The sequence below is a fragment of the Microbulbifer mixtoriginis (SeqCode) genome, assembly GCF_052466695.1.
The window spans coordinates 2,706,986-2,764,656 of sequence record NZ_CP174285.1; the positions used below are offsets into that span (position 1 = coordinate 2,706,986).

General features: G+C 47.9%; 53 protein-coding genes (2 of these 53 running past the window's edge). 31 read left to right on the plus strand and 22 right to left on the minus strand.

Annotated elements, in window-relative coordinates:
• Positions 1–605: the 5' portion of a flavohemoglobin expression-modulating QEGLA motif protein gene (locus tag ACJJI0_RS11895; protein ID WP_444882732.1), read on the minus strand. Its footprint begins 538 nt before the window's first position; 605 of the gene's 1,143 nt are visible here — the first part of the coding sequence; its start codon is at positions 603–605; its stop codon lies off the left edge, out of view.
• A gap of 508 nt (positions 606–1,113) precedes the next feature.
• Between ACJJI0_RS11895 and mbhE the strand changes: the two genes are divergently transcribed.
• The 7 genes from mbhE to mnhG are packed head-to-tail and all read left to right on the plus strand — an operon-like array spanning position 1,114 to position 6,850.
• Positions 1,114–3,399, plus strand: coding sequence for a hydrogen gas-evolving membrane-bound hydrogenase subunit E (mbhE, locus tag ACJJI0_RS11900; protein WP_444882733.1), 2,286 nt, complete (start codon positions 1,114–1,116; stop codon positions 3,397–3,399).
• Positions 3,396–3,815, plus strand: a complete 420-nt coding sequence (locus tag ACJJI0_RS11905) for a Na+/H+ antiporter subunit B (protein WP_444882734.1) — start codon at positions 3,396–3,398, stop codon at positions 3,813–3,815. The genes mbhE and ACJJI0_RS11905 overlap by 4 nt, the downstream gene beginning before the upstream one ends.
• A gap of 1 nt (position 3,816) precedes the next feature.
• Positions 3,817–4,191, plus strand: a complete 375-nt coding sequence (locus ACJJI0_RS11910; protein WP_252083283.1) for a Na+/H+ antiporter subunit C — start codon at positions 3,817–3,819, stop codon at positions 4,189–4,191.
• Entirely contained in the window at positions 4,188–5,708 is a 1,521-nt protein-coding gene (locus tag ACJJI0_RS11915; RefSeq protein ID WP_444882735.1) for a Na+/H+ antiporter subunit D, read from the plus strand. Before ACJJI0_RS11910 ends, ACJJI0_RS11915 begins: the two co-directional genes overlap by 4 nt.
• Before the next feature lie 2 nt (positions 5,709–5,710).
• Positions 5,711–6,184, plus strand: coding sequence for a Na+/H+ antiporter subunit E (locus ACJJI0_RS11920; protein WP_252083285.1), 474 nt, complete (start codon positions 5,711–5,713; stop codon positions 6,182–6,184).
• Positions 6,184–6,519, plus strand: a complete 336-nt coding sequence (locus ACJJI0_RS11925; protein WP_252083286.1) for a cation:proton antiporter — start codon at positions 6,184–6,186, stop codon at positions 6,517–6,519. Before ACJJI0_RS11920 ends, ACJJI0_RS11925 begins: the two co-directional genes overlap by 1 nt.
• Positions 6,506–6,850 (plus strand): monovalent cation/H(+) antiporter subunit G, encoded by a 345-nt coding sequence (mnhG, locus tag ACJJI0_RS11930; protein WP_444882736.1) that lies wholly within the window; start codon positions 6,506–6,508, stop codon positions 6,848–6,850. Before ACJJI0_RS11925 ends, mnhG begins: the two co-directional genes overlap by 14 nt.
• A gap of 31 nt (positions 6,851–6,881) precedes the next feature.
• Here the strand turns inward: mnhG and ACJJI0_RS11935 are convergent, their stop codons facing one another.
• The 4 genes from ACJJI0_RS11935 to ACJJI0_RS11950 are packed head-to-tail and all read right to left on the minus strand — an operon-like array spanning position 6,882 to position 9,639.
• On the minus strand, positions 6,882–7,982 hold the full coding sequence (locus tag ACJJI0_RS11935; RefSeq protein WP_444882737.1) for a 5-(carboxyamino)imidazole ribonucleotide synthase: 1,101 nt from the start codon (positions 7,980–7,982) through the stop codon (positions 6,882–6,884).
• Positions 7,983–7,987: 5 nt separating this feature from the next.
• The gene (purE, locus tag ACJJI0_RS11940; RefSeq protein WP_286036982.1) at positions 7,988–8,479 is read right to left on the minus strand and encodes a 5-(carboxyamino)imidazole ribonucleotide mutase; all 492 of its coding nucleotides are present in this window, start codon (positions 8,477–8,479) and stop codon (positions 7,988–7,990) included.
• Positions 8,480–8,485: 6 nt separating this feature from the next.
• Entirely contained in the window at positions 8,486–9,415 is a 930-nt protein-coding gene (locus ACJJI0_RS11945; protein WP_444882738.1) for a sodium-dependent bicarbonate transport family permease, read from the minus strand.
• Between the two features lie 2 nt (positions 9,416–9,417).
• On the minus strand, positions 9,418–9,639 hold the full coding sequence (locus tag ACJJI0_RS11950) for a hypothetical protein (protein ID WP_444882739.1): 222 nt from the start codon (positions 9,637–9,639) through the stop codon (positions 9,418–9,420).
• Between the two features lie 114 nt (positions 9,640–9,753).
• Between ACJJI0_RS11950 and ACJJI0_RS11955 the strand changes: the two genes are divergently transcribed.
• From ACJJI0_RS11955 to ACJJI0_RS11965, 3 genes are all read left to right on the plus strand, one after another.
• Complete coding sequence (locus tag ACJJI0_RS11955; RefSeq protein ID WP_252083291.1) at positions 9,754–10,707, plus strand: LysR family transcriptional regulator; 954 nt, start codon at positions 9,754–9,756, stop codon at positions 10,705–10,707.
• Between the two features lie 253 nt (positions 10,708–10,960).
• Positions 10,961–11,725 carry an OmpW/AlkL family protein gene (locus ACJJI0_RS11960; RefSeq protein ID WP_444882740.1) on the plus strand — a complete coding sequence of 255 codons (765 nt, stop codon included), beginning with the start codon at positions 10,961–10,963 and terminating at the stop codon, positions 11,723–11,725.
• A gap of 17 nt (positions 11,726–11,742) precedes the next feature.
• Positions 11,743–14,124, plus strand: a complete 2,382-nt coding sequence (locus ACJJI0_RS11965; protein ID WP_444882741.1) for an autotransporter family protein — start codon at positions 11,743–11,745, stop codon at positions 14,122–14,124.
• 38 nt (positions 14,125–14,162) lie between these two features.
• On the opposite strand, the gene ACJJI0_RS11970 is transcribed toward ACJJI0_RS11965, so the two are convergent.
• The 3 genes from ACJJI0_RS11970 to ACJJI0_RS11980 all read right to left on the minus strand — a co-directional run bounded on the left by ACJJI0_RS11970 (position 14,163) and on the right by ACJJI0_RS11980 (position 17,240).
• Positions 14,163–15,059 carry a glycosyltransferase family 2 protein gene (locus tag ACJJI0_RS11970; protein ID WP_444882742.1) on the minus strand — a complete coding sequence of 299 codons (897 nt, stop codon included), beginning with the start codon at positions 15,057–15,059 and terminating at the stop codon, positions 14,163–14,165.
• 269 nt (positions 15,060–15,328) lie between these two features.
• Positions 15,329–16,255 carry a glycosyltransferase family 2 protein gene (locus ACJJI0_RS11975; RefSeq protein WP_444882743.1) on the minus strand — a complete coding sequence of 309 codons (927 nt, stop codon included), beginning with the start codon at positions 16,253–16,255 and terminating at the stop codon, positions 15,329–15,331.
• 217 nt (positions 16,256–16,472) lie between these two features.
• Positions 16,473–17,240: a class II aldolase/adducin family protein gene (locus tag ACJJI0_RS11980; protein ID WP_444882744.1), complete on the minus strand. Its 768-nt coding sequence runs from the start codon at positions 17,238–17,240 to the stop codon at positions 16,473–16,475.
• Between the two features lie 81 nt (positions 17,241–17,321).
• Here ACJJI0_RS11980 and ACJJI0_RS11985 point away from each other — a divergent pair, with 81 nt between their 5' ends.
• Entirely contained in the window at positions 17,322–18,011 is a 690-nt protein-coding gene (locus tag ACJJI0_RS11985; protein WP_444882745.1) for a Crp/Fnr family transcriptional regulator, read from the plus strand.
• A 7-nt stretch (positions 18,012–18,018) separates the two neighbouring features.
• Here ACJJI0_RS11985 and ACJJI0_RS11990 read toward each other — a convergent pair whose 3' ends face one another.
• Positions 18,019–18,921: a bile acid:sodium symporter family protein gene (locus tag ACJJI0_RS11990; protein WP_444882746.1), complete on the minus strand. Its 903-nt coding sequence runs from the start codon at positions 18,919–18,921 to the stop codon at positions 18,019–18,021.
• A 216-nt stretch (positions 18,922–19,137) separates the two neighbouring features.
• Between ACJJI0_RS11990 and ACJJI0_RS11995 the strand changes: the two genes are divergently transcribed.
• From ACJJI0_RS11995 to ACJJI0_RS12040, 10 genes are all read left to right on the plus strand, one after another.
• Entirely contained in the window at positions 19,138–20,094 is a 957-nt protein-coding gene (locus ACJJI0_RS11995) for a DUF1853 family protein (RefSeq protein ID WP_444882747.1), read from the plus strand.
• A 173-nt stretch (positions 20,095–20,267) separates the two neighbouring features.
• On the plus strand, positions 20,268–20,822 hold the full coding sequence (locus tag ACJJI0_RS12000; RefSeq protein WP_444882748.1) for a GbsR/MarR family transcriptional regulator: 555 nt from the start codon (positions 20,268–20,270) through the stop codon (positions 20,820–20,822).
• 199 nt (positions 20,823–21,021) lie between these two features.
• Positions 21,022–22,416 carry a cytochrome ubiquinol oxidase subunit I gene (locus ACJJI0_RS12005; RefSeq protein WP_252083301.1) on the plus strand — a complete coding sequence of 465 codons (1,395 nt, stop codon included), beginning with the start codon at positions 21,022–21,024 and terminating at the stop codon, positions 22,414–22,416.
• A complete protein-coding gene (locus ACJJI0_RS12010) occupies positions 22,409–23,428 on the plus strand; it encodes a cytochrome d ubiquinol oxidase subunit II (protein WP_252083302.1) in 1,020 nt (339 codons plus the stop codon). Before ACJJI0_RS12005 ends, ACJJI0_RS12010 begins: the two co-directional genes overlap by 8 nt.
• 206 nt (positions 23,429–23,634) lie before the next feature.
• Complete coding sequence (locus tag ACJJI0_RS12015) at positions 23,635–24,327, plus strand: TetR/AcrR family transcriptional regulator (RefSeq protein WP_252083303.1); 693 nt, start codon at positions 23,635–23,637, stop codon at positions 24,325–24,327.
• A 511-nt stretch (positions 24,328–24,838) separates the two neighbouring features.
• Positions 24,839–25,090, plus strand: coding sequence for an HP1242/YdcH family protein (locus ACJJI0_RS12020; RefSeq protein WP_444882749.1), 252 nt, complete (start codon positions 24,839–24,841; stop codon positions 25,088–25,090).
• Positions 25,091–25,166: 76 nt separating this feature from the next.
• On the plus strand, positions 25,167–25,769 hold the full coding sequence (locus ACJJI0_RS12025) for a glutathione S-transferase N-terminal domain-containing protein (protein ID WP_444882750.1): 603 nt from the start codon (positions 25,167–25,169) through the stop codon (positions 25,767–25,769).
• A 226-nt stretch (positions 25,770–25,995) separates the two neighbouring features.
• Positions 25,996–27,579, plus strand: coding sequence for an ethylbenzene dehydrogenase-related protein (locus tag ACJJI0_RS12030; RefSeq protein ID WP_444882751.1), 1,584 nt, complete (start codon positions 25,996–25,998; stop codon positions 27,577–27,579).
• Positions 27,576–28,217, plus strand: a complete 642-nt coding sequence (locus ACJJI0_RS12035) for an Lcl C-terminal domain-containing protein (RefSeq protein WP_444882752.1) — start codon at positions 27,576–27,578, stop codon at positions 28,215–28,217. The genes ACJJI0_RS12030 and ACJJI0_RS12035 overlap by 4 nt, the downstream gene beginning before the upstream one ends.
• A gap of 79 nt (positions 28,218–28,296) precedes the next feature.
• Entirely contained in the window at positions 28,297–30,339 is a 2,043-nt protein-coding gene (locus ACJJI0_RS12040; protein ID WP_444882753.1) for a DNRLRE domain-containing protein, read from the plus strand.
• Here the strand turns inward: ACJJI0_RS12040 and ACJJI0_RS12045 are convergent.
• Positions 30,250–32,238 (minus strand): alkyl/aryl-sulfatase, encoded by a 1,989-nt coding sequence (locus ACJJI0_RS12045; RefSeq protein ID WP_444882754.1) that lies wholly within the window; start codon positions 32,236–32,238, stop codon positions 30,250–30,252. The two genes, ACJJI0_RS12040 and ACJJI0_RS12045, sit on opposite strands and share 90 nt — an antisense overlap.
• A gap of 535 nt (positions 32,239–32,773) precedes the next feature.
• Between ACJJI0_RS12045 and katG the strand changes: the two genes are divergently transcribed.
• Positions 32,774–35,044, plus strand: coding sequence for a catalase/peroxidase HPI (gene katG / locus ACJJI0_RS12050; protein WP_444882755.1), 2,271 nt, complete (start codon positions 32,774–32,776; stop codon positions 35,042–35,044).
• A gap of 78 nt (positions 35,045–35,122) precedes the next feature.
• On the opposite strand, the gene ACJJI0_RS12055 is transcribed toward katG, so the two are convergent.
• The 3 genes from ACJJI0_RS12055 to ACJJI0_RS12065 all read right to left on the minus strand — a co-directional run bounded on the left by ACJJI0_RS12055 (position 35,123) and on the right by ACJJI0_RS12065 (position 38,452).
• Positions 35,123–35,560 carry a rhodanese-like domain-containing protein gene (locus ACJJI0_RS12055; protein ID WP_444882756.1) on the minus strand — a complete coding sequence of 146 codons (438 nt, stop codon included), beginning with the start codon at positions 35,558–35,560 and terminating at the stop codon, positions 35,123–35,125.
• A gap of 304 nt (positions 35,561–35,864) precedes the next feature.
• The gene (locus tag ACJJI0_RS12060; RefSeq protein ID WP_444882757.1) at positions 35,865–38,066 is read right to left on the minus strand and encodes a S9 family peptidase; all 2,202 of its coding nucleotides are present in this window, start codon (positions 38,064–38,066) and stop codon (positions 35,865–35,867) included.
• 197 nt (positions 38,067–38,263) lie between these two features.
• Positions 38,264–38,452: a hypothetical protein gene (locus ACJJI0_RS12065; RefSeq protein WP_444882758.1), complete on the minus strand. Its 189-nt coding sequence runs from the start codon at positions 38,450–38,452 to the stop codon at positions 38,264–38,266.
• A 394-nt stretch (positions 38,453–38,846) separates the two neighbouring features.
• Between ACJJI0_RS12065 and ACJJI0_RS12070 the strand changes: the two genes are divergently transcribed.
• The 3 genes from ACJJI0_RS12070 to ACJJI0_RS12080 all read left to right on the plus strand — a co-directional run bounded on the left by ACJJI0_RS12070 (position 38,847) and on the right by ACJJI0_RS12080 (position 41,766).
• Complete coding sequence (locus ACJJI0_RS12070) at positions 38,847–39,506, plus strand: TetR/AcrR family transcriptional regulator (RefSeq protein ID WP_444882759.1); 660 nt, start codon at positions 38,847–38,849, stop codon at positions 39,504–39,506.
• Positions 39,496–40,758: an NADH:flavin oxidoreductase/NADH oxidase family protein gene (locus ACJJI0_RS12075; protein WP_444882760.1), complete on the plus strand. Its 1,263-nt coding sequence runs from the start codon at positions 39,496–39,498 to the stop codon at positions 40,756–40,758. Before ACJJI0_RS12070 ends, ACJJI0_RS12075 begins: the two co-directional genes overlap by 11 nt.
• A gap of 576 nt (positions 40,759–41,334) precedes the next feature.
• On the plus strand, positions 41,335–41,766 hold the full coding sequence (locus ACJJI0_RS12080) for a hypothetical protein (RefSeq protein WP_444882761.1): 432 nt from the start codon (positions 41,335–41,337) through the stop codon (positions 41,764–41,766).
• Positions 41,767–41,865: 99 nt separating this feature from the next.
• Here the strand turns inward: ACJJI0_RS12080 and fghA are convergent, their stop codons facing one another.
• The 6 genes from fghA to ACJJI0_RS12110 all read right to left on the minus strand — a co-directional run bounded on the left by fghA (position 41,866) and on the right by ACJJI0_RS12110 (position 46,916).
• On the minus strand, positions 41,866–42,729 hold the full coding sequence (fghA, locus tag ACJJI0_RS12085) for an S-formylglutathione hydrolase (RefSeq protein WP_444882762.1): 864 nt from the start codon (positions 42,727–42,729) through the stop codon (positions 41,866–41,868).
• A gap of 12 nt (positions 42,730–42,741) precedes the next feature.
• A complete protein-coding gene (locus tag ACJJI0_RS12090; RefSeq protein ID WP_444882763.1) occupies positions 42,742–43,875 on the minus strand; it encodes an S-(hydroxymethyl)glutathione dehydrogenase/class III alcohol dehydrogenase in 1,134 nt (377 codons plus the stop codon).
• Positions 43,876–44,028: 153 nt separating this feature from the next.
• Positions 44,029–45,075: an AraC family transcriptional regulator gene (locus tag ACJJI0_RS12095; protein ID WP_444882764.1), complete on the minus strand. Its 1,047-nt coding sequence runs from the start codon at positions 45,073–45,075 to the stop codon at positions 44,029–44,031.
• Between the two features lie 188 nt (positions 45,076–45,263).
• Entirely contained in the window at positions 45,264–45,839 is a 576-nt protein-coding gene (locus ACJJI0_RS12100; protein WP_444882765.1) for a PhnA domain-containing protein, read from the minus strand.
• Positions 45,840–46,005: 166 nt separating this feature from the next.
• On the minus strand, positions 46,006–46,422 hold the full coding sequence (locus ACJJI0_RS12105; protein ID WP_252083319.1) for a CBS domain-containing protein: 417 nt from the start codon (positions 46,420–46,422) through the stop codon (positions 46,006–46,008).
• 65 nt (positions 46,423–46,487) lie between these two features.
• Positions 46,488–46,916, minus strand: coding sequence for an Hsp20/alpha crystallin family protein (locus ACJJI0_RS12110; protein WP_252083320.1), 429 nt, complete (start codon positions 46,914–46,916; stop codon positions 46,488–46,490).
• Positions 46,917–47,293: 377 nt separating this feature from the next.
• Between ACJJI0_RS12110 and ACJJI0_RS12115 the strand changes: the two genes are divergently transcribed.
• Entirely contained in the window at positions 47,294–47,731 is a 438-nt protein-coding gene (locus ACJJI0_RS12115) for a host attachment protein (RefSeq protein WP_252083321.1), read from the plus strand.
• A 100-nt stretch (positions 47,732–47,831) separates the two neighbouring features.
• Here ACJJI0_RS12115 and yihG read toward each other — a convergent pair whose 3' ends face one another.
• Together yihG and ACJJI0_RS12125 are read right to left on the minus strand one after the other, a co-directional pair.
• Complete coding sequence (gene yihG / locus ACJJI0_RS12120; protein WP_444882766.1) at positions 47,832–48,737, minus strand: 1-acylglycerol-3-phosphate O-acyltransferase, YihG family; 906 nt, start codon at positions 48,735–48,737, stop codon at positions 47,832–47,834.
• A 122-nt stretch (positions 48,738–48,859) separates the two neighbouring features.
• Entirely contained in the window at positions 48,860–50,368 is a 1,509-nt protein-coding gene (locus tag ACJJI0_RS12125; RefSeq protein WP_444882767.1) for a dipeptidase, read from the minus strand.
• A gap of 357 nt (positions 50,369–50,725) precedes the next feature.
• Between ACJJI0_RS12125 and ACJJI0_RS12130 the strand changes: the two genes are divergently transcribed.
• From ACJJI0_RS12130 to ACJJI0_RS12150, 5 genes are all read left to right on the plus strand, one after another.
• Entirely contained in the window at positions 50,726–51,391 is a 666-nt protein-coding gene (locus tag ACJJI0_RS12130; RefSeq protein ID WP_444882768.1) for a hypothetical protein, read from the plus strand.
• Between the two features lie 272 nt (positions 51,392–51,663).
• Positions 51,664–52,275, plus strand: a complete 612-nt coding sequence (locus tag ACJJI0_RS12135) for a cytochrome b (protein ID WP_444882769.1) — start codon at positions 51,664–51,666, stop codon at positions 52,273–52,275.
• A complete protein-coding gene (locus ACJJI0_RS12140) occupies positions 52,272–52,838 on the plus strand; it encodes a YceI family protein (protein ID WP_252083326.1) in 567 nt (188 codons plus the stop codon). Before ACJJI0_RS12135 ends, ACJJI0_RS12140 begins: the two co-directional genes overlap by 4 nt.
• A gap of 636 nt (positions 52,839–53,474) precedes the next feature.
• On the plus strand, positions 53,475–54,449 hold the full coding sequence (locus tag ACJJI0_RS12145) for an FHA domain-containing protein (RefSeq protein WP_444882770.1): 975 nt from the start codon (positions 53,475–53,477) through the stop codon (positions 54,447–54,449).
• Between the two features lie 365 nt (positions 54,450–54,814).
• Positions 54,815–57,364, plus strand: coding sequence for a protein kinase domain-containing protein (locus ACJJI0_RS12150; RefSeq protein ID WP_444882771.1), 2,550 nt, complete (start codon positions 54,815–54,817; stop codon positions 57,362–57,364).
• On the opposite strand, the gene ACJJI0_RS12155 is transcribed toward ACJJI0_RS12150, so the two are convergent.
• Positions 57,361–57,671 carry the 3' portion of a hypothetical protein gene (locus tag ACJJI0_RS12155; protein ID WP_444882772.1) on the minus strand. 202 nt of this gene lie beyond the right edge of the window, so 311 of the gene's 513 nt are visible here — the last part of the coding sequence; its start codon lies off the right edge, out of view; it ends in the stop codon at positions 57,361–57,363. The genes ACJJI0_RS12150 and ACJJI0_RS12155 overlap by 4 nt on opposite strands.

Genomic DNA, 57,671 nt, shown 5'->3' on the forward strand with positions numbered 1-57,671 from the left:
GCCAGCGCAGAGACCTCAGTCTCTGAAATATTGGCATGAGAGTTGATTTTAATCGTACTACCAGCCACCAAAGCATTGGCAATCATATGATCGTCGATGCGAATATCGTAGCTGTAGCCCTGTTTATTAGCGAAGTCACTGAGATACTGCATCATCTGATTTGCATTCAAAAACCGATCATTACTGAATTCCAAATCATCAGGCAAGTGCAGAATAAAATTGGCATTATTTACATCTTTGTCTGTGGGCTCTCCAAAGTAACGCAAGGAGTTATAAACAAAATCATCCGTTCCCACAGAGCGAAACTGATCCAATTTATCGACATAAGATTCGATGATATCGCTATATAGCTGAGTCAGATCCTCATCTGGCAGGGATTCTACTGGAAGGGCATAAAGCAGCCGTTTGCGCTGAAATATGTCCATTTTTTGTTCACGGTATACAAACTGAGGATTAATGGAAAACTTCTTCGAGAAAAACTCTTCTTTCATCACCCGAAAATTTTTTGGCTCAATTGCCGCAAGAATTTCCACCCCACGCACCAACTCAAATAAATCTTGATCTAGGATCTTTAGCTCAGGATGTTCGTTAAGTGACCGATCCATAGTTGCATCCTTTAAGCATATTATTTATGAAATTAGTGAAATTCTTATCTTGCTCAACTACCCAGGAAGCCTCTAAATAGCAGGTATTCTACCATCAAATTATTATCCTACTTCTATTTATGCAATATGGCGCAAATTCATACCCTAAGAAGAACATCTGACTCTAAGTAAGATAAATTTCTTAGTCGAACAAACCGACATTCACCAAGATATTTAGCTTGAGCCCCTAAATACCTCAGATTCTGTAATTGACGGATACCCTATCCAGGTTTTTAAACGATTCTAATAAGAATTATTTCCAACTAGCTGATTGACAATTACTTTTGGCAAAAACCTTCCTAAAAAGTATATATAGAGGTAGCTAGTCGTAATTTCCATTCAATTCGATTCGTATCAATTGAACAGTATTCCAATCGACAGCAACATAATAATCTCGATACTAAGATTCCGCGCCAGCTCTATTGCCAATTCCCTCCTAAAATAGATCGAGGCAATCGGGGATGTATTGATGGGCGCAGTGGGCGACACGGAAGGTCGCAAAATCGATCAGGCTACGCCAGGGAGATGGATATCCCTACTCTCACCTGTGCTTCCGACTATTTTCACCATTATCTTAATGGTACATATGCCGGATATTTCAGCCGGTAAGGAATTCTTCTTTGGCGTTACCTGGGTTGAAGCACTGGGAATTGACCTGCGTTTTTATGTCGATGGCCTGAGTTTCCTTTTTGCCCTATTAATTAGTGGCATTGGAATTTTTGTTACCATCTATGCGGCCGCTTATATGCGCGGCGACATCGATTTGCGCCGATTTTACTTTTACCTCTACCTTTTTATGGTGGGGATGCTGGGTTTGGTTCTGGCGGGAGACTTAATTACCCTATTTGTTTTTTGGGAAATAACAACCATTTCCAGCTATCTACTAATTAGCTATAACAACACCAGCGCCATTGCACGTCGCTCTGCTTTACAAGCCTTGCTGGTCACCACACTAGGTGGGTTGTGCCTACTCGTTGGGTTACTACTACTCGCCTCTCTGGCAGAGAGTTTCGATTTAGTCCAGGTATTAGCTACCGGTGAAACTGTACGAGCAAGCCCTCTTTATTTACCGATCTTAATACTGATATTAATAGGCGCCTTTTGTAAGTCTGCACAGCTGCCCTTTCATTTCTGGCTGCCCAATGCTATGGCCGCCCCTACTCCAGTAAGTGCCTATCTTCACTCCGCCACCATGGTAAAAGCTGGTATTTACTTGCTCGCGCGTATGCATCCAGTGTTAGCACATACCGAGTATTGGGAATGGATTTTGACTTGTACGGGTGCCGCTACGGCAGCGGTAGCGGCCTTGGCGGCGCTGCGACAAACCGATCTGAAGTTGGCCCTGGCGTATACCACCCTGATTGCGCTAGGTACCCTGACCATGTTCCTGGGCTCCGATGCCTCGGCGGCTGTGGCCGCTGCCATTACCTTTCTTATCGTGCACTCTTTCTACAAAGCGGCGCTGTTTATGGTGGTGGGCATTATCGACAAACAGGCCGGCACACGCAATCTCAACAAACTGGGCGGACTCGGCCACTCAATGCATATTACTGTGATTGCGGCTTCAGCGGCGGCTCTCTCCATGGCCGGGTTTCCACCTTTTTTAGGGTTTATCGGCAAAGAGCTTAAATATGAAGGCGCTTTAGCAGTGGCCTCAGAACCGGCGCTGGTTGCCACAGTGGCGGTTTTTGTCAATGCCGTCACGGTAACCGTAGCGGGAATGGTGGCGATCAAACCGTTCTGGAAAAAAAAGCCGCAACATATATCCAATGTTCAAGAAGCACCACTGGGCATGTGGATTAGTCCGTTAATTTTAAGTGGCTTGGGCCTTACTTTCGGTATGGCGCCAGATCTTGTTGGTGGCGGCTTGGTAGAACCGGCACTGAGCGCAATTCTGGGAATCCCAGAGACCATCAAGCTTAAGTTATGGCACGGCATTAATATTCCCCTACTGATGAGTATTCTCACTTTTGTTTTAGGAGTCACCATGTATCTGGGCTTACGACGCATGCGTGCTTGGTTGGCCTGGGATTTCAAATATGCGCCCACCAATGCCGATCAGTTGTGGGATAAATCTCTGGATTTACTCAAAGCCTTTGCCGCACTACAAACCCGTATACTACAAAACGGTATTATGCGGCGTTACCTAACAGTAATTTTTGTCACTGTGTCCCTGGCCCTCGCTTATGCCCTGATACGCAGTGGACAATTTCCTATGGAATACGCTTGGCCACGCCTCAACCTAAAGGAATGGGCCGCCCTGTTATTGACCGTGGGAGGGGCCTATATGGCGGGCTCGGCGCGCAAGCCACTTATTGCCATCTGTGCCCTGGGAGCCCTAGGAGTGGGAATTGCCCTGATCTACTTATTTCTTGGCGCACCGGATGTGGCGATCACCCAACTGCTAGTGGAAACCCTTTACCTGGTATTGGTTGCGGCAATCCTGCCGCGCCTACCGGTATTTAATCCCGGTCGAAAGGTATTGTTCCGCCCACGAGATGCCACCCTCGGCGCGGTTTTAGGTCTACTGGTCACCTTCAGCTTACTTGCGGTACTACAGACACCTCTCGAGAGCCCAACCACCGAGTTTTTTGAAAAAGCATCGGTTCCGGAAGCCCATGGCCGCAATATCGTCAACGTCATTTTGGTGGACTTTCGAGCACTGGACACATTTGGAGAAATTATTGTGGTCTTCACTGCGGCTGTGGCTGCAGTCACCCTACTCGGCCATCAATTGCGGCGAGGTAAGCAATGAATTCGCTGATACTTCAAACCGCAACCCGAGTACTGGTAGCTCTGATTCTCTTGTTCTCTATCTATATGTTACTGCGTGGGCACAATTATCCAGGAGGAGGATTTATTGCTGGGTTGATCGCCGCCTCCGCATTTGCCTTATTTGCCATCGCTTGGGGTATGGAGTCCGCACAGAGTGCCCTAAAGATTCCCCCGAGCACTTTGGCTTCGAGCGGTGTACTCATCGCCGCAGTTTCCGGAATGCTGGGCCTTTTTTCTGGTGAAGCGCCATTCTCAGGACAGTGGCTGCAGATTACCGGTGGTAAAAATACTGGCGGAATCACTATTAGCAATGTACTGATTTTTGATATCGGGGTTTATTTCGCAGTGCTCGGCGCTGTGCTGACCCTGATTTTTGCCCTGGAGGAGTCCAACTAAGATGGAAGGTCCACTCGCTCTCGTTGTTGGCATTCTGATCGCTACCGGTGTCTACCTGATGTTGGCCAGAAATTTACTACATTATCTTTTTGGGCTGATACTCATTAGTAATGCCGCCAACTTGGCAATATTTGTCGCGGGGCGCGTCACTCGCGCCGCCCCTCCCCTAATTCCAAAAGGCATGGAAGTTGCTCCTGGGCCAATTTCCAACCCCTTGCCTCAGGCATTAATCCTTACCGCCATTGTAATTGGATTTGGCCTACTGGCCTTTGCTCTGGCCCTGATTGCTCAGGCCTATAAAGTACTCGGCACCCTGGATGTGGATTCGATGCGTATTGCCGAGCCGGTTTTGCCCAAGAGGGATAAATCCCCTTGAGCTGGTTACTGGCCCTACCCTTCCTAGTACCAATCCTTACCGCACTCACCACTTTTCCAGCGCGAGGGCGAAAGCGCCTGTGTGGTGCTATTTCTGTCTTTGGCTGCACACTTCTACTCGGTGTGACCTTTATCATTCTGTACTTGGTGGAAACAGGCGGCACCCGTGCGGCACAGATGGGAGATTGGGCTGCGCCATTCGGTATCACTCTAGTCGCAGATCGGCTGAGCGCCATTATGCTACTGATTAGCGGTATCGTTGGATTCTGTGTATCGGTCTTTTCCCTGTCTGATATCAGGAAATACCGGGTTAAACTGGGCTTTCATAGTTTCTTCCAGTTATTACTGGCTGGAGTTTGCGGTAGTTTTATTACTGGAGATTTATTCAACCTGTATGTCTGGTTTGAGGTGATGCTGATTGCCTCTTTCGCATTGCTGGTGCTTGGTGGAGATCGTATTCAACTGGATGGCGGAATTAAATATGTAGCACTTAATCTAGTTTCCACATTGCTAATGCTGACCTCTATCGGCATGACCTATGGGCTAACAGGCACCTTGAACATGGCCCAGCTGCATGTCTCTTTAACCACTGTGGATAACCCCACTGCTGTTTCTGCTCTGGCGGTGTTATTTATCTGTGCCTTTGGTATTAAAGCTGCCATTTTTCCATTATTTTTTTGGCTGCCCGCCTCTTATCATGCACCACCTGTCACAGTGACCGCAGTTTTTGCCGGCCTACTTACAAAGGTAGGGGTTTACGCTTTAATCCGCACCTTCACTCTTATTTTTCCCAGTGAGCTGGAGTTCCCCCACACTATTTTGCTGGGCACTGCATTATTGACCATGCTCACCGGCGTATTGGGCGCAGCTGCACATTATGAATTTCGTAAAATTCTCGCATTCCATATCATCAGCCAGATTGGCTTCTTGGTACTGGGCTTGGCACTCGATACGCCACTGGCATTGGCCGGAGCGATCTTTTATACCATTCATAATATCGTCGCCAAAACCAATTTATTTCTTATCAGTGGTACTGCCAAACGCCTGACAGGCAGTTACGAATTAAGCCAGATTGGAGGCCTCTATCGGGCCAGTCCACTGCTTTCTGTTTTTTTCTTTATCGCCGCCTTCAGCCTGGCCGGTTTTCCACCGTTGTCGGGTTTTTGGGCCAAACTATTGCTATTGAAGGCAAGCCTAGATCTAGACGCTTACTGGGTTGTGGCCGTGGCCTTAATTACCGGAGCCCTGACCCTGTTTTCCATGAGCAAAATTTGGGCGGAAGCTTTTTTAAAGGACCACCCGAAGGACTATTGTCAGAGTTTAAAGAATATTCCCCAGCTGGAGCGCTACCAGCGCCTATTGCCGGTGGCATTACTAGCCCTGATCACTCTAGTGCTCGGGCTGGTACCGGGCCCTTTAATCGACTACTCACTGGCCGCGGCAGGGGAATTGTTGAATCCAAGTGATTACATTGAGGCAGTACTGGGAATGGAAACCCAATACGCGGGGAACCACTGATTATGCGCGTATTTTTACTCAATTTAATATTGGCCATTAGCTGGTCGGCCCTGACCGGTAATGCGACACTGACAAACTTTTGTTTTGGTTATTTTGTCGGTTATCTGGCATTGCGGGTTTCGCCCAAGATCCCTGAGGGAACCAAGTACTTTCAGCGTCTACCCCGTCTAATCCGCCTAGGCAGTTTTTTTCTACAGGAACTGGTACTTTCAAGTTTACGTGCAGTCTTGGAGGTGTTCTCACCAAAATTACAAAGCCGTCCACAGGTAGTGCGGCTACCTCTAGAAATAACCGATCAAACCCAGATTTTTATACTGGCGAATTTAATATCACTCACACCGGGAACGGTAGTTCTGGAAATCACTCCGGATAACTCTGAATTTTTGGTACACACTATGTTCGTTGATGACCCAGATATTTTTCGTGAGGAGATTCATCTGGGATTTGAGAAGCGCGTGCGGGAGGCGTTTTCCTGATGCACAGTACTATCGTTGATATCAACGCGCCGCTAATCGTAGCGGCCATTAATGTCTCATCACTCATTTTATTGCTGGCTCTGGCCATGTGTTTTATGCGAATTTTTCTCGGTCCAACACTGGCAGACCGGGTTGTAGCCCTCGATGTGCTGAATATTCTTGCAGTGGCCTATTGCGCCCTGTTGGCGATTGCCTCGGGAGAGCCAGCCTATCTGAGTGCGGCCATTGCCCTGGCGCTAGTAGCCTTCCTGGTGAGTGTCGCCTTCGCCCGCTTTATCGAGAAAAGCGGAAAAAAGACCGTATTACAAGAGGGAGGTGGCAGTGGTATTCGATGAGGTTTTTATCGCTACCCTTTTGCTAGTGGGCAGCCTATTCGGTTTTAGTGCGGCTTTGGGTTTGTTACGGATGCCGGATTTCTACACTCGCATGAGCACTTCGGGCAAAGCTGCCACCCTGTGCTGCGGACTGTTACTGGGGGGCGTAGCCGCGATGTTCCACGATACCCAGGTAACCGCACGCGCAGTGGCGGCGCTGCTATTTTTACTCTTCACTGTGCCCATCGGGGTGCATATGATTGCGCGAGCAGCCTATCGGGTAGGCACCCCTATGTGGCGAGGCAGGACCGCCAGTCCCCGTTTCAAAAATCCGAAGAGGGACTTACAGTAGTCCTGCCAGTAGTCCTGCCCAGGTGAATCAGTTACTGCTGATAGAGATCGGTAATCATCGCCTCACAGCGCTGAGCCAACTCTGCTGAACTGTCATCCACTAAGAGCACATGGCCCATCTTACGCCCGGGACGGAGCGTCTTGCCATAGAGCCAAACTCCCTCATTCTTGCCTGTTGGCGCTCGATCCACACCAAGCATATTGACCATGGCAGCGGGTCGTGGGCACTCGGTGTCACCCAGTGGCATATCCAATATCGCACGCAGGTGATTGGCAAATTGGCTGGTGTCCGCACCCACTAAAGTCCAGTGACCGCTATTGTGGACCCGTGGCGCAATTTCATTCACCAGCAAGCCTTCACTGGTGACAAAGCACTCCACTGAGAGTACGCCCACATAGTCCCAGTCATCCATCAGCTTTTGCAAATAGGCACGGGCACTGGCCAATAATTGCTCATCCTGATAAGGCGCCTTGGAGAGTAACAGCGTACCTTGGCGATGCAAGTTCTCAGTTAGTGGGTAAGTCTTTACTTCCCCTGAAACAGAGCGGGCACCGATCAGGGAAACCTCACAGGAAAAATCTACCGAGGCTTCCACCACGCAGGGCAGATCTTTGGCCTCTTCTATGGCTTCCTGCAGCTCTGCTGCATCTTTCACCCGCCACTGGTTCTTACCGTCATAGCCATTTTCACAGCTCTTGATAAACGCTGGATAACCGAGCTTATCCAAGGCATTCAGTAATTCATCGCGCCCCTGCGCCGGCATAAAAGGCGCAACCGGAAGACCACTCTCAGTAAGTGCCCGCTTCTCTCTCAAGCGGTGTTGGGCTTTCTCAAAAACATGGGGATCTGGGTAAACGGGACAGAAGCGTTGCAACGCTCTCAACAGCGCCACATCCACCTGCTCACGCTCGGCGGTAATCACCTCAGGGCAACCAAGTGCCTGAAATAAATCCTCGCCACTGCCCGCCTCATCCAGCCTGACTATTGTGCCGAGACCTTCAACACAACCCGCGTCCTCGCCCTTCTCCGCCAGGAAACTAAATGTTATACCGAGGGGCTTACCCTCTTGTGCCATCATCTGCGCCAGCTGCCCGCAGCCGACAATAGCGATATGTCTGGTTACTTCACTCACTGACTTCACTCCACCGTTAGCGGAACCTGGTCAGTTTGACGCTCGCGCCAAGCGATCAGTCGCTCCTGTAGTTCAGCATCGCCCAGGGAGAGCATCTGTGCCGCCATCAGGCCTGCGTTATAAGCCCCAGAGGCACCTACCGCCTGGGTAGCTACGGCGATACCTTTAGGCATCTGCACGATGGAAAGAAGGCTATCCATTCCGGTCATAAAACGGCTTTCAACAGGCACGGCAATCACTGGCAGCGGGCTCATAGCGGCAATCATTCCCGGCAGGTGGGCAGAGCCACCAGCTCCGGCAATAATCACCTGGGTGCCGTTTTTGTGGGCTTCACTGGCGAATTCCACCAGACGCTGGGGGGTTCTGTGAGCGGACACAACCGCAGTGGCAAAAGGAACCTCCAGCTCGTTCAAGGGTTTGGTGGCATTGGCCATGGTGGGCCAATCCGATCGCGACCCCATAACGATGGTGACTTTTTCAAAGGGCAGTGATTTCACTTGCGGCTAACTCCAATGTTGAACAAACGCCAGGTAGACGGGAATCGCCACCAGGACATTGAAAGGGAACGTTATCGCCAGGGACAGTGTGATGGACACGCTGGCATTGGCCTGCGGCAGAGCCACAGACATAGCTGCGGGCACCGCGATATAGGAGGCGCTGCTACCGAGTACTGCCAGCAGGAAAATTCCTCCCGCCGACAACCCCAGTAATGCTCCCAGGGCACCCCCGGCTGCACCGCCTAGCAGGGGCATAAATATACCAAAACTCAGCAAGAACGCACCCTGCCCGCGCACATCTGCCAGTCGCGCCGCCGCGACTCTCCCCATTTCCAGCAGAAAAAGAGCCAGCACACCGTGAAATAACTGACCAAAGAAAGGCATGACTGCTGCTGTACGCTCACCGGCCCAGGCCCCGATGGCGATCCCGCCAAGCAGGAGAAGAACCCCCTGATTGCAGGTCAACTCATGGGCCAGGCGCCCCTTATTGCTGTTCTGCATCGACTTCCGCGCAAGGAGAATTCCCACCACGATAGCCGGAACTTCCAGTAAGGCCACAAATAAGGGGAAATAGGCTTCGTATTCGATGTCCTTCGCCTCCAACAGGGCCACCGCCACAGCATAGGTGGCGACACTGACCGACCCGTAGTGGGCTGCAGTAGCCGCTGCATCCAGACGACTCCACTTGCCTATCCAATAGAGAAGTGGGAAGGCCAACAAAGGAAGCAGTGCACCAAAGGCCAAAACTGCGAGAGATTGGGGAATCAGGGTGGAAGCGGAATAAGTACTGAGCGCCGCTCCACCCTTGAGCCCTATAGCCAGCAGCAGAAAGATCACACAGCTTTGGTAGAGACCGGTGGGCAGGCGTAAATCACTACGTACCAGCTGTGCCAGAGCCCCAAGGATGAAGAAACCAACTACAACATCCAGCTGCATGATCAGTGCTTCCCGCACTTGGAGCGATCGCGACGTTCAGATAGGGGTAGTCGAATTTTCTGGGGAACGCGCTTCATTAGCACGTAACCCACATTGGCAAGCAACACCACCAGCCCCACCACCATTAGTGCAGCGGCATCAATACCAACCAGCGCCAATACCCATCCAATGGACATAACTAACAGTCCTACCAAGGTACCAAAGTAAAGTTGTGACTTGTGCATGCAGGGGCCCCTCCCATGGATTGAAGTGGGGGCATTATCCCTAGGTAGACCAATAGATAAAAATAGATAATGATTATGCTAACTATCATCTTTTATCTATGAATAAGAAAAAACATGTTATCCAGCAGAGCTCACTCCCGCATCGGCACTGTCAGGCAGTTGGAGGTTTTACTTACAGTATATGAACACCGTAGTATCAGTGGCGCCGCAAAAGCGCTGCACCTGACTCAGCCCAGTGTGTCCATGCAGTTGGCCAAGTTGTCTGGTGCCGTAGGCTTGCCCCTCTACTACGCCGTAGGCAAGCAATTGCAATTCACTGAAGCCGGACAGACTCTGGTGGACAGTGCCCGAGAAATCCTCAAGAGCTATGAATATCTGGAATTAAAGCTAGCCAGACTGCGCGGTCTAGAAACAGGGCGTTTACAACTGGCAGTCGTCACTACCGCCAAATATTTTATTCCCCACCTGATTGGCGAATTTTACGAGCAGCATCCAAAGTTGGATATTCTCTTTCGCGTGGGTAATCGTCAGCAGATCATCGACTACACCAGTGAGGATGAGGATGATTTTTATGTGTTCAGCCATCCTCCCAAAAACCCTGATCTGGAATTGGTGGAATTCCTGCCCAATCGACTGTTGGCCATAGCACCGGAGAAGCACCCGTTAGCAGGTAGAAAAAAAATTCCCCTTGAAGAGTTTGCCAGCGGTCCCTTCCTGCGGCGAGAGGAGGGCTCTGGAACCCGTCACGCCATTGAGCGTTTCCTACAGGAGAGACATATCGACCTCAATATTCGCATGACCATCGAAAGTAATGAAGCGATAAAGCACGCTGTAATGTCAGGGCTCGGGGTATCTATTCTCTCCGAACATACTCTCGCATTTGGCGGCCATTCCGGCCTGTCAATTTTAGAAGTGGAATCACTGCCAATTATTACCCATTGGTATCTGGCCAGGCGAAAGTCCCGTCCATTATCTCCTGCCGCCGCAGAATTTCTTGAGTATGCCCGCAACCTTGAGACGGTACCGGTAGAGAGCGGTATCGCTTGGCCTCTATCTCCCAATCAATAATCCATAGTGTAAAAGCACAGAAAAATTCAGTATTTGAATTGGCTAACTCCGCACACAGGTTAAACCTCTTGGCTGATAGCCAATCTTCCACCAAAAAATCCCGATTTAATACTCGTCAAATTTCCTCTGCACCTGCCGAATCCTGCTACTTTTTGGATACCTATTGGTGAGTCCAAAATCACCAGTTATCTAAATGTAACAGGAAACAATAAATGACGCCGGCCGTCATCGATTTTCATAGAAAGGTATAACGATGAAAGTCCAGGGAATAATTTTCAGACTCTTTATATTCCTTTTAGCCACAAGCACAATCAGTGTTAAAGCTCAGGAAGATTGGCGCAACATTGACTGGGGTGAATTTATAGTTCGCTTCGGGCTCAGTTATGTTGCTCCCAATGATGCCGGAACTTCACTGAAATACCGCGTATTACAACAATGGGACTTATATAATTCGACCTGGGAAATAGACACAGCACAAACTTGGCAAATTTCCGGAGTATGGCGCCCCTCAGACCGCTTGGGGTTCGAGCTGATGCACATTAACAGTGCTGCCTATGATGTGACCCTCGACAACTTTACTGGCAACCCAGGCAGCAGCCAAATTCAACTGGGGGATTTTAAGGTATCAACCACTCTCGCCTTTGCTAACTGGTATTTTCTCGATCCATCCTATTTTTTTAGACCCTATTTAGGCGCCGGTATTAACTATACCGATTACCATACGGTTTCTATCAGCCGTCAATTTGATGAATATTTGATGGACTCAGGTATGTCAGTGGCGCCAGGGTCTCTTAATATGGGGCATTCCTGGGATTGGGCTCTTCAAGGGGGAATCGACTTCAACCTAGATTTCCGTCAATTTCGTTATCCTCTGTTAATTAATCTGGCGGCTCTTTACTACTTATCAGATACCGACCCCACAGTTAACTTCCCCACAGAGTTAGGATCAGACCGCCTCTACGCACACTTTGATTACAACCCCTGGATCATCAATGTTGGCATTGGCACCAAGTTCTGAGTGGCGGAACTCTGTAAATGAAACTTAGTGCAGACACCTCAATGGAAAACTATAAATCAAACTATTTCGTCCGCCAGTGGATTAATGCTTTACTTTTTTCTCCCGCATTGACACTAGCGATTATTTTGCCCTTGAAAGCCATCGCGCAGTGTACTCCGAGTAATACGGGTACCAATGGCGCAGATCAAATAACCTGTGACGAAGATAATGATGCAGAAGAGGCCGATGTCGATGCACTAGGCGGCAATGATACCTTAGATTTAAATGGCGGTACTATCAATAGCGCCTTCGGTGGCGAAGGCGATGATGCCATTCATGTGAAAGGGGCAATAGTTAAAGATTCTGTCTTTGGCGGAAATGGAAACGATCTAATCGTACTAGATAATCGCAATAGCGACATTGGTAACTACCTCAATGGCGGGGGGATATATGGCGGAGCTGGTGACGATAATATCCAAATTTTAGACGGACTCACCTTTCATGTTTGGGGTGGCGAAGGTAACGACCAAATCACTCTGGATGGAGGCTTCATTTTTAATTACCTGGATGCCGGCGGGGGAGATGATTACATCCATTGGGATGAGGGAATTAGCAATGAGATACGCGGTGGCACTGGGTCAGATACCTTAGTCATTGACTCCTACTCTTTCGAGGGTGATGCAATTTTAAATGGTGGTGATGATCTCAGTGCAGAAGATGGGGATATTGACACACTGATTTTCAAGCTAGACTATCGTGTGGATGGCAACAAACTAACCAACTGGGAACGTGTTGTTGTTTGGGGTAGTTCAAAAATTATTTTAACGGGCAGTTTAAATGTTGGCGGCGGCCAAGATGCTGATAACAATCCATTAGGGTTACACATCAAATGGGGCGGCCAAACTTTTATAGATGCCAGAGAGTATAGAATTACCGGCAACGTAGCTAACGACGGCACTATCGATCTTGCGAATAAAGAATTCAACACTCTAATCATTCAAAAAGATAGTGAAAATAATTATGGACACTATAGCGGCGACAACGGACGCCTGTGGTTAGATGTAGCACTCAATGACAGTTCTGCCGGCAGTGACCAGCTAATCATCAGAGGGGATACCAGCGGATCAACTTATGTAACCGTTTATAATCGCAACGGCACTGGCGCACGCACCCAAGACAATGGAATAAAACTAATTTCTATCGAGGGTGACTCTACTGAAGATGCCTTTATTTTAAACGGCGACTACATTACCAAGGATGAGCAACCAGCAACTATTGGTGGAGCATACGCCTATACCCTGCACCACAGTGACGAAACTGGAAATGAGGATGGTAATTGGTATCTACGTTCTACGGTAAGTAATTCAAGTCGCCTTCCCAAAGGCGGTATGATTCGCTGGCAGCCCGCTGCGGTAATGTATGAAACCCTTCCGCAAGTGCTGCGCTCTTTAAATATCCCCTCCACATTGCGGAGTCGTGTAGGCAATCGTTATTGGGTTGGTAGCAGTTATCGGGACGTCTATAACACCGATTACACCAGTTCATTGGAAACCGCTATTGATCGCAAGGGACTATGGCTACGTAATGGCGCACGCTACATAACTACAACTCCCAAAGAGTCCACCACCTGGGCAAGTTGGGATCAAACTTATTATCAATTTCAGGTTGGTATCGACTTTCCTCTCAACCTATTAATTCTTGACACCACACCTATTGTTAGTTTGGCTTTGCACTATGGCGATTCAAGAAATACAGTAGAATCTTTTTTTGGTGATGGTAATATAGATGCCAAAACATATGGGGTCAGTAGCTATTTAACCTGGTATGGCTACCAAGGCCTGTACCTGGATACTCAGTTTAAGCTAAGTTGGTTTGACTTTGACTTTGACGCAAAAGACCTACGTACTCTTCGTAATAGCAGTGAGGGCTATGGTTATGGCTTTTCTGTAGAAGGAGGGTGGAGTTTCAAGCTCTATGATTATTATTCCATTACCCCCCATGCACAACTTATTTATACTTCTGAGGAAGCGGAGGATTTCGAAGATACCTACGCCGTAAAAGTAGGAGATATTAATAATAATGGGTTTTTATTGCGCCTAGGCACCACTTTTGAAAAGCGCAAAAGCCAGCGTAAATCAAGTAGAAATATGTACGGCTCCCTACCTCTAGAGCGCTTTGGTTATTATGTAACTCCTGGAGTCACTCTAAATCTCAACCAGGAAACTGACTTAGTCGTTTCTGGAGCCCGCCTCTACCAAAAACCAGACTTTTGGTATGCAGACTTAAGAATGGGGGCTAGCTATGAGGAATGCGGGGACCACTGTTCCATTTATACCGAATTATTTTTCAGCAGCGGCCTGGAGAGTATTGGGGACAGTTTTGTAGGAGGGCTAGAGCTTGGGTTTCGTTATAAATGGTAGACTCTAGCTTCTAATCTCAACGACAATTCAATCTTTTACTATTTCAACAAATCATAGATGTCATATTCAGAGAAGACCTTCTTAATTTTGCAATCATTCCCCTGACGGTTCTTATGATTTTCCTTCATTAATGCATATTCTTGTGAGCCCTGAATCATTAAGAAGCGATGTCTCCAGCTACGGGAATCAGAAATACGCGCAGCTAAAGTCCCGCTTTTAATACTCATTGCCTTCAACCAAATATCATCTGCATTTGGGCACAGGGTCATAAATTTTTCGGAGTCAAACGCATCCTTATGCAAGGAGTTTGGAGGATACATAACTCCTCCCATGCCAGTTGGAAAGACTAAATGAGATGCCTCTGTGTCCTTTATGCTACTTTCCCAACTTCCATAAGGCAGTAGTGCTCCTTTTTTATCTAGACGCATTCGATGAGCCCTGTGGCAATAAATCTTAGATGGATCTTTTTCATATGCCTGATAAAGTAAATCAATCATATCCGGCGGATAAAGAACATCATCGTCAACAGTAACAATCAGGCTGTCAGGAAATCTTTCAAAAGCATAAACATATTTTTTATAGGGTCCCAGATCTTCCTCAACAAAAAATATTTGCAGCCCTCTTTGCTGTTGCTTTTTAAGGGTCTCGGGCAAAGTCTTATTTGGAAAGTTCTTGGTAGACAACCAAAGAACAATTGCATCAGCCTTAAGGGATTGCTGGAAGAGGCTTTCAATACACAAATATAAATCGTGGATTCGCTTATCGAAGGACGTTAGAGATATAACGATATTATCTTTCTTAGTATTTCCCACTCCAAGATCTGTATTGCTTGAAGCGTGTAGACCAAGCAACTGGCAGCGAACAAGTGCTTCCAACTTCAAATTATTGTTTAGGTCGTGCTTTTTTAAGCGCTTCTTTAAAAAATATTGGAACATTCAGGGCCATCCAGCAAACTCAACCTATTGTACCGAATAGCCGAACAGCAATCCGCTCAGCTTGGAAACACCATCAAAAGAGAAGAGGGCGGAAGTGGGTACAAACTTGGCAGATTATGCCAGATGCCACAGCCAATGGCCACTCAAACACCATATTTAGGACAAAAACCCAATTAAAGGCCGAGGGGCAGTTTCTTTCACCTAAAAAAAAGTGCTTGAGTAGCTTACCCCTATCTGGGGCAGCTCTGATCTTTCACCCAAGTCACCCCCTAGTGAGGACTTAAAACAGGCTGATTTCGCTCCTGTAAATAGTCAAGTAATTGATACTCTGAAAACACCCTTTTAATCTTGCAGTCATTACCACCTGTCCCTCTCAAGTTGATCTCCTTTAACTGTTGAATCTGTGACCCCTGAATAGTAAGAAAGCGTTCCCTCCAGTATCGATAGTCTGGAACCCTAGTAACATATTTTCCTCGCAATAAACTCATCGCCTTCAACCAAACATCATCAGCAGCAGGACATAACTCCATAAATTTTTTACTATTGAAAGCATCCTCATGTAATGAATCCGGAGGGTACAAAACCCCAGCCATTCCCGTAGCAAAAAGGAAAGGAGATGGCTCACTATTTAGCCCATAAGAGCGCCAACTTTCGTAAGGTTTCAATTCCCCTTTTCCGTTTAGCAGAATCTTATGTGCCCTATGACAATGGATATGTGAGGGAGCTCTCAAATAAGATTGATATAGTAAATCGATAGTATCTGAAGGATAAAGCACATCATCATCCACAGTGACAATGAGACTATTTGGAAACATATCAAAGGCATACATATATTTCATATAAGGCCCAAAATCATTCTCCACGAAATGAATTTGTAGGCCTCTAGCCTGCTGTTTTCGAAGTATCTCAGGTAATCTCCTATCGGGGAAATCACGTAAGGATAACCATAGAATTATTGCATCTGCTCTCAAGGATTGTTGATAAAGGCTTTCTATACATAAGTAAACATCATAAATACGCTTATTATAAGAAGTCAGCGAAACAACTATGTTATGCGGCTTATCATTGCCAACGCCGGATGACTCACAATTCAGAGCCTTCAAGCCTAGAAGATGACCTAAAACCAGAGACTCCACCTTTAAATTATTATTAGAGTCATGTTTTTTTAATCTTTTTTTAAGAAAGTACTGGAGCATGTTGGAATACCGTTGATTAGCCTTTGAGGACTCATTGGTGGCGACAAGCCCACATTAATTCCATTTTGTTGAAAGTAAAGTCCATTAGCTAGGTCTAAATCAGGGTTCCTTTCATTGTGGCGCTTAATTCCCCAGTATCCAGTTTAAATCTTAAATTTTTGATCAATGCCCTGAAATATAGAACCTAAAATCACATTCAGGGCATTTGGGACAGATGCTATTCAGTATACCCAGGGTTAACTCTATCCAGCCTCCTTAAAAATCCAGGCCAAGCCAATAGCCCCCCTTGATTACTGGTAACCATATCTCCTTCACTCACTATTTTATCCACAATATTTTGAGGCACCGGAGTGAGTGGTGGGTTACCAGCAAGAGCTGTAACCTGAATTTCACAGGCACGTTGCAATATAAACATTGCTAAAAAGGTATCAGGAATAGTAGAAGCACAGGTTAACAGTCCGTGATTGCGCAAGATCATATAGTTCGCTGATCCCAGGTCAGCCACCAAACGTGACTTTTCATCCTTGCGCACAGCAATTCCCTCATAGTCGTGGTAGGCAATACTTGAAAGGGGAAATAGTGATTGCTGCGAGATTGGCAGTAAACCCTCTGCATGAGCAGATACAGCTACTCCAGCAGTAGTATGGGTATGTATAACGCAGTGGGCATCTTTCCTCGCTTCATGAATTGCACTGTGAATAGTAAACCCTGCAGGATTCACCATTGCCGCACTTTCATCCACTTTTTCCCCCTGCAAATCGATTTTTACCAAACTGGAAGCAGTAATTTCATCGAAAAACATTCCAAAAGGGTTAATAAGAAAGTGTGATTCCGGCCCAGGAATACGTACAGAGAGATGAGTGAAAATAGTATCGTCCCACCCAAAATAGGCGATCAATCGGTAAGCCGCCGCCAAATCTATGCGTAATTGCCACTCTTCATCGCTAACGCGTCCCTCAAGTGAAGGTATGGTTTCCAGTTTCATCGTCCTCTCCCCAGCTTTATTAGAGCTCAAATTCTGAATCATCCCTGCTGTAAACACTGTCAAATTGTTTACACTTGGCAAATGAATAAAAACATTAGCTTCCTTGATAAATGCCCACTGCTAGCTGGCCTACCCGGTGAGGGTCGAGAATTCTTAGCCCAACAGGCACAATGCCAGTACTTTTCTCAGGGTGATAGCATCTACCCTTCGGGCTCCCATCAGGAGCGCCTTTCAATTATCGCTGAAGGGCAAGTAAGAATATGCTCCAGTAATTTTTCCGGGCGCGAAGCGACCCTTGCGATTTTAGATAGTGGAGCTTGGTTTGGTGATACCGTATTTTGCCCTGGCACTCCGCGAGTATTTGGAGCAAGCGCTCACACTGATTGTGCTGTAGTCGATATTCCGGGTGAAATCTTGAGGGCAAAAATGAAACAACACCCCGAAGCCTATCCAATAGCATTGGAACAAATTAGCCTCAGGCTTTGGACAGTAATGTCCATTATCCAGGACGATGTACTACGTGGTACCGAAGCGCGAATTGCTCGACGTCTGCTTTTTATGGCCCAAATGCACAACGGCGGCGAAAAAAGTGGCCCAACCAGTTTCCGCCTCACCAAAGAACTACTCGCCAACACCATGGGGATGACCCGGCAGGGAGTACACCGGGTATTAAAGAATATTGAATCCAAGGGACTAATAGAGTGCTCTTACGGTCGCATCAGTGTGCCGGATATCTCGCACTTGGATACCTATATAAAGCTGTTGGACTGAGAGGATTTCATCCAGCTCCGCCCGCCTCCGCCGCGCCTGCCTCGCCAGCTTCACGCGCTTTCTTGCGGCCATAATAGGCAAGCAACATCCCCGATGGAAACATAAGTACTCCATATACGGCTGAGGGCACCGACATTTCACTGGAGTGCATCAGTGTGAGGGTCACCATGAGACCAATAGTCCCGTTCTTGATGCCCAGCTCGGTAGCTACTGCCAGACCATCCCGCCGGGAAAGCCCACTGAAGTGGCTGATGATTAAGCCAGTCAACACCCCCAGTAAATTCAGCAAAATTGTAGAGGGGCCGGCCAACAGCATGAGCTCTCCAATCCGGTCTCTCATACCCCACACCAACCCCACCACTAAAATGACCAGTACCAACGCCCCAAAAATACTTACAATGCCCTCAGCGCGGCTGGCCAAATGAGGGTTCCAAGCCCGTATCAACATGCCAATCACCACGGGCAGCAAGACTATCACCGATAACATGGCGACAGTTTTGGCAAAAGGGAGAACGATTTCCTGCTCTGCTCCAAAGTATTGGCGCAGGGCGAAATTGGTGAAGAACGGCAGGGTCAGAATCGTAATTAGACTTGCCGAAACCGTTAACACTATGGAGAGCGCTACATTACCGCGAGCGAGTAACGTAAAAAGGTTTGAGGTCGTTCCACCCGGGCAGGCTGCAATAATCACCAAACCCACAGCTATCGGTGCGGGTAAACTGAGCGCCCAACACAGAACAAAAGCCACAAGTGGCATAAGTACAATCTGGGCAAGTGTGCCCACCACTAACCCACCTGGTTTTACCGTCACCTGATGGAAATCCCTGGCGGTCAGGGTCATTCCAATGCCCACCATAATGATAAACAGTGCGATGGGTAGACCGATCGAGATCATAGGCCCTGATTCCACATTCACCTCCTCTTTTTATTATTGTCTGGCTATATCTCCCCATATCCCATGTAGATTACGCTTTGGCAAAAACGTGTAATCCACACGAGGTGAGATATAGGGGGACAGCAGTTTTATTATTAAATATCTCTCTGGAAGATGAACCCTAGCACAGTCCCAAGTCAAGTGCCGACTCTGGTAGAATCAGAGAGCTTTTTTGCCGCTGACAGGGTTTATATGACCAATCGACTTCACAGCCCTATTGTAGATGACTGGTCCAACCTACTTTGGTCCCTGGGCAGTAGCGATATTGTTGATACTAGTGACAAATCAATTAGCACCATTGACCTGCCATGGCTACCTATGGCTCGCCGCAACCAATTGCACACTTATTTTTCCTGCAAAGAAGTCAAACAAGAATTAATAGATAAGCTCGAAACATACCTGATTGAAGGCGACCGGCACAAACCCACCAACCGGCTTGGCGTTTACTTTGAGCGACTCTGGTCTTTCGCTTTTCAATACCACCCCGATTACCAATTGCTGCACCAGAACCTGCCCCTACGTATTGAGGGTAGAACTCTCGGCGAACTGGACTTTGTGGTTCATCACCTACCCAGTAATCGCTGCGAGCACTGGGAGGTTGCGGTGAAGTTCTACCTCGCTCAGCCCGTCGGCTTCTGGGTTGGCCCAGGCCTCAAGGATCGCCTGGATATCAAATTAAAGCGTATGGCGGAACATCAACTGCCTCTCATCCATCAACAATCCGTACAACCTCTATTAGAAGCTCAGGAGCTTTATATTGATCGGCAGTGGACGCTGATGCCAGGCCGACTCTTTAACCGATTACCAACTTTTGGTAATCGGACAGCTGGGGGTAACCTGAAGCAACTATGCAATAGTAATTGGTGGACCGACTTGGAAACCCTCGGAAACCTTGCCACTCAAGGAAATATCTCAGCAGGCCTGCGCTGGCTCCAGCTTCCCAAAAAAGCCTGGCTAGCATCAATAGAATGGGAAGAACCCCACGGCGTCTCTTTTGAGCAACTTATGGCCGAACTACAGAGCTCAGTAATTGATAAGCCTCTATGTTTTGCTCTTATGGGCCAAGAAGGTGAAATGGGTCGCGGCTTTATTGTACCTAGCGACTGGCCGCGTAGAGCACAGGCATCACTCCCTCTGAAACACCCATAACGTCCTGAGAGAAAACACTTTCTGCCTACCACTACTTGTGGGCCCGTCCCCCCTGACAATTTACTTATCCACACCCACAGCAAAAAACTTAAAACAAAATTTTTCCAATTATTTATTGACTTGGATCAATTTACATTTACAATTTTCAGAAATTTCTGAAACTTAAGAAGAAAATGAAACTATCCAGTCAAGCCCAGGCTTTTGTACTGCACTTTGGAGAAATGGGCAGCCGGTGGGGTTTTAATCGCACCGTGGGCCAGATGTTTGCCCTGCTTACCATCCACCCTTCCCCCCTAAATGCCGAGCAGCTGGCTCAGGCACTGAAGATCAGTCGTGGCAATGTGAGTATGGGCCTCAAAGAACTGCAGGCCTGGCGCCTTATTGAGCTACAGCACCAGCCAGGTGACCGAAAAGACTATTTCACCGCTGCAGGCTCCATCTGGGAGCTTGCTCGAACTGTATTTGAAGAGCGACGTAAACGTGAACTGGACCCCACCCTGAGCCTATTGCGCCAGCTCTTGCTCAATGAGCCTCAGGATGAACAAGAAGCACAGGCTCAGGAGAAAATTCAAGAAGTCTACAGTCTGCTGGAATTACTTGAAGAGTTTGCCAACACCCTAAGCAAGCTGGAACACGACGATTTACTCAAGCTAATGAAACTGGGCTCCGGCATCGTCAAGCTACTGGAGCTGAAAAGTAAAATGACAGGAGGAAAGGCTCCAGAATAAACCTATACCTGAATTGCCCGCTGGGCAACCAAGACAGGCGGTAAAAGGATAAACCGCCGCCGACACAACGTCGGCAGCCGCTCAATAAACACCGTGGGTCCATACTCCTGCAATGGTGTTTAACGGGCACCCCCGGGCCTATCAGGAAGAGTCGCCCGGTTATCTGGTTAATAAATTAGTCCGACCAGCAGAGGCTCCCATGCTAGATACTCTGATCCTCTCTCGAATACAGTTTGCGGCCAATATCAGTTTTCATATTCTATTTCCCACCATCACAATAGCCCTCGCCTGGATTATTGTTTTCTTCAAGCTTCGCTACGACCAAACTGATAATCCGGTTTGGATGAGAGCCTATCGTTTTTGGGTAAAGGTTTTTGCCCTAACCTTCGCGCTCGGTGTCGTTAGTGGCATCACTATGTCTTTCCAATTTGGTACCAACTGGCCAGGATTTATGGCACGGGTTGGCAATATCGCCGGGCCTCTCTTGGGTTATGAAGTGCTTACCGCTTTTTTTCTGGAAGCCACTTTTCTAGGTATCATGTTGTTTGGAATAAATCGTGTCCCCAGCAAAGTTCACACCTTCTCAGCCTTTGTAGTGGCTATTGGCACCACACTTTCCGCCTTCTGGATCATTGCACTCAATTCCTGGATGCAGACCCCATCCGGCTTTGAACTACGAGATGGTGTCGCCTACCCAGAGAGCTGGCTGGCTATTATTTTTAATGCCTCTTTTCCCTATCGCCTCACTCATATGCTACTGGCCTCGGGTCTCACTGCAGCCTTCTTTGTCGCAGGTATCTCTGCTTACCGGATACTTAAAGGTGACCCAAAGCGTGCACCGCGGCTAGCACTAAAAACCGGATTAGTATTGGCAGCTGTTTTTATTCCAATCCAGATTTTTGTCGGCGACCTACACGGTCTTAACACTTTTAAGTATCAGCCGCAGAAAGTGGCGGCAATGGAGGGAGTATGGGAGACCGAAAGGGGCGCGCCACTATTACTCTTTGCAATACCCGATGGTGAGAAGAAGACCAATCATTTCGAGATAGCTATCCCCAAAATGGCCAGCTTTATTCTGACCCATGATTTAAATGGAGAAATAAAAGGTATCGAAGAATTCCCCAATGATCATCCGCCGGTTGCACCCGTTTTCTTCGCCTTCCGAATTATGGTGGGTATGGGGATATTAATGCTGGCTGTCGCCTGGGGAGGTTGCTACCTCCTCTGGCGGCGCAAAGAGCTACCCAACTGGGCGCTCAAAACCCTGGTAGGAATGACGTTCGCAGGTTGGGTAGCCACCTTAGCAGGCTGGTATGTCACTGAAATTGGTCGGCAACCATGGCTTGTGACCGGGGTTCTCAAAACCGCAGATGCCGTAACCCAGATTCCACCTTCCCATGTGGGCTTCTCTCTCACCCTATATCTGCTTGTCTATGTCATCCTGCTCTATGCCTATATTCACACCCTAAAAGTAATGGCTTTGAAATCGGTCAAAGTGGAGGAGTTTGAAACCAAAGAACCTCTCGCCGGTGGCAGCCTGACCAACCTACCGAAATCCACCCAAGAGCAATCCAAGGGGGAATCCCATGAATGAGGCCGCATCATCCGCAGCCTATTGGCTACCCGTTGTCTTTATCGGCCTAATGGGTCTAGCAGTACTGGTTTACGCCATTTTGGATGGTTACGACCTTGGGGTGGGTATTCTCCTCCCCCTGGGTAAGGAGGATGAGCCCCAGCGGGACACCATGATTGCCTCGATTGGTCCTTTCTGGGATGCCAATGAAACCTGGCTGGTGCTCGCCATCGGCCTGTTGCTTATCGCCTTTCCCATCGCCCACAACCTAGTGCTGATGCATCTCTATATTCCAGCAGCGATAATGCTGGTGGGGCTGATTTTGCGCGGTGTGGCTTTTGACTTCCGCGCCAAAGCGGCCGTGGGACACAAGCTCGCCTGGGACAGGACGTTTAAAGCAGGATCCATAATCACCAGCCTGGCCCAAGGTTATATGCTGGGGCAATATGTGATGGGGTTCCAGCCTGGCTGGCAGGCACAGCTTTTCTCTGCAGTCAGTGCCCTGGGGGTAACTGCCGCCTACAGCTATATGGGCTCGGCCTGGCTGGTATTGAAAACCGAGTCACTGTTGCAGGAACGGGCAGTACGCTGGGCGCGTCGGGCTGGGCGGGCGACTCTCCTTGGCGTAGTCTCAGTCTCCACGATCAATCCACTGGTCAATCCAGCCGTTTTTGATCGTTGGTTCAGCTATCCACTGGTGATGTTCGTACTCCTGATACCCACCCTGTGTTTTCTGGCTTTTATTTTTAATGACCTCCTGCTGGCCAGGTTACCCAAAGCCAACGATAGGCACAGTGCGCTGCCCTTCACATTGGTAGTGACTATTTTTCTGATGTGCTTTATCGGCCTGGCTTTTAGCTTCTTTCCCGACATAGTGCCTGGGCAGCTGAATATCTGGCAGGCAGCCAGTGCCACCGCTTCACTGAAATTCATTTTAGTGGGCGCACTGATTGTAGTGCCGATCATACTGATCTATACGGCATTCTCGTACTATGTGTTTCGCGGTAAAGCTTCCGAACTTCACTACCATTAGCACAACCTTTTTCGAATTGTGTGGGATAGTAACACTTGATCAAAATTAATCCGCCAGCGCGGAACTATCCCACAATTCGAACAAAATCCCCTTGCTCCCCGAAATTGGTACGATAATAATCATCAATTCCAGAAGACAATTTTTTACAAGGAAGTAAAGCGCACTTCTGGCGCTTGCCAACTGCGCTTGTCTAAGGGGAGGTGAATTTGAACCAAATCGATCGACGTGCTATTAGCCGGCGCGACACTGCTAGTCCGCGCAAACCACAACGTAAAAACGGCCGTGAGAAGTATGAAAAGCTTCTCGACGCGCTGGAAACCCTCATTGCCGAGCAGGATTCCACGGACATAAGTCTAGCCAATCTGAGCCAGGTAGCCGGGGTCCCAGCTGCATCCGTGTACCACTTTTTCCCAAGCGTAGATGCCAGCCTTACCGCTCTGGCGGAACGTCACTACAAGTCATTTGGCGATGTGGTACTGGGGCACTCTGATTTCTCACCAGCGGATAGCTGGCAAGATATGCTCTACCACCTGTGCGACTTAGTGCGTAGTTATTACGAAGATAATATCTCCGCACTCAAAGTACACTATGGGCCACAGTCCAGCTGGGCTCTACGTCAATTACAGATGGAAAACAACTGGCGCTTGGCAGATACCTTGATTAAGAATCTGTCTCGCGAATTTGAGTTGCCTCCATCACAGGACTGGCGCGACCGCTTTATGTGCGCCATCAATATCAATGATTCGTTTTGTTCCCAGGCGTACTCGCGTTTCGGAAGAATTACCGAGGAAGCCGCCGCAGAGGGCAAGCGTGCCGCTGCAGCTTACTTAAAGTTGTATCTCGGAGAGCTGTTGCAAAGACGTCAGTTGCGCTTTGCTCCATTAGAAGCCTCCGCATAAAGCCTAAATTTTATTAATTAAAATTTAGATAACATCGACACACCTAAGGCCTGGCAATAATATTTGCCAGGCTTTTTTGTGTACCCAACCAACAAAACTTCCAATTAGTTAAATTTCATTTTTTATCAATGTAAAAATTACGAATGCGGCAATACCGAAAGCCATTAACATTTCACCATCACTTTCGCCTTACAATGTCATAAACGACACACTCAGAGTAAACTTCTGATCAATCACAAGCATACTCTCTAAAAAAACTGGCATTCTAAAATTTTCTTTTGTTAGAATTTTTCTTCATAAAGAATACCGCCTTCAAGAAATCCTATAATTGAACAACCTTTTCACACCTAAAAATTAGCCGCCTAATACGTTATCAGCTTGAAACAACGGGGGTAAATCATCGTCCAATGATTAGCAGCCCAGTCTGCTTCTTGGTGGTGATTTTTGTGACTTCAAATTCACAAACTAATATTATCCTTGATGCTTTAACTGAATGGAGGGGAGGTTTTATATGTCCATAGCCGCGCATGAGCTGGAGTTAGATTTTCCCGAGTACGCCGATACTATCAAGCACCTGATCAGGAATGACTTAGAATTCAAGCTAGATAACGACCAATATCGAAAACTGGATAAACAAATTAGAGGACTACAGGATAGTGGCATCGGCACTGATGACGATCACTATTCAAGACTAAAAAAACAACGTGCCTATCTCAAACAACACCTCTATAACCGTATTACTGATGTCATTCCCCATCATTAGTAGTTATTTTGCAAAATTAGCGGCGCCTCATCACCAATGCCGACCATATAGAGTGGTTGAGTGATTAAGCGCCGTTATGCAACTCTTTCTGACTTACTCCTCCCCCTTTGCCCGAAAAACCCGAATTGTTATAGAAGAACTCAAGTTACACTCCCGCGTTAGTGAGGTTTTTTCTCACCCTTTTCACAATACAAATGATTTAATATCCAATAATCCTTTAGGTAAAGTTCCCTGCCTGACCTTAGATAACGGCAACGTTATTATGGATAGCGAAGTGATCTGTGAGTTCCTAGATAAACAACTTGGAGAAGGCCACCTCAGCTCTGCGATAGACAATGACTGGAATTTAAAAACACTCTATAGTGTGTCCTCAGGTCTAATGGAGATCTTGGTTCACAGACAGGTAGAGAAAATTCGCGGGCGTGAAGGGCTTCAGTCAGAATTTTGGTGGCAGCGCTACAACAGTGCAATCAATCGTACCCTGGATTTTTTTGAAGCCAGAGTCCTTCAATTTCCCCAGACATTTTGTCTTCTACAAATTGCGCTCGGCTCAGCACTTTCATACCTAGATTTTCGGCACGAAGACTTCAACTGGCGCAAAGATAGGCCACAACTAAGCGCCCTGTCAGAAATCCTCGAAGTACGAGAAAGCTTCAAAATAACGCCATTACGCGACTAACTTAGCTCTTAAATCTGTAAGTAAAACTTAGCGTCGCCAAGACTGCCTGCAATTCCACCTAATTAAGCATGACTTAAATATTTTCAACGTATCTCCCTACATCACTTTTCTAGCAAAGACTGCATTTTGGCGGAGTAATGAGTTTTAACCATTTCTCAGAGCCACATAAGTTTCTCTAAACTGTCATATCCCGCCGATAGCCTGTGGGCTTTTTTAGGGCCTAATTATGTCTGACAGATCAAAAAGCCCCATGTGGATACTGCTGCATACTGCATTAGCAATAGCAGTGATCTGCAGTCTTTTCAGTGGGTTGCGTATTGCCACACTCACTAAACCCGCCATTGCCTCAATTGAAGAACTGCTGCCCCAGGGAGAGGTACACAGTGTACATTTCTTCTCTGCACTCCTGCTTTCGCTGGTTGCCCTTTCTTATTTATACTCGAATGCTATTCGACTTTATCGAATTGAACAATCATGCGCTCATAAACAATGGAATTACCACCGAGTAGTCACCTGGGGGGGCATTAGCCTCATTGGCATCTCGTTGGCCAGTGGCTGGCTGCTCTTTGCTGGGGTAGGCCAGTTATCACTGGTCCGAATATTACATTTTTTCGCCGCGCTTGGACTCAGCGTCTATATTTTTCTACACGCAGGCGTTTATCTACTGCAGTTCGGGCAAAGTGCTCTTCTCTATATCCTCAAGCCAGCCACAAACAGAAGAGTTCAACTGGCATTGCTATGTAGTTTGCTGCCCATCTTTCTGCTCAGCGGTTGGCTGCTTCTGACCAAATTTTCTTATTATCAACTGCCGGTAACCTCAATTCCTATCCATACGATCATTGATATTGATGGCCATGCCGATGAACCCCAATGGGCAAAAGCTCAGCCACTAAAAATCAGTACCGATGGCGGCGCAAATTTTTATCAAGGTCGTACTGATGTGCATCTCAAAGCTCTGCAAAATGGTGAGGAGATTTATTTTCATATTTCCTGGCAGGATCCCACAGAAAGCCTGACTCATTTACCCCTGATAAAAACGGATCAAGGTTGGAAGATCCAGCAGCAAGGTTTTGATAATTTTGATGAAAAGAATTTTTACGAAGACAAATTTGCCTTGTTACTTTCCAGTCACTGTGACTTCGGAGGTGCTGGCACCGCCCATCTCGGACGTTCACCACTGGCAAACAAGCCATCAAACTGGCATGGCAAGGGGTATCACTACAGCCAATCGGGGCAACTTCACGATCTTTGGCACTGGAAAGCAGTACGCACTAATAAAATGTATCTGGCGGATGACAATTTTATCGGCGCGCCAGATAAAGTGCGTGCAGGTAAACGCCGCTACACGGCAGGTTACCAACAGGATGCAAAGGAATCCGGTGCTTATTTACTGAACTGGAAATGGTATTCCCCCACTGGCATCACTCCTAAACGCTTGCCTAGTGATGCTAATGTATTGGCTCCCTTTCAAAATGTTAAAGAAGGCCAGGAGCTTGATTGGACCATCTCCTGGTTTGATTACCAACCTTACTCAGCAGAAAGCGACCGGATAGCACCAGGAACTCTAATGCCTTCGGTACTTTATACCTCCAATCGCTTCGAGGGTGATCGTGCGGATGTTAGAGCCAAAGGTATTTGGCGTGATGGATACTGGTCGCTAGAGCTTGTACGCAAATTAAATACAGCCTCTCCCCTGGACATTCCTATCGAAGATGGCACCTGCCTGTGGGTTTCCGCATTTGATCGCGCACAAGTTGCCCACACCCGTCATACCAGAGCCATCCAACTGAATCTGAGTAAAGCGCTATGATCACGCGACTCTTTTTGATTTTTATTCTCCCCGCCTGTCTGATTGGTGCTGCCGTTATCCACACACCACAGGCTCCAAAACCGCAGCAATACCACCTTCTAAAAGTGAGCGCTGAGGGAAAAGTAATGGATACCTGGGAGGGCCCCTGGTCCTGTGTCTGCGATAGCCGCAGCGGTCTGCTGTGGGAGGTCAAGACAGATAGTGAGGACATTCACGATGGACGTTGGACTTATTCGCGGCTATTAAACAATCAGGGCGTTGCCAATAATGGAGATTGTTATTTCGAAGCAGAGCGCTGTGACACAGAGGATTTAATCCGGCACACTAACCGGGAACAACTCTGTGATGCAAAACATTGGCGCCTGCCCTCCGCCAGCGAACTGCGTTCACTGGTGGCTCCAGACGCACAGCTGGGAAGCCCCAGTATCGAAACTGGATACTTCCCCAAAACCCAGCGCGGTGATTACTGGACCAGTGATGGCGACCTCCCCCTCGAAGGCATCTACTCCTATCTAAAAGTCGGTGGCGCAGCGGTCAATTTTATAAATGGGCAAACCGTCACAATTCCCTACCGCAATGCAGCTTTCACACGCTTGGTAACCAATCGTTCAAGCATCTGTCACATCGTTCCCCAATAATTCCTGCGCGCCACCAACCTGCCCCCTCCAGGCGGTGGCCTCTCACAAAAAGTCCCAACTTTGCAGAGGAATTTCCGCAATGATACGATACATAGGCCCCGCTCTCACTTTTTCGACATTGTTGCTGGCAGTCAACGTCAGTGCCGCCACCAAACACTACCGCCTTGCCTGGGATGGCGATGCTTCCAGCAGTGCTGTCATCGGTTTTTCTCCAGATGGCAACAGCAGTAATCCCTATGTCAGCTACGGTTACTCCACCAATGAAAGCAGCTGGAACAGCGCATTTGTCAGCAATAGCGAAACATTCGATAGCGGTATCACCAGCCATTTTGTACGCCTGCAAAATTTGAATGCGGACTCTCCTGTTTATTTTCGTGTATGTGACCAAAATGGCTGTGGTGAGCGATTTTGGTTTAGGACAGCTCCAGCAGAAAACGCGCCTTTTGTAGTAATTGCCGGTGGTGATACCCGCACAGGACATACCACTCGTCGCCAGGGAAATACTCTGCTAGCTAAAATACGCCCTCTCGCAGTGATGCATGGCGGCGACTTCACCAACGCCAATAGCGCCTCAGAAATGCGTGAATTCCTCGACGACTGGGAGTTGACTTACTCCAGCGATACGATTGATGGTTATAGCTACAAGCGAATCTACCCATTGATCCCCACTCACGGCAATCACGAAGATGATAATTACTCGACCATCTGCGAAGTCTTCGGCGTGGATTTTAATGGCGATGGAGACTGTTCGCCCAGCGACACTTATGGTGCCGTGCAGGTGTCACCTTTACTGCGTATTTACACCTTAAATAGCCAGTTTCAGAATAGTGGATGGTCCTCTTACGCCAGCGCAATGAATAATTGGCTGTCGAGCGATTTATCCAGCTATGGCAGCGCCGCCAGCTGGCGTCTCGCCCAATATCACAAGCCCATGTTCCCCCATTACAGCGGCAAGTCTGACAATCCCACTTTATTTAACTGGTGGGCGCAGCCATTTTACGACTATGCGATGAACCTGGTGGTGGAATCCGATACTCATCTCACCAAAATGACTGAGGCCGTGATACCCAGTGGCAATAACTTTTCTACCACCACCAACGGCGGTACCGTTTACGTGGGGGAAGGGAGTTGGGGCGCTCCAGCGCGTTCCGCTAACGACGCCAAAACCTGGACCATCGACATGGCCAGTATCCAGCAGTTTAAGGTCATCCAGGTGAGTGAAAGTGGACTGGTAGTGCGCACCGCACAGTTCGATGACACTGCAGAAACTCTGACTCGGGAGGCGCGGGCCGCCGATCCACTCATCCTGCCAGATAATGTGAATTGGTGGACCGCCAACCGCCTGGGGGAATCCATGAATTTGATCGCTAATAACGCTGGTCGCAGCGTGATTCAAGAGAGCTCAGATAGTAACGGCAGCTTTTCCCTACCAATAAGCGATGATGTGTTTATCTCCTCCCGTTACGCATCAAATAATTTTAACCATGACCCCGAAGGACTACTGGCCGATGGGAGTGACCACACCTATGGGACACTCTACACACTGATTAAATTTGATCTAGGCAGTCTTTCCGGCTGCTCCTCTATCAGCTCTGCCATTCTGCAGCTGAATGTCACGAATCGATCGGGTAGCACTTTCGGTATCTACCAGGCCGCCAATAACTGGAGTGAGGAAAACGCCACCTGGAACTCTGTGGGGGGCTCATCGGTACGTGGCAATCTGGCAGAGAGCTTTGTGCCTTTTTATAAGGGTTTAGAAAGTATCGATCTTCTGTCTTCCGGGCTTCTCAATAGTTGGCTTAGCGGTATAAATACCGGGCTTGTTATTGCCGCGCGCAGTGGTAATAACGGTGTGGACTTCACTTCCAAGGAAAGCGGCATGTCACCGGCACTCAAAGTTGAGGCTACTTGTAACAATTTTGCTCTAAAAGCGAAGCCGGCCTCATCCACTTATCAGGGACTCATACCGCAACGAGTAACGGGTGATATTAGGCCCGACAAACTGTTGCCCACCTTGCCCGGCATCTCCCAATTAAGGGGTCACCAGGTTGAAGTTCCTATCAAACTTATCGAAGAGTCTGCCAAACTGGATCAAAGCCAAGGGATTGCCGCGCACCTTTAAGCGCCCCTCCTTGATCATGGTGGGAGCACCGACCAAACCACTGAACATCAGTCGCAGGTCGGTGCTACTTAGTGCCAGACTCGCTGAGGGATCTTCACTGTGTCGATCTGGATAACCGTGTAAAACTCCATTTTTAACGACCACTAAGTATTTATTTTTGTTGTCCGTCATCTCAATATTTAAGCGGATATCCGCTTCCGCCGCCTTCTCCCCATTAAGGCGCACCGCCATGGCATCGAATAGAAGTTGTAGAGGCACCCGCGCAACAATTTCTTCCGGCGGCTGCATCTCCTCACGGAACTCAACTCCGTGGCGTAACTCCCTGGCACCGCTTAAATAAAAATTGCGCCAAATTCCAGACTCCGCCTGATACCCCAGCTGTTCGAAAGCATCCGCCAATAAATAACGGGCCTCCTGATTTTTTGGCTCAGCAAAAACCAAGTGCTTTAACACCATCGCCACCCAACGGTAATTTCCCCGGGAAAAATCCTGCCGTGCCCGTTTCATTATTTCTTCTTCCCCCCCCATATACTCTACATAGTGAAGCGCGGCTTCTTCCTGAGGGAGTGGGTGTAGATTGGAAGGGTTCCCATCAAAATATCCTAGATAACGGTTGTACACCGCTTTTGCGCCCACATTGACCGTACCGTAATAACCCCGGTTAGCCCAGGTGTGGGAGAGCGCCTCTGGCAATTGTATTTGTTCGGCGATTTCGATCATGTCGTGGCCATGGTTAGCCAGGCGTAGAGTCTGATCGTGAATATATTTGTAGAGATCTCGTTGCTTTACTAGGTAATCCAGCACCTCACTATTTCCCCAGGTGGGCCAGTGATGGCTACTGAAAACCACCTGGGTATCTCCACCAAATTTTTCCATGGCTCTCTCTATGTAGCGACTCCACGCCAGCGCATCCCGAGTTTTAGCGCCGCGAAGCGTATAGATATTATGTAAAGTGTGATTGGCAATCTCACTCATACATAGGGCGTTAAACTGGGGAAAGAAGAAGACCATCTCAGTTGGAGCTTCGGCTCCAGGGGTGCTCATAAAGATGATATCTACACCATCTATTTTCATCTCTGCCCCTTCTTCGGGAATCAACTGTGTAGGCGTTGCAATACCGTGCTCTCCATCAGACACGCGATTGCCAAGACCCGAGGACACAAATCCATCTGGGCTGGATGGTAACAGGTCCCCAAATTGGTAGAGCGCCCGCCGCTGCATCACATTGCCCGAGCGTACATTCTCACTGATTGCCTCCTCGGAAAATCCGTCAGGCGCGATAATTTCCACACTTCCTTCGGCTAGCTGTTGCATGGTGAGAACTCCCGCTACACCGGCAAAATGATCCGCATGGCTGTGGGTAAAAATTACAGCGCTAACAGGCCTATTGCCTAACGTCCTATTAGCCAGGGCCAAGCCAGCAGCAGCTGTCTCCATAGAGGTTAGGGGATCAATAACAATCCATCCCGTTTCCCCTTTGATCAAGGTCATATTGGCTAGGTCTAGTGAGCGAACCTGGTAAATCCCCTCAACAACTTCAAACAACCCATTATTCAAAGCATTAAGTTGAGCCTGCCGCCAAAGACTCGGATTAACTGTATCCTTTGGCGCCCCATCTAGAAATTGCATCTGAGCCAGTCCATAGATCTCCCTTCCCATAGCGTTTGTAACCTGTGCTCCCGGAATCGTGGCAATAAACCCACGTTTGGCTAGCTGGAAATCCAAGTCATTGGAGAAGGGCAGTTGCTTCTCTACAGACAAGTTATGCGCTTTGGTGACTTTGCTCGCCGGCTTAACTTTGGCATTCAGTTCCTCAGAATGTTTGTTCGCTTTTTGTGAATATTCACCACAGGCCATCAATAAAAGACAAAGCACCCCAAAAATAAAATAAATACGCATACAAAATCTCCTTATAAATCATTGCCTTAGGCTTAGCCCTAGAATAAGAAAATAGAAGCATGGGCTAGCACACCTGAACGCAACAGCTTATCTCTGCGTATTGAGGTGGTCTTGTTTTAACTTCCCAAAGAAGCTACCGCTCACATATCATAAAAGCCACTAATATTGAAAAATAGTGTTAGACACCCGCATTTATTTCGCCATTTTCAACAATTAACTCTTTAAAGAAGCTAAACAGCCGAATAAATTACATTTAATCTTGAGAAATTATTCACCAAAGACACAGATGATTAGTATTTATAAAATCACGATAGATAAATACGGATAACGTCCAATATCGCCCCCCCAAAAAACCACGCTAGCCAATATTATTTATTTTTCACCCACTGAAAATAAGCACTTTCTCAGCTGCTTGATCCGACAAAGCTCGCAAAAATCACGTCGCCAATATAGGCTATATACCTCTTTAAATTTGTAAGAAAGACCAAATTAAAAAGCTGTAATCTGCATTCCTTATCGTATGGAGATGATTGCAATGCGATTCTATAGAGCTTCACTCGGTACCGCTCTTTTCATCACACTGTCATTATTGGCGTCAAATACGTATTCTGCTGAGGAGGAGGTAGTGACCGATCCCGTCACCCGCCAGGGCCCAAAGGACTTCCAACCTAAATCAAACCAATTCTGGTGGCCCAACCAGCTGGATCTGCGCCCCTTGCGGCAACACTCCCCAAAGTCTAACCCCATGGGAGGAAACTTTAATTATGCCGAGGCGTTTAAAACACTGGATCTCAAAGCAGTAAAGAGTGACATTGAAACGCTGTTAAAAACTTCCCAGGAGTGGTGGCCTGCGGATTATGGGCACTATGGCCCCTTTATGATCCGAATGGCCTGGCACAGCGCAGGTACATACCGGGTTAACGACGGACGTGGAGGCGCAGGGGGGGGGCAGCAGCGATTCGACCCTCTGAATAGTTGGCCAGATAATGCCAATCTAGATAAAGCACGGCGCTTGCTGTGGCCTATCAAGCAGAAATACGGCGCCAATCTATCCTGGGCTGACCTAATGGTGCTCACTGGCAACGTTGCTCTTGAATCCATGGGATTTGAGACCTACGGCTTTGCCGGTGGCCGTATAGACGATTGGGAGCCAGATCTGGTTTATTGGGGCCCGGAAACAAAGATGCTGGCCGATGAGCGCTACACCGGTAATCGCCAGTTAGAAAGACCACTGGCGGCCGTGCAGATGGGATTGATTTATGTAAACCCAGAGGGTCCTAACGGTAATCCTGATCCCAAGGCTGCGGCTATCGACATTCGTGAAACCTTCGCCCGCATGGCCATGAACGATGAAGAGACGGTTGCTCTGATCGCTGGTGGCCATACTTTTGGCAAGGCTCATGGCGCGGTAAAAGCCGATTGCTTAGGCCCAGAACCGGCAGCAGCCCCAATTGAGCAACAGGGACTGGGCTGGAAAAACAAGTGTGGTAGGGGTAATGCCGATGACACAATGACCTCTGGGCTTGAAGGGGCCTGGTCGGCCCTTCCAATTAACTGGAGCCAACAATACCTGGATAATTTATTCAAGTTTAACTGGGTAAAAACCAAGAGCCCCGCTGGTGCAGTACAGTGGATCCCAGATGATCAAGCTGCGGCCAACTTGGTGCCAGACGCCTTTGATAAAAACAAGCGGCATCCACCAATCATGTTTACCACCGATTTATCTTTAAAGTTTGATCCCAGTTACCGGGAAATTGCCAAGCGCTTTCAGGAAAATCCTGAGGAATTTAAACGCGCTTTCGCCAAGGCATGGTTCAAGCTGACTCACCGCGATATGGGCCCTCAAGCGCGTTATCTGGGTGTGGAAGTTCCCAAAGAGGATCTGATCTGGCAAGACCCAGTACCAAAAGTCGATCACCCTCTAATAGATGACAATGATGTCGGCCAACTTAAAACGAAAATCCTCTCCTCAGGCCTTACCGTGCCTGAGCTGGTAAGAACGGCCTGGGGCTCTGCTTCGACTTTTCGCGGCTCAGATATGCGTGGAGGAGCAAATGGCGCACGTATACGGCTGAATCCCCAGAAACAATGGCCAGTCAATGACCCAGAGGAACTTGCCAAGGTTCTAGCACAGCTAGAAAAAATTCAGCAAGAGTTTAACAGTGCCCAATCTGGGGGTAAGAAAGTCTCTCTCGCCGACCTTATTGTTCTCGGTGGCACTGCCGCTGTTGAGAAAGCAGCTGCGGATGGGGGGCAAAAGATCAGCGTTTCTTTCAAGCCCGGTCGTACCGATGCAAGCCAGCAACAGACTGATGTTAATTCCATCGCCATGCTTGAGCCCACAGCCGACGGCTTTCGCAATTATTTCAGCAGTAATAATAGCCGTACACCCACCGAGATGCTGGTGGACCGCGCCAGTCTGTTGACCCTCACTGTACCAGAAATGACGGTTTTGATTGGCGGTATGCGCGCGCTGAACGCCAATACTGATGGATCGAAAAACGGCGTCTTTACCGATAAACCAGGAATACTCACTAACGACTTTTTTGTCAACTTACTAGACATGTCCACAATATGGAAAAAATCCGATAAAGCAGAGGGGGTTTATGAGGGTAGCGACCGCAAAACCGGTAAGCTAAAGTGGACGGCAACCCCTGTGGATCTAATCTTTGGCTCCAACTCTGAGCTCAGAGCCGTCGCTGAGGTCTATGCCTTCAATAACTCTCAGCAGAAATTCGTGCAGGATTTTTCTAAAGCCTGGACTAAGGTAATGAATCTGGATCGTTTTGACACAGCTAGTCAGTAAATGGTTCTTACGATAATTACTTCAAGGTAAACCAGCATATCAGCCGGTTTACCTTGTCTCTTTTACCCACATCAAACTTTAATCCAAGTTTGCAAAAATTATTTCTCCTTCAATGAATTTCAACTGGTGCGATGATATAACTCTGACATCCTTATAGCCGACTGCAAATAATTTATTTGCCAATCTTTTTGCCCGTGTGCCACTTTTGCAGTAAACTAATACCATCTCGTCAAGACCTATTGTTAAATGCTCTCTCATTTCATCGAAATCACCTAGAGGGACATTAATTGCACCGTTTACATGTCCAGCCTCAAACTCCCCCACTGTTCGCGCATCAACTAGAGTCAATAGGGATTGGTCCTGCATATAAGCAGATAGTAGTTCTGCTTCAACTCCCACCATTTCGCGACTTACTTCCTGTGACGGCATCTCTTTTTCAGTTCCAACACCAGCACATCCAAAAAAACTTATCAATGCAGCTAATACAATAAATCTACCACCAATTCTATTCAACATAAATTCACCCTAACCCAATATATTCCTGAACAGATCCACCAAAAATCACTTAGTAAATTATTTGCACTCCCAATTTCCTCAAACAACATAATCCATGAGAAAGAAAGTAAACAAAAAATATCAATCACCAAAAATGATTGAACACCATATGAGACAAATAGAGATGTTCTTGGGATGATTGGAGACTTGGTACAAAAAATGTAGAAGGAATAAGGATGGTATCAGTACTTCACTGATCAAACCCCAAGCTTTATTTGCCTGGGGTCCTGATATACAGAAAATAATATAACTAAAATTACCTGTCTTAACGTAAATGTCGATCAAAGAAATCTCTGATCATTGTGTACTGGTGAATCCGAGTTTGTTTACCGCGCAAACTATGCTTCTTGCCCGGGTAGGTCATCAATTCAAACTGCTGGCCATTATCCTGTAGCTGTTTGATCAGTCGGGTGGTGTTAGTAAACAAGACATTATCATCCGCCATACCGTGATAAATCAACAGGGAGCCCTTAAGTCCCTCAGTGTACGGAAAAACTGATGAAGCCTGATAGGCATCCGCATCGGTATCGGGGTTCCCCATATAACGCTCAGTATAATGGGTATCATAAAGGGACCAATCGGTAACAGGAGCACCGGATACACCTGCCTTAAAATAGTCACCCGCTTTAAACATACTCATAAGAGCCATATAGCCCCCATAACTGTGCCCAAAGATACCAATATTCTCACTATCAACAAAAGGTAGTGTGCGCAAGAATTTCACTCCAGTAACCTGATCTTCAACTTCAGGGCTACCCATATTTTTAAAAATGGGGTTCTCAAAAGTCGTTCCGCGGTTAGCAGAACCTCGATTATCCAGAGAAAAAACGACATACCCTTGCTGGGCCATAAACTGGTTAAAGGCTTTATCCCAGCTATTGGTAACTACCTGAGCATGGGGTCCACCATAGACATAAACCATAACCGGGTAACGCTTTGATGCATCAAAATTAGCTGGCTTATAAAGTCGATAATTAAGCTGGTGTCCCAGAGGGGATTCAATGGTACCGAACTCAGGAGTAATCCAATCAGCTTTGTATCGGTGTAAAGGGTGCCCATTAATAACCGCATTTTCTTCCAGCCAGGTCGTTAGTTCGCCACTGGCATTATGCAAGCTTACTTGAGGCGGGGTATTTACACTGGAAAATTTATCGATATAACCCGAGGCATCTTGGGAAAACTCAATATCATGCATTCCCTTCTTGCTAGAGATACGTTGTATCTTTCCATCCCCATTGAATGGCGCTCGATACAAATGTCGCTCTATCACAGTATCTTTACGCCCGGTGAAATACACCAGACCCTGATTCTCATCAATCGCTTCAACTTCATCCACTACCCAGTCACCCTGAGTGATCTGGTTCAACAATTTACCACTTAGATCATAGAGATAGAGATGTTTAAAACCATCTCTCTCTGAAGACCAGATAAATTGATCTTTATTCTCCAAGAAGTGAAGATCATCACTCAAATTTACCCAGGTATCACTGGACTCAATCAACAGGGTATTACCAGTGTTCGTCTTCATATCAAAAGCACGCAATTGCAACTTCTGTTGATTGCGGGACTGCCATTGATAAGTCAGTAGATTATCGCGCGCCCACTGCACGCGAGGAATATAAATATCCTGCTCATTACCAAGGTTTACCCAGCGGGATTTACCGGTTTCTACATTCAGAATGCCCAGCTGAATTTTTACATTCGCTCTCCCTGCGGCGGGATAGCGTTGCTGAATCAGGTCAATGCGATCAGCATAGATTTCACTGCGAGTCACCTTATCCACCGGAGACTCATCCACCTGCAGAAAGGCGATATGACGGTCATCTGGTGACCACCAGTATCCGCTCATGCGCCCCATCTCTTCCTGAGCAACAAATTCGGCCATACCATTTTTAATAGGCCCGTGGCCATCACTGGTTAATGCACGCTCTTTACCATTCTTTAGGTCAACAACAAAAATATCCTGGTCGCGAATAAAAGAAACATAACGCCCTTTAGGGGAAACCCGCACATCGGTTTCGAAAGTTTCAGTTTCAGTTAAGCGCCGCGCGGATTTACTTTCCAGGCCGTAGTAATAAACATCTCCAGCTAGCGGAAATAACAGGGACTTACCATCTTCCGACCAGCTGTATTCCATAATGCCACTGCCATAAATTCGCTGGCGCTCGCGACGGGCTTTTTCTTCATCGGACAATTCCTCATGACCACTGTGCAGGCTATCGGAATTCACCAGGATACGGGACTCTTTATCGGCAATGTTATATTCCCACAAATCGTAACGGTTATAGTCTTCATCGCGCCCCTTCAGAAAAGTTACCCGACTACCATCGGGAGAGTACTCAAGGGCACGGGGCGCTGTGCCTCCAAGGGCCGGATCGGAGAATATTCGCTCAATAGTCAACGTATCCGCGGAACAGAGTCCCGCAAAGGTTGTACAGCTAAGTAGGGCAAGCAGTTTTCTTTTCATAGAAGGGCTCTTTGTTTTAGTGTTTTATGCTAGGCGCAAATCTGCGTTAAGAAAGGCGTTAAACCACTTTCTCTGCAAGCAACAAAGTCCTTGAATTCTACAATGTAATCTTCAGATAACGGAGGGTATCAAGCTCTCTTTCTGAATTTAACAGAGTGACAATCAAACCTTCTGCAATTGTCTTACTTTACCGTCATTTACTCTGCATCATCGATATTCGCAGTGCCTGAAGACAATCTTGGGGCTGGCTTTTGGCGAAACAAAATCAATAAGAAGAACCAACTTACTTCTTCTATTAAAACAGTTCTCATCTCCTTCCATAACAATTTGCCGCCAAAGATATCCAGGTCGCAGCTCTTCCCAGTTTCCACCGCGAACTCAATCACAATCGATCCATTTACTTATCTAACTCTGAGGGAGACTCTATAGTCGGAGCAGGCAAGTTGATAGAGGAACCATCTCAATATGCGGCGATGAAAAGAGTAGCCCCCCCTTGCAAATCAGGTAATTTAAACCAAAAAAAACCAATTAAAGAGCACAAAAAGCCTTACATTGATTCAAAATTCCTGAATACATTTTATTTTGAAAGAGTTTTTTCGATTTCAGTAAACTACTGTGTGTGGCCAATGATTAATAGGTCGTCGGGGCCAATCTCCCCATATAAGTAACCTTTTCCTGATCCCTAGCCTAGAAAATACCAAAACAAAACACTCCCTCTTGCATTCCAAGACGATCGGTCATATATTGACCACCAGTTAATAGACGACCGGTCTAATATTCATGGCTCGACCACGTAAAAGCGAAAACACCAAAGAAGCACTGCTAGAAGCAGGCACCGCGATGCTGACCAGCCAGGGATATCACGGCACTGGTATCAAGCAGGTCTTGGATGCAGTAGGTGTACCCAAAGGTTCGTTCTACAACTATTTCCCCAGTAAAGAGGCCTTCGTAGCCAGCATTATTCACCGCTACGGCCAGCAGATTGATGCGGAACTAGCGCAGACGATAATAAACCTCAATCAGGCACCCGGCTTGATCCAGCTCTGGTGCTGCTTTCATAACCGTGTTCAAAACAAAGTAAAAGTTGGTCAGTCTTGTGCCTGTCTGCTCGGAGCAATGTCGGCCGAGGTAGCCCAGGCCAGTCCTCTTTGCCGTGAAGCCATTGAGTCTGTAGAGCACAGGTGGCTGGCAAATCTTCAATCGATATTACATTTGGCCCAAGCTCAAGGAGATCTACGCATCGACGTCCCCGCCGATAACCTTGCGACACTGTGTTATAGCGTTTGGCAGGGCAGTATTCTGCAATACCAGGTATCCGGTGATCCCAATGATTTACTTAGACAGCTACGGACGTTTTTTAGCACCTTGGTGACGCAACAAGGGGCACAAACACTGGCCAGTATTAAAACTTACAGGCAGGACATTCATTTTGAAAAATAGTATCAACGCCTTAAAAAACACCGATCGAGCTACACCTCTCGCTCGTCCACTGAGTATTCTGCCGGGAACCAGTGTTAAAAACCGCTTGTTTAAATCTGCTATGAGTGAGCAATTAGCGGATCCCAATCATGCCCCCACCGAGGAGCTGATTCACTTATATCGCACATGGTCAGAAGGAAGCACAGGTTTACTGGTCACCGGCAACGTCATGGTTGATCGAACAGCTCTGGGTGAGCCGCGGAATGTGGTATTAGACGAGAAGTCGGACCTTTCCCTGTTCCGGAAATGGGCCCAAGCTGGGCGCCAAAACGGTACACAAATCTGGATGCAATTAAATCATCCAGGCAAGCAAACACCCAACTTTTTAAGTACCGAACCCGTCGCACCTTCTGCAATTCCATTGGCTAATGGCTTAGAGAAGACCTTCAACCGCCCGAGAGAACTCACTGAAAATGAAATAGTAATTATCATTAAAAAATTTGCCTGGGCCGCAGCACAGGCGAAAGAATTTGGATTTACTGGGATTCAGATACATGCTGCTCATGGTTATCTGATCAATCAGTTTCTATCCCCTCACCACAATCGGCGAAATGATCAGTGGGGAGGTACCTTAGAAAATCGCTTACGATTTTTACGCGAGGTGTATAGCGCTATTCGCGAAGCCGTTGGTGAAGATTTTCCGGTAGGCGTAAAACTCAATTCAGCAGATTTTCAAAAAGGTGGGTTCAGTGAAGAGGAATCCATGCAGGTTCTGAAAGCCCTGCAGGATGAGGGTATTAACTTAATTGAAATCTCCGGCGGCAATTATGAAAACCCAAGTATGGTTGGTGCCAATGTGAAAGAAAGCACTATCAAGCGAGAGGCCTATTTTCTCGATTATGCAGAAAAGGCACGTGCACAGTTGCAAATTCCTGTCGTAGTCACCGGTGGCTTCCGTTCCGCAGCTGCCATGGAGGCCGCCCTTGTATCAAATGCCGTGGATATGATCGGCCTAGCCCGCCCATTAGCGGTTGACCCACGGCTATCGCACAAACTGTTATCGGATGGCAACCATAAGATAACATTGAAAAAGCTCACCACAGGTATTCCCAGACTGGATTTTATGGCTATGCTGGATGTCACTTGGTACGAACAACAGCTGGCCCTTATTGGCAAAGGAAAGCCAACGAAGCCAAATATGAGTGCTTGGACCTCAGTATTAAAAACGCTGGCTGCTGTCGGATTGCTTTCTTTTCAGAGGCGACGAGCCTGATAAAACTTTATTGCGCCTAGAAAAATTATAGTTCCTCACCATAAATCACAGTAGATAAGTGAGACAATACAAGGACGTATTGCCACCGCCGACCAATACCAGGGCGAATTCGTTGAAAAAAGCATTTTTATATGCTTGTGCCACACTTTGTTGTCAGATTATAACTTTTCTGCAGGTCTTTGTAACCGAGGACAATTTCCTAGCGCGTCAGAAAAATAGGTCTCTCCAGCTGCCGAGGAGACACTGTGCACCCTAAAATCAAACCCGAAAATCTGCTCTCTATTTCTCCTCTATAAATCGCCATAGAACTATAAAATCACTATATTTTTTAGGCCCTTATCCCATCATCAAACCATAGATCATAGTAAAAATAATCTGGGTAGACCTCTACGCATATATAAAAACACAGGTTTCAAGAGTAACTTATTTAGGTAAAAAGAAAATATCCTGTAAAGACCCCTAAGAAAGAAACACCTTAATGAATTGATTGACCTTAACAATTGTTTACTCTGCTTAACCGGCGTTAGTAAAGGGCAAAGGTCATACTGGAAACGAATGACTCACAGGATAACAACAATGAAGGCTAACCTCCTCTCTACTATGGGAGCTTCCCTGCTCATCTTCGGCTGTAGCTCCACGCCTAAGGTTCCCACTAACGAATCTTTTGTTGCTGATATCACTGAACTAGGACACAAACGCTTTGTATATAAGGCAAGCCTAAGGGCAGCGCCCCATGACGATGGAAGCCACAGCAGTAAACATAACGGTGGCCCCGGAATAGGCGGTAAGGGTAAACCAGCAAAGGGCAAGCCCAGCTCTGGTAAACCTGGCCACAGTCAATCAAACTCAGCCGATATTAAGAAAATGGCAATGGAGAGGGTGGAACTCCTCATAAATGAAAATGGATTCTGTTCTAACGGCTGGTTCCTGATTGAACAGACTTTCGAGAAAGGCCAGGCAGAGATACACGGTGAATGTCGTGCAGTTGCCGCTCAATCAGATAGGTGAAAGACACCCAGGTAAGCTCGATAAAAAGCTCATGTATTACAACCGGGCAATTATAAAGTGCCCGGTTGCAGCGCAGCTCTAAACGATATGACAGCAGCTTTAGGTAGGAATTTTATCGTTACTCAAGAGGTAATCCGCATGGAAACGCAGGTGCTCCTCAATAAATGAGGCGATAAAGAAGTAGCTATGATCATATCCTGCATGGTGCTCCAGTCGCAGAGGATAGCTACAAGCTTCGGCGGCCATTTGCAGGGCCTCGGGTCGTAACTGCTGCTCAAGGAATTGATCTTCATCGCCTTGGGAGACCAGTATCGGGAGGTGCGTTGTCGCTCGCCCTACTAAAACACTCGCATCGTAACCTTCCCAGCAGGTTGTATCCGCGCCCAGATATGCACCAAACGCTTTCTCTCCCCAGGGGCAAGCGATCGGATTACAGATCGGACTAAATGCTGAAACTGAGGTATATCGCTCAGGGTTACGCAAGCCAATAACCAGGGCGCCATGACCTCCCATGGAATGACCACTGATGGCGCGCTTCTTACTTACCGGAAAATGCCCTTCAATTAGCGCCGGTAATTCAGCCGCTATGTAGTCATACATACGGTAGTGTTGCTTCCAGGGTTCTTGAGTGGCATTCACATAGAACCCTGCTCCCTGGCCAAGGTCGTAGGAGGGGTCATCGGCAACATCCTCTCCACGAGGGCTGGTATCTGGTATGACCAGCACAATACCCAGCTCTGCAGCCATACGCTGGGCGCCCGCTTTCTGGCTAAAATTAGCATCGGTGCAAGTCAGGCCCGATAACCAATAAAGCACCGGATAGCGATGCCCTTCTTCGCTGTCTGTACCCTGAGGCAAAAAAATAGAAAACTGCATAGTGCAATTCAACACAGCGGAGCGGTGCCGGTATTCTTGTTGTAACCCATCAAACGATCTGGTGCTACTGACAAGCTCAATTGACATAGGTTATCCCACTCAAACGTTTTCGTAATGAATGACGCTGCGAATACTCTTGCCTTTGTGCATCAAATCAAAGGCCTCATTAATATTATCCAAGGGCATCGTGTGGGTAATAAAGTCATCCAACTTAAATTCCCCGGCCAGATAGCGCTCGACATAATCCGGAAGTTCAGAGCGACCTTTCACTCCTCCAAATGCAGTGCCACGCCACACCCTACCAGTAACCAACTGGAAGGGGCGCGTGCTGATTTCCTGACCCGCACCGGCAACGCCAATAATTACAGACTCGCCCCAACCTTTGTGGCAGCACTCCAGCGCAGACCGCATAGTATTTACATTACCAATACATTCGAAGGAGTAGTCCACTCCACCATCGGTAAGATCGACAATGACCTCTTGGATGGGTTGTTCATAATTTTTTGGGTTAATACACTCTGTCGCGCCGAGTTTTTTTGCCAGGGAAAATTTATCTTCATTGATATCAATGCCAATAATACGCTCAGCACCCGCCATCTTGGCCCCGATAATTGCCGATAGGCCAATTCCACCCAAACCAAAGATTGCCACGGTTGAGCCCGCTTCTACCTTAGCGGTATTCATCACCGCTCCCATCCCCGTAGTGACACCACAACCAAGAAGACAAACTTCCTCAAGCGGCGCCTCGGGATTAATTTTCGCCAGGGAGATTTCCGGTAATACCGTATACTCAGAAAAAGTGGAGGTGCCCATATAGTGATAGATGGGCTTTCCATTGATCGAAAAACGCGTGGTGCCATCCGGCATCAAACCCTTACCTTGGGTTGCTCGAATTTTTTGGCAGAGGTTCGTTTTGCCAGACAAACAAAACTTACATTCGCCACACTCGGGGGTATATAGCGGGATAACATGATCCCCAACCGTTAAGCCGGTAACTCCTTCACCCACCGACTCCACAACACCCGCTCCCTCATGGCCAAGGATCGCAGGGAAGACACCCTCAGGATCCTCACCCGAAAGTGTGAAAGCATCGGTATGGCAGACCCCGGTAGCCGTTAGCTTGATACGTACCTCGCCTTTTTGCGGCGGCATCACCTCAACTTCCTCGATAGAAAGCGGCTCGCCCGCTTTCCAGGCCACAGCAGCTTTACAGCGAATCGTCTCTGCACCCATGGTGTTATTCCTTACTGGTCGTTGTTTCAATCAACAGGCGCCCAGCATAGCCTGCCAGTATTTATGAGGCAAAAAGGGAAGGACAAAATAGGATACTGAAATGAGGCGGGACACTGCCGGGTAAATACCCTTTGAAAAACCTAGAAGTAAAAATCAATGTTGTAACTTGCGCCATTGTAAGGGGGAATTCCCATGCGCAGTGCGAAAAGCTTTGGAGAAGGCACTGGTATCGGTATAACCAAGGCTCGCCGACAGTAGAGCAATATCAATATTTGAGGACCGTAAATGCCATCGAGCCGTTTCCATGCGCGCTTCTTGTAAAAGCTGCTTGAAAGAGGTGCCGGCAGCACGTAAATGGCGCTGCAAAGTGCGAACAGGGGTATCCACCAATTGGGCAACCTGTGCCAGGTTATGCTGTTGGGCCCCCAATGTCTGCAAGATCAGCGTCCGCACTTGACTCGCTATATCCCCCCTTTGCCCCTGAATGAGCAACTGGGTAAATTCCTCAAAATATTGCACCAATCCCTCACTAGCCGCATTCAAAGGCCTTTCTAACACTTCAGCATCAAACACGAGACAATCATATTCCTGGGCAAAAAATACCTCAGCTTCAAAGTACTCACGGTAACGCTGGAGTGAAGAAACCGGTACATGGCAAAAATGCACTTGGCGCGGGCGAATATCCGCTCCAGCCAACTCCCTAAATAGCCTGCAGGCGGCGCCCAAGGCCAGCTCGCTGTACTGCTCAGCAACTCCAAGCCCTTCATAATGGCTAATGCGATAAGCGTAGAGTCTGCTATCGCGCTCAATTATTCGCCAGTGATCAGCCTGGTTGTGTAATACCATGTAGCGGTGGCTGGCACTCAACGCGGCATCCAGGTCTTTCTCTTTGAGCACCAACTTACCCAACACTCCAAGCATACGCAGGCCCTGCTGCTCCGCCAGCCGCAAGCCAAAGTCATTGCATTGCAGCTCACGCACACACAGGTTTAACAAGTCGATCAGAGTAGAGATTGGAATCAAGATATCCGGGCGGCGCATACAATCCGCGGGTAGGCCAACCTCAGCGAGCAAATCCGAAGGTATTCCGCCCAACTGGGGAACCAGAGTGTTGAAACCCGCGAGGGTGCCGCTGCGAATTTCATAGGTGGGGCTCATCAATCCATCTCCACTGCCTGTCACAGCTACAACCACGGCCATAGCCAGGCGCACCAGCTAGCATTGGGATCTACGGCCAATGCCAGGCGGTTAAAGTCCTAGGGAAGTATCCCAGGGATGATAACAGGGCAAATTTATTCCAGTAATCTTCACAAGACTGAAATGTGATAGGAAACCACCCTTCCCTTCGTAAACTAGTCCTGTATCTAAAGCTGGCAATCAATAGAGTTTCAACCAATTTTCTTGACGAACTTAGTCAGGATAACGATACGCTGCCCCTCGACACGCCCTTCAATGTGTTCTGGGTTATCCGTTAAACTGATACCACGAACTGCAGTACCGCGCTTGGCCACCAAACTGGCCCCTTTTACATCCAAGTCCTTGATAATGGTCACACTATCACCTGCCTGTAGCTGCACGCCGTTGCTGTCGCGGTGAACAAGAATGTCGCCCGCTTGAGGTAGTGCACCGGCTTGGGCCCAGTTAAGAAGATCGTCATCCAGGTAAAGCATGTCTAGTAAATCCTGCGCCCAGGTTTCCGTAGACAGGCGCTTGAGAAGCCGCCAGGCCAAAACTTGCACCGCCGGCTCTTGGCTCCACATGCTGTCAGATAAACACTGCCAATGAGCGCTGTCGAGTTCGGCTGGATTGTTCAGCTGATCGCGGCAGGTCTGGCACAGGAGTAAATGGCCCTCCGTCCCGACAGGGGACTCCGGCAGTTCATAAGCTTCCAAATTATCCTGAGCTTTGCAGAGTTCGCACTGACCACCACTGCGCTGAAGCAGCTGTTCCTGACTGACCGCCATGGATTACCTCAAAAAGTGCGGAGTATACGCCCTCACTCGCTAATTCGTGCAACCCTACCAGAACCTATGAATCAATAAGAAAGTAAAATAAGACTGGGCCCCATCGGAGAATTCTCCTCACAGGGCCCAGAAAAATAAGTTAAGCCCCATAATGGGGCTACGGAAACTAGTGGTGAGCCGAAACCGCAGAGGCGAAGTGACCACCCTGCTTACTGGCAATGGCTGAGGTGATATCGCCGAGACTGAGAATGCCGACCATGCGCTTCTCACTATTTAGAACTGGCATTCGCCGTAGCAGCTGCTGTTCCATTTTGTGTACCGCGGAGAGAAGGTCATCCTCTTCCCAGCACCATTCAATGCCCTCAGTCATTACATCACGGGCAGTTAGGGAAGAAAGATTGCCTCCCTGCACAACACCGCGACATACGATATCTCGGTCGGTTACCATACCCACTAATCGATCGTTTTCACCGATGGGAACCGCTCCGATATCCTCGTCCCGCAGGATTTTTGCCAATTCCTGTAGAGAGGTATCTGGTGTACACCAGGTCACACCCTGGTGCATTGCCTGTTTCACTTTCATTGCTTTACCTCAACTAATACTGAAAACATACTTTTAAAGCGACGGAAACCCGTCGCATGAAAAAATCAGTGCACTTCGATACGCTTTCTCTGTGGCGGATGTCCCTCGTGTCTGGGGACAGTCAGAGTCAGAATGCCATCTTTGAAATTCGCATCAATTTCATCTTCTCGAACATCCTCCCCCAGATTAAAACTACGCAGGAATTTGCCATAACGGCGCTCTTGTCGCAGAATCCTGCCATCTTTTTCTTCCTTGATCTCGCGATGTACTTCCGCCTCTAGGGTTAAAACTCCATTCTCCAAAGTGATATTGATATCATTCTTACCAACACCGGGCAGTTCGGCACTGATTTCATATTTGTTTTTCCGTTCACTCACGTCGATACGTGGCGAGAAAAATCCCTCCCTTTCACTGCCGATAGCGCGGCCAGGTGACAACATCTGCTCAAACATATTATCCAGATCCAGCAGGGAACCTCTGGGTATCAGACTCATACTTACAACCTCCATCTACCGCTATGTCGCAAGAGGCGCAAGCTAGATCCATGGATCCGGCTTGCGCCTCTCACATCTTGATTTCATTCTAGGTAATCTCACGCCATTCGGTAGGAATATGTGCCTGCAATAACCATCACAAAAGGCATAAAGACAACTGTGAATATTTAGATTTCATCTATTTGGAAAATCTATAACGCTCTACGAAATGAACCGAAAAGCATAGCAGGCAAATCCCACTCCTCTACCCACAATTAACTCTCCAATATTCTGGAAAATGAAAAAAATCAGATAGTTACCCAATTAAATCCAGACAGATAGTGGATGGCGCTGAAATTAACTAGGATAAGAGAGAGTAAAAGAATGAGGATACGCTCATGGCTTTAGCATGGGTTCTTGTGGCCAACCAATCGCAAGCCAGAATATTTGAAGCACAAAAACGCGCCGGCAACCTCCATGAAATTCAAGCCCTACTCCATCCAGAATCCCGACTATCAGGACGCGAAATAGATAGCGATGCACCTGGACGCAGCTTCGACAGCTACGGCCAGGGCCGCCATGCGATGGGAAATTTTGCAAATCTACACCGCCGCAGTGGTGAAGATTTTGCCAGGAAAATTGCCCATACACTGGAGCGTGGGCGCCAAGAAGGCCGCTTTGAAAAGTTATATATTGTGGCTGAACCCTATATGGTAGGTAGCTTGCGCGATGCATTGAAAACGCCCACTCGTGCCACCGTTGCCGGAGAGACCGGTAAAAATTTGGTCGACAGCCAGCCAGATGAAATTCGTGCTCAGCTACCCATCTGGCTTTGATTGATTCCTCATTGAGGAAATCTGTTGGGAAGGCGGGGCTGAAAAAACAGCCCCTCAAGCCTTCTTAAGTAGCATTCGCCATAAAGTAAGCCTGCGCCTCTTAAGTCCCTTTAGCATCACTCAATAGATTCCCAATCAACTGATCCTTATCCTGCCAAAGTTTATACACCCAATGATTAAATTCAGCACGAAATACCTGATCATTCATATAATCAGCCGTAAAAAATTTATCTGGTATGCGAATCTGCTCCACCCGAACGACTACGCGCTTGACTTTCCCCCCAAGGAAATCCGCAAATGATGGGATACCATCTGGGTAGACAATGGTTACATTTAGCAGGCGGTTAAGTTGCTCCCCCATACTTTGCATGGCAAAAGCAATGCCACCAGACTTGGGCTTGAGCAAATAGTTAAAAGGTGAACCCTGCCTATCATGCTTTTCCTGAGTAAAACGCGTACCTTCAAGGAAATTCATAATACTGGTGGGAATTAATTTAAAGCGCTCACAAGCCTTTTTGGTTGATTCCAGATCTTTGCCGCGCATTTCCGGATGCTTCTCCAAATATGCCTTGCTATAACGCTTCATAAATGGAAAATCCAAAGCCCACCAACAGATCCCCATTACAGGAACCTTGATAAGCTCCTGCTTGATAAAAAATTTCAGGAAAGGGATTTTTCGGTTAAAAATTGACTGTAGTACAAAGATATCCACCCAACTCTGGTGATTGGAGGTTACCAAATACCAGCCATCTTTTTTCAGCTCCCCTCCAATTTTCACATCCCACTCTGTCTTTTGAGTAAGTTTCATCCAGCCTTTATTCATGGTAATCCAGGCTTCAGCAATTGACATGAAAATGGATGTGTAGATTTTGCGCAGCGCTGAAAATGGAAAAATCAATCGCACGACAACAAAAAACAAAATGGGAATAAAGCAAAGGATTGTGCTGATGACCAGCAACACCGAAGCCAATATCAACAACACTGCCGAGGGAAGAAAATTTAACATCTTATGCTTCTAAAATAGTGGTAAAAGAGATTCCTAACGGACGCCCGGGAAAACCGTTTTTACATAGTAAACTCTGGCGCCCACATTCTTATTCTTATTCAACAACTCACAGATTCACCAGCCTAGAGGTTAGCCACCTCAATCATCATCGCCGTATACATTTTTAGGTTCAGCCGAAACTGTTCAACGGTAATAAATTCATGTTCCGAATGCCCGGAATAAGCAACTCCAGGCATAGAGGGCCCAAAGCTCACAGCATTAGGTAATAGCTTGGCATTGGTGGAACCACCAATCGCGACCGGCTCAGCCTTTTCCATACCGGTGAAATGACGAAAAACTTCTAGCAAAGGTTTCACGTGAGGAGCATCGTCGACTCGGTAGGGGTTCCCCAAAATCACTTTTGTATCTGCCAATGTGATACCCGAAAGTTCCTGCCACTCGGCCAAGGTAGAGTCAATCTCCTTTTCTAGCTGCGGGGCTGTTTTACCTGTGGGGCGACGCAGGTTGAGGTGGCTGATCAGTCCAGATTCAGTCTCTTTCACCATGGTGACAGCCGCCGTCATTGGACCCATAAATGCATCGCGATAAGCGATACTGCCAAACTTCTCAGCCAGGACCCCTGTGCCCACCAAGTCATTCAGATAGCGCACCGTCGCACCAGCGTCATTGGCGGGCCAATCGTACACACTGAGCGCATCCGCAAGATAGGCGATCGCGTTTACCCCATGTTCAGGCTCTGAGCTGTGGGTAGCCACACCGCGAGCCACTACCTCTAAACTGCCATTACCGCTTTTAAACTCATATGAGACAAGCTTGTTCTGAGCGGCGCGAGCGCGGATAGCCGAAACTAGCTCAGCATTAACATTTCCCAACAACGCACGCGCCTCATCCGGCACCTGGCTACGAAAATAGCCACCTGAGAAACTTTTTATATAAGGCTTATCGAAGTTCGCTGCCAGTACACCAGCGGTGGTGACCTGCACCTCACTCCAGCCTTTCTCGGCAGTCACTACCGGATAATTAGCGTCGATGGTGATGTTGTAGGCAGGGATTGGATAAGTTTTCAGGAATTCCTTGAGGGGCTCCCAGTCAGACTCTTCCGCCAAATAGATCAGAAGTTCAACCCTGCGCTTCATGGGCACCGCCTGATCCTTAATCGCTTTCATAGCATAAAGGGCCGTAGCGATCGGACCTTTATCATCCTCACTGCCACGGGCAATCAGCTTGCCTGGCTCACTTTCCGCATCCAACATAAACGGGCTTTTCTGCCACTTGGCCGGGTTGGCTGGCTGGACATCCCCATGGGTAACAATACCCACTTTCTCTGCCCCCTCACCCAGGGCAATTACCACAACATGGCCGAAATCCTGATACTCCAGCCCCAGCTCCCGAGCCTTATCCTGTAGAGTGTCCTTGAAGCCTTTAAACTCAGGGTTGCGCTCCAAAGGCAGGTTTTCGCGAGCTACCGTTTCAAAGCGTACCAAGCTCGCTAAGGTCTCAGTCATGGCTTCTTCATATTTTTCAACTGCATAGTCAGAAGTCTCCTGTGCCTGAGAAGACACACCAGCGACAACAGGTGCTGACAGGGTTGCAGAGAGAAACAGCGGTAAAAGAGCATTTCGTAACTTCATAAGCACCCCAGGTAAATAAAAGTGCCATTGTACATCTCCAGCCAATGGCATGACCCACCAATTCATCCCAGTCTCTGTGTTAATAATCTCCAGTCACAGTTTCTTGAGCCGAACCTATACCAGTGCTCCACTGCTAAACTAATATCCTCGCAATGTAATAGGTGTTCCCAGGCCTCCTCAGTCAGCACCACTTTAATATTCCTACAATTGAATAAATCTGGCGATAATTCACGGCTCGATTGGATCATAGCCAGCAAATGTGACTTCACTTATCACTTGCCAAGCCTATAAGCCACTTATAGTGGTTTTTCAGGGTTGCTAAAATTTGGGGAGCTTAACGCGAGGCTGGAGCAGCGCATGACCACGTCCAATGGCAAACATTTCCATCGCAAGCAATGGCTGAGTGTCCAGCAGGCCGTCAGCCACTTGAGCGCCCTAGCGGAGGAACCCCTAACCAGCATCCATCTTGCAGATTTAGCCGAGGAAAAGCTCCTCGATCTCTACTGGTATCGTCCGGGGCAGAAACTGACCTTTCTCAATCGCGAGGGGCAGAGGGAATTGATTGAGCCACTGCGCCTGTGCTCAGAGAACCGCAGTGACTGGCGGGCCCTTGTCGGTATCTTGCGACACAGCCCCGCCCTACCCGCTTATGAGCAAGACACCCCTCTACTTGAGGATGCCGAGGGCAATCGCCTGCGAATCACGTTTGACTATCATCAACGCCCTGAGCCCTTCAGTGGCCGCTGGTACCCTAGCCTGGCAGAGCTGGTATTGAAGCGCAGCGACTTGGAGAGGCTAGAGCCACGGCTGTTCTCCAGCCAGGAAACTGAAGACAAACTGGAGCGGCAGTTAATGCTCGACGTGATCTGGCAGCTTGAACAATTAGCCCTGGACCGCGAACATCACTCCACCAGCTGGCTGGCTGAGCAGCTGGCACAGCGATCTACAGCCCTGGACAGAGGGGCCTGCGAGCGGATTCTTCTTGCCGCAGAACGTGAGGGTAACCGGAGCCGCCCCCACTAACAGCACAATTATTGTGCTTTCTGTCTCTTTTATTCGTTACCTGAGCCTAATTGATCTCTCTCGCAAAGATTCCCTTCAGGCATTGGTCATAGACAACAAAAACGATACCCTAGCGCCAAGTTATAATCCGCTAACGGGGTGAGTGCGAATGTAGCCTCTCCAGACCTTCTTCAAGCAGAAAGAAAAACCCTGGCGGGATTCGAGGCTAATCAAACCAGCATACTGAAGCCTCATCTATTTACCCGATCAATAAACACACTTGGAGAAAGAGCTTGCAAGCTCGTAACAACCAAAATAACTACGGCTGGGTCGCGATTATGCTGCATTGGCTAATGGCCCCAGCGATCATAGGCCTCTTTGTCCTCGGCTGGTGGATGCGCCAGCTGTCCTATTATGACCCCTGGTATCAGCAGGCCCCCAGCATCCATAAAGGCATAGGAATTTTGCTCTTGATTGCTCTGGTGCTTCGTTTACTGTGGCGTTCAGTGAATATCACCCCCAGGGCTGCCCCAGGAACGCCTCGATGGCAAGCACTCACTGCCAGTGGCATACACAACCTCATCTACCTGCTTCTATTGGCCATTATGCTATCGGGTTACCTGATATCGACCGCCGATGGACGCCCCATTGATGTATTCGGTTGGTTTAGCGTAGCGGCTACTATCCAGGGCATTCCCAATCAGGAAGACATTGCCGGGAGCCTTCACGAAATTCTGGCTTGGACCTTGATCATCTTGGTCAGCCTTCACGCCCTGGCGGCATTGAAGCATCATTTTTTCGACAGGGACGTAACACTTCGCAGGATGCTTGGGCTATCAGGCATACCCACCCGTTTGAATAAGCAAAACACAGTTACAACCACAAAAAAGGAAATCTCCCTATGAAGAAGCTCACGGCCCTTCTTTTCGCTGCCCTGCTCGGCACCACAGCCCAAGCAGCGGAATATAAAATCGATACCAAAGGCGCCCATGCCTTCGTCCAGTTTCGCATTAAACACCTGGGATATAGCTGGCTCTATGGACGCTTTGACGATTTCAACGGTTCATTCTTTTATGATGACAAGGCACCGGAAAAATCTACTGTAAACGTCAATATCGACGTAACCAGCCTTAACAGTAATCACGCCGAGCGCGACAAGCACCTGCGCGGTTCCGACTTCCTCCACACGGAAAAATTCCCCACAGCAACCTTCAAAAGCACCAGCTTTGAACCAACAGAAGACGGAAAGGCACTGCTGAAAGGTGAGCTAACCCTACGCGGGGTAACCAAGCCGCTAACTATCGACGTTACCAATATTGGGGGCGGTAAGGACCCCTGGGGTGGCTACCGTCAGGGCTTCAGTGGCACTGCAGAGTTTGATCTGAAGGATTTCGGTATCGACTACAATCTGGGCCCAGCCTCCCAGAAGGTTGAAATGATTCTGGATATTGAAGGCATCCGTATCTAAACCTATTTAGAAACTCTTATTCCTTTGACAGCCCGATTTACAACAAATCGGGCTCCTATCCCTCAAGCACCCATTTAACACTACTTGGCAGAAACTGCCGCAAAAATGGCATTTTTAAGCGCTAGCAGATCCATTAGATTAGTGCCAAATCGCCTACAGCTCCCTAAAACTAATACTTAAAGAATCTCTCAGCTTTAGCTAAATACTGGAGAAAAGACATCTGACAGCTAGCCCAGATGGCAATAAAGAAACTGCAAGCACTTAAAATTTTAACCAGTTCACAATTAGTAAGCACAAACTATTACGCTACTTTTGACGACAGCAAAGTTTTTCAGTGAAAATAGCAACCATTAGTAGTAGCAGTGATTACAATCATTCCACAGTAGGTATAAAGAACCTCAAACTTATTTACAGCCAGACTCCTAGTGAGCGCCCACTTCTCCCTTAGAGGGGGAAAATAGCCAGACTCTCTTGGCCTTGTAGAGCGAATCTCAAAGAATCTGGACAATAACACTTGTAGGTTACTTTTTATTGCTGCCGAGTGAGCAATCCCATCTGCAGCATTGAACTGCCAACAATTCTGGCAAGCAGCTCTAGCTCAGCGCCCGACGCAACCCGGAGAAAAAGGACAAGATAATGGCTTGCTTACAGCATCCAGATAGGGACCAACCCGTATACCTGATGGCACACCACACCATCGGCCGCCGTCAAGGAGCCGTGGATACCCGTATCACCAGTGCCGAAATCTCTGGTATTCACGCGGCCATTCAGTGGACCGGCACACATTGGAATATTCGCGATCTTAGTCGCAATGGAACCTGGCTAAATGGCCAGCAACTGGTTCCAGCTAAGAGCTACCCATTGCAAACCGGCGACAAGATCTGTTTCGGACGAGTCAATAACCCCGCTTGGATTGTCGAGAATCTCGACGCCCCAGAAAACTTGTTGATTGACCTGAAGACTGGTGAAGCCCAGCTATTGGAGCAATACCACCTGCTACCGGACGAGAGCGAGCCCCTCGCCAGCTTGCATTTCAGCCCCGTTACCGCCCAATGGCAATACGAGTTTACCGGTAGTACCGGCGAAGGGGGCAGCAAAAGCATGGTCAATCATGGGGATCGTATTGATTGCGGCCTGCAGAGCTGGCAACTGTTTCTCGCCGACAACCAAGGGGCAACCAAAGAACTCTCTTTACAGCAGTTATCCATTACTGATTTCGGCCTGCGCTTCTCTGTCAGCTCCCACGAGGAACATGTACAACTGCAGCTGCAGCGAGAGGGTATGAAGCAGTCCCTGCCCGCACGAATTCACAACTACCTGCTGCTGTACCTGGCTCGAGCACGCTTCCGTGATATGCAAAATGACATGGATATAGATTCCCAAGGCTGGGTTTCCATCCAGGTAGCCACTCACGAACTGGGCATCACCGTCAACCACCTGAACACCCAGATTTTCCGCGCACGCAAGCAGATCTCTGAATCCTTGCCAGATGCCGTAGATACCTCAAACTTAGTAGAGCGACGCTCCTGGGAAATTCGCCTGGGCTGCCACCAGTTTGAAATCTATAAAGGCACTCAACTGGAGGCGAAGACTGAGCTTCAGGAAGCGTAATTGAGGGCTCAGCTCTTATCGCTACTTTTAGCACACCAAAGCCGATCTGTACCTATAGCATTCACCAAATAGGTACAGATCTTATGCCACCCCTTTGTTTGCTGTTATAAACAGCAAAGCCTTTCCTGTCACATACGACTTTTCATTAGTACGAGCTCACCTCAGAGATTCTCGTGCTGAAGCTCTCGCGCTTTTCCTCTTAAAATAATGACTTTGTAGACGTTAGGCAGTCTCTTTTTGCAACCGATAGCAATCCAAAAGAAATGGAATAACGTGAACCATTTCCTCTGAAATGGAGACAGATAGCTTCACGAAAATGTACTATCAGGTAGAATCCCCTATCCATCCGAAAAGAACTAAATACAATGGACGTAGTTGCGCTGGAGAAAACTGAGGTATATCAAGGTCGCTATAGGGTAGAGCGCACCCTTGGCGCCGGTGGTATGGGTGTTGTCTACCTGGCTGAAGACGTAAAGCTGGGGCGCAAGGTCGCTATTAAGCAGCTTCGCTCTGATATGACCGGCAACTCCGCCGAAGCCCGTTTTCGCAGTGAAGCACAATTATTAGCTAGGCTAAACCACCCCAACATTGTACGCCTGTACGATGTCCTGGAGGAAGACCACAATATCGCCCTAGTTATGGAGCTGGTTGAAGGGGTTACCCTCAAAGAGTGGATGCGCGAGCGCAGCACCACACTGGCTGAAAAGCTCGACTTGCTGATGCAGATTTGCCAAGGACTCGGCAAAGCCCATTGCCTGGGGATTATCCACCGGGATTTGAAGCCCGAAAACATCCTGGTCACTAATGATGGTGTAGCCAAAATCACCGACTTCGGTATCGCCAAAGCCCTCGACTGCGACCAGCAACTCACCAGAGAGGACCATATCGCTGGCAGCGTGCAGGCCATGTCCCCCGAGCAGTTACAAGGCACCAGTCTCGATGCTCGTAGCGATTTATTCAGTCTGGGCAGTATCGCCTATGAATTACTCTGTAGGAGCAAACCCTTTGAGCGAGGCGATAAGAGCGCACTGGCTTTTGCTCAACAAATTACCAGCAAGCCCCATATTCCACCGCATCAGGCCTGGCCGGAGATCCCCAAACCATTAGCTGCGCTATTAGACAGACTTTTGGGAAAACGCCCAGAGCAGAGACCAGAGTCCGCCGAAAGAGTTTTTGAGGCCCTGGAGCTGGTACGAAAGCATGGTATTGATATAAATACTCAACAGTACTCGGAAACTGTCACCCAACTATTAATAAAACCTCGCAGAAGACGGGGGCGTATTGCAGCAGTTTTAAGTGGAGTAGCTATTCTCGGAGCGGGAATATTTTGGGGCTGGCAGACTTATTTACAGCTGCCATCTCAATATATCGCGATTTTACCGGTAGAGCTTAGTAATGAAGTCTACATGGGGAAAGAAGAAGAAAATTTGGTAACAGCCATTACTCAGCAAGCTTTAATGAGCGCTCCAGCCAGGCTCAAATCTAGTGCTCTCGTAAGCTACACCCCTGAGCCAGGTACAACTCACGAGCAACAACTGCAAGAATTAAAACATAAAGGAGTTACTGCTGCCCTCCTCGCCCGGCTGAATTGTATGGCACTACGCTGCAACATTGAACTGCAGAGAATTAACCCAATAGATAGCGAGGTAAAACAGCGTACAAACTTTACATTCATCAGCAAAAAACACCAAGAAGCACAATACACTATTCGCAATGCAGTAATAGAGCTCTTTCCTTCGGACTATCAGAGAGAATCTTACAGCGAGACTAAAATGGCAGAGGCTGACTATGCTCACTACCTCGCCATTCTTACAAAGTCTTACGCTGATGTAGTTTTACAGGCCAGAGATTTTCTCGCCCTAGAAGAATTAATCGCCAAATACCCAAGAAATATCAACCTTTACTCACTGTACTCTCTCTGCGCCTTTGAGAAATTTGGAAAAACGGATAACGATGAATATCTAAGTAAAGCCTTAAGAATTCTGACCAATGCGGAAGTGTCCAAGGTGGATGAGGTAGCTATTTTAGAGGCTAAATTATTGATTAAATCGGTAAGCTCAGATGAAGAGGGGTTCAAGTTTATTTTGAACAAACTCCAGTCTAAAGGGCATCCGTCGGCCCATTTACCAGCGCAATACTCCCGCTTTCAGTATATGAAGGGAGACTATATCCAAGGGCTCACTTACGCTAAGCAGGCTGCCGCTCTAAAACCCACCCCTCAGAATCTCTACTTGGTTGCCATCAATCAGATGGGGGTCGGCGATTATGAGGCCACACGAAAGACGCTGAGGGATATCACTCAGCAGTATGGAGAATTCTGGTCTGCCTATGCCCTTTTAGCCGTCATTGAATTAGAGAACGCCAATCTGGAACTTGCCGAGCAAGCCATCTTAACCATTCCTGCTAGTGAACGCAGCTGGCGTACAAACGGTAACCTAGGGACCATCTCTTTTCTTAAAGGGAACTACTCGCAGGCGCTACAAACATTTCACTCAATTCTAAAATCCTCGCCCAATAATTTGCAGATGCTGATGCAGGTTGCGGAAACGCATATCATGTTATCCAATTCTTCAAGTGCATCGAAAAACTTTGAAAAGATCGTAGAACTCAGCGCACAGAGTACAGACTTGCGCTCCCGCCGCTATCGGGCAGTCGCTCTTGCCAACCTCGGGCAAATCCCTGCCTCAATCGCCCTTATCAAGGATCTTTTAAGAGACTCTCCAGACGATACCTATGTAAAATATAGTGCAGCGCAGGTCTATGCTCTTGCTGGAGAATGGCAGTCCGCAACCTACCACCTGGAGCAACTCTTTGAGCAAGGCATGGGTGCTGAGTGGTTTGTACTGCCCATATTCCAGCAACTCTGCACCGTTTCTCAAGCACCCAAAGCTTTGCAGAAAAAAATTTGCCCTTAGTTTTCGCGCTTAGTACCGCCTCCATTACCAGGTATCGGATCTACCCCCGCCTCAGGGTCCCCCGAGATAAAATGCATACCCGTCTCGGGGTCTACACACATCCACAGGAAATTAAAGCGATCCGGGATCTGCTCTTTATCCTTTATTTTAATAATCAACTTGGTGTAATCCCCATCCACCTGCCTCGCACGAGCGCGGAACTGATGCCGGAAGTCCGGGCTCAGCGCAATAATGCCATCCAGCTTCTGGCTCTGTTGATAGCGTACAAATTCAAGTTCTCGACCAGGCACCTCTGATAAATCCAGAG

Coding starts and splice junctions, on each gene's coding strand:
- mbhE (WP_444882733.1), top strand. CDS start 1,114: ATGGGCGCAGTGGGCGACACGGAAGGTCGCAAAATCGATCAGGCTACG.
- ACJJI0_RS11905 (WP_444882734.1), top strand. CDS start 3,396: ATGAATTCGCTGATACTTCAAACCGCAACCCGAGTACTGGTAGCTCTG.
- ACJJI0_RS11910 (WP_252083283.1), top strand. CDS start 3,817: ATGGAAGGTCCACTCGCTCTCGTTGTTGGCATTCTGATCGCTACCGGT.
- ACJJI0_RS11920 (WP_252083285.1), top strand. CDS start 5,711: ATGCGCGTATTTTTACTCAATTTAATATTGGCCATTAGCTGGTCGGCC.
- ACJJI0_RS11925 (WP_252083286.1), top strand. CDS start 6,184: ATGCACAGTACTATCGTTGATATCAACGCGCCGCTAATCGTAGCGGCC.
- ACJJI0_RS11945 (WP_444882738.1), bottom strand. CDS start 9,415: ATGCAGCTGGATGTTGTAGTTGGTTTCTTCATCCTTGGGGCTCTGGCA.
- ACJJI0_RS11950 (WP_444882739.1), bottom strand. CDS start 9,639: ATGCACAAGTCACAACTTTACTTTGGTACCTTGGTAGGACTGTTAGTT.
- ACJJI0_RS11955 (WP_252083291.1), top strand. CDS start 9,754: ATGTTATCCAGCAGAGCTCACTCCCGCATCGGCACTGTCAGGCAGTTG.
- ACJJI0_RS11960 (WP_444882740.1), top strand. CDS start 10,961: ATGAAAGTCCAGGGAATAATTTTCAGACTCTTTATATTCCTTTTAGCC.
- ACJJI0_RS11965 (WP_444882741.1), top strand. CDS start 11,743: ATGAAACTTAGTGCAGACACCTCAATGGAAAACTATAAATCAAACTAT.
- ACJJI0_RS11970 (WP_444882742.1), bottom strand. CDS start 15,059: ATGTTCCAATATTTTTTAAAGAAGCGCTTAAAAAAGCACGACCTAAAC.
- ACJJI0_RS11975 (WP_444882743.1), bottom strand. CDS start 16,255: ATGCTCCAGTACTTTCTTAAAAAAAGATTAAAAAAACATGACTCTAAT.
- ACJJI0_RS11980 (WP_444882744.1), bottom strand. CDS start 17,240: ATGAAACTGGAAACCATACCTTCACTTGAGGGACGCGTTAGCGATGAA.
- ACJJI0_RS11985 (WP_444882745.1), top strand. CDS start 17,322: ATGAATAAAAACATTAGCTTCCTTGATAAATGCCCACTGCTAGCTGGC.
- ACJJI0_RS11995 (WP_444882747.1), top strand. CDS start 19,138: ATGACCAATCGACTTCACAGCCCTATTGTAGATGACTGGTCCAACCTA.
- ACJJI0_RS12000 (WP_444882748.1), top strand. CDS start 20,268: ATGAAACTATCCAGTCAAGCCCAGGCTTTTGTACTGCACTTTGGAGAA.
- ACJJI0_RS12005 (WP_252083301.1), top strand. CDS start 21,022: ATGCTAGATACTCTGATCCTCTCTCGAATACAGTTTGCGGCCAATATC.
- ACJJI0_RS12010 (WP_252083302.1), top strand. CDS start 22,409: ATGAATGAGGCCGCATCATCCGCAGCCTATTGGCTACCCGTTGTCTTT.
- ACJJI0_RS12020 (WP_444882749.1), top strand. CDS start 24,839: ATGTCCATAGCCGCGCATGAGCTGGAGTTAGATTTTCCCGAGTACGCC.
- ACJJI0_RS12025 (WP_444882750.1), top strand. CDS start 25,167: ATGCAACTCTTTCTGACTTACTCCTCCCCCTTTGCCCGAAAAACCCGA.
- ACJJI0_RS12030 (WP_444882751.1), top strand. CDS start 25,996: ATGTCTGACAGATCAAAAAGCCCCATGTGGATACTGCTGCATACTGCA.
- ACJJI0_RS12035 (WP_444882752.1), top strand. CDS start 27,576: ATGATCACGCGACTCTTTTTGATTTTTATTCTCCCCGCCTGTCTGATT.
- ACJJI0_RS12040 (WP_444882753.1), top strand. CDS start 28,297: ATGATACGATACATAGGCCCCGCTCTCACTTTTTCGACATTGTTGCTG.
- ACJJI0_RS12045 (WP_444882754.1), bottom strand. CDS start 32,238: ATGCGTATTTATTTTATTTTTGGGGTGCTTTGTCTTTTATTGATGGCC.
- katG (WP_444882755.1), top strand. CDS start 32,774: ATGCGATTCTATAGAGCTTCACTCGGTACCGCTCTTTTCATCACACTG.
- ACJJI0_RS12055 (WP_444882756.1), bottom strand. CDS start 35,560: ATGTTGAATAGAATTGGTGGTAGATTTATTGTATTAGCTGCATTGATA.
- ACJJI0_RS12060 (WP_444882757.1), bottom strand. CDS start 38,066: ATGAAAAGAAAACTGCTTGCCCTACTTAGCTGTACAACCTTTGCGGGA.
- ACJJI0_RS12070 (WP_444882759.1), top strand. CDS start 38,847: ATGGCTCGACCACGTAAAAGCGAAAACACCAAAGAAGCACTGCTAGAA.
- ACJJI0_RS12080 (WP_444882761.1), top strand. CDS start 41,335: ATGAAGGCTAACCTCCTCTCTACTATGGGAGCTTCCCTGCTCATCTTC.
- fghA (WP_444882762.1), bottom strand. CDS start 42,729: ATGTCAATTGAGCTTGTCAGTAGCACCAGATCGTTTGATGGGTTACAA.
- ACJJI0_RS12090 (WP_444882763.1), bottom strand. CDS start 43,875: ATGGGTGCAGAGACGATTCGCTGTAAAGCTGCTGTGGCCTGGAAAGCG.
- ACJJI0_RS12095 (WP_444882764.1), bottom strand. CDS start 45,075: ATGGCCGTGGTTGTAGCTGTGACAGGCAGTGGAGATGGATTGATGAGC.
- ACJJI0_RS12100 (WP_444882765.1), bottom strand. CDS start 45,839: ATGGCGGTCAGTCAGGAACAGCTGCTTCAGCGCAGTGGTGGTCAGTGC.
- ACJJI0_RS12105 (WP_252083319.1), bottom strand. CDS start 46,422: ATGAAAGTGAAACAGGCAATGCACCAGGGTGTGACCTGGTGTACACCA.
- ACJJI0_RS12110 (WP_252083320.1), bottom strand. CDS start 46,916: ATGAGTCTGATACCCAGAGGTTCCCTGCTGGATCTGGATAATATGTTT.
- ACJJI0_RS12115 (WP_252083321.1), top strand. CDS start 47,294: ATGGCTTTAGCATGGGTTCTTGTGGCCAACCAATCGCAAGCCAGAATA.
- yihG (WP_444882766.1), bottom strand. CDS start 48,737: ATGTTAAATTTTCTTCCCTCGGCAGTGTTGTTGATATTGGCTTCGGTG.
- ACJJI0_RS12125 (WP_444882767.1), bottom strand. CDS start 50,368: ATGAAGTTACGAAATGCTCTTTTACCGCTGTTTCTCTCTGCAACCCTG.
- ACJJI0_RS12130 (WP_444882768.1), top strand. CDS start 50,726: ATGACCACGTCCAATGGCAAACATTTCCATCGCAAGCAATGGCTGAGT.
- ACJJI0_RS12140 (WP_252083326.1), top strand. CDS start 52,272: ATGAAGAAGCTCACGGCCCTTCTTTTCGCTGCCCTGCTCGGCACCACA.
- ACJJI0_RS12145 (WP_444882770.1), top strand. CDS start 53,475: ATGGCTTGCTTACAGCATCCAGATAGGGACCAACCCGTATACCTGATG.
- ACJJI0_RS12150 (WP_444882771.1), top strand. CDS start 54,815: ATGGACGTAGTTGCGCTGGAGAAAACTGAGGTATATCAAGGTCGCTAT.